Source organism: Streptomyces sp. NPDC002671 (genome assembly GCF_053592475.1).
Genome location: NZ_JBSFVU010000004.1, coordinates 351,644 through 409,314 on the forward strand (window position 1 = coordinate 351,644; position 57,671 = coordinate 409,314).

39 protein-coding genes and 1 pseudogene (2 of these 40 running past the window's edge) are annotated in these 57,671 nt (G+C 71.9%); 23 read left to right on the top strand and 17 right to left on the bottom strand.

Annotated elements, in window-relative coordinates:
* Positions 1-1,538, bottom strand: partial view of a serine/threonine-protein kinase gene (locus tag ACWD35_RS08495; RefSeq protein ID WP_451350384.1) — the 5' portion only. The gene continues 133 nt to the left of window position 1, outside the view; the window shows 1,538 of its 1,671 coding nt (coding positions 1-1,538); the start codon lies at positions 1,536-1,538; its stop codon lies off the left edge, out of view.
* Between the two features lie 292 nt (positions 1,539-1,830).
* Between ACWD35_RS08495 and ACWD35_RS08500 the strand changes: the two genes are divergently transcribed.
* From ACWD35_RS08500 to ACWD35_RS08530, 7 genes and pseudogenes are all read left to right on the top strand, one after another.
* Positions 1,831-5,193 carry an FHA domain-containing protein gene (locus ACWD35_RS08500; protein ID WP_451350385.1) on the top strand — a complete coding sequence of 1,121 codons (3,363 nt, stop codon included), beginning with the start codon at positions 1,831-1,833 and terminating at the stop codon, positions 5,191-5,193.
* Between the two features lie 197 nt (positions 5,194-5,390).
* On the top strand, positions 5,391-6,797 hold the full coding sequence (locus ACWD35_RS08505) for an ABC transporter substrate-binding protein (RefSeq protein WP_451350386.1): 1,407 nt from the start codon (positions 5,391-5,393) through the stop codon (positions 6,795-6,797).
* A 7-nt stretch (positions 6,798-6,804) separates the two neighbouring features.
* Entirely contained in the window at positions 6,805-8,166 is a 1,362-nt protein-coding gene (locus ACWD35_RS08510; protein ID WP_451350387.1) for a carbohydrate ABC transporter permease, read from the top strand.
* Positions 8,163-9,080, top strand: coding sequence for a carbohydrate ABC transporter permease (locus ACWD35_RS08515; RefSeq protein ID WP_451350388.1), 918 nt, complete (start codon positions 8,163-8,165; stop codon positions 9,078-9,080). Before ACWD35_RS08510 ends, ACWD35_RS08515 begins: the two co-directional genes overlap by 4 nt.
* A gap of 163 nt (positions 9,081-9,243) precedes the next feature.
* Entirely contained in the window at positions 9,244-11,532 is a 2,289-nt protein-coding gene (locus tag ACWD35_RS08520; protein ID WP_451350389.1) for a bifunctional glycosyltransferase/CDP-glycerol:glycerophosphate glycerophosphotransferase, read from the top strand.
* A 137-nt stretch (positions 11,533-11,669) separates the two neighbouring features.
* Positions 11,670-13,870 (top strand): annotated as a pseudogene (locus tag ACWD35_RS08525) (bifunctional glycosyltransferase/CDP-glycerol:glycerophosphate glycerophosphotransferase).
* Between the two features lie 6 nt (positions 13,871-13,876).
* Positions 13,877-16,108 (top strand): bifunctional glycosyltransferase/CDP-glycerol:glycerophosphate glycerophosphotransferase, encoded by a 2,232-nt coding sequence (locus tag ACWD35_RS08530; protein WP_451350390.1) that lies wholly within the window; start codon positions 13,877-13,879, stop codon positions 16,106-16,108.
* Here the strand turns inward: ACWD35_RS08530 and ACWD35_RS08535 are convergent.
* The gene (locus ACWD35_RS08535; RefSeq protein WP_451350391.1) at positions 16,098-16,511 is read right to left on the bottom strand and encodes an organic hydroperoxide resistance protein; all 414 of its coding nucleotides are present in this window, start codon (positions 16,509-16,511) and stop codon (positions 16,098-16,100) included. The genes ACWD35_RS08530 and ACWD35_RS08535 overlap by 11 nt on opposite strands.
* Positions 16,512-16,610: 99 nt before the next feature.
* On the opposite strand from ACWD35_RS08535, the gene ACWD35_RS08540 reads away from it, so the two are divergent.
* Complete coding sequence (locus ACWD35_RS08540; protein WP_451350392.1) at positions 16,611-17,099, top strand: MarR family winged helix-turn-helix transcriptional regulator; 489 nt, start codon at positions 16,611-16,613, stop codon at positions 17,097-17,099.
* Here the strand turns inward: ACWD35_RS08540 and ACWD35_RS08545 are convergent.
* Positions 17,053-18,564: a glycosyltransferase family 39 protein gene (locus ACWD35_RS08545; protein WP_451350393.1), complete on the bottom strand. Its 1,512-nt coding sequence runs from the start codon at positions 18,562-18,564 to the stop codon at positions 17,053-17,055. The genes ACWD35_RS08540 and ACWD35_RS08545 overlap by 47 nt on opposite strands.
* A 167-nt stretch (positions 18,565-18,731) precedes the next feature.
* Between ACWD35_RS08545 and ACWD35_RS08550 the strand changes: the two genes are divergently transcribed.
* From ACWD35_RS08550 to galE, 3 genes are all read left to right on the top strand, one after another.
* A complete protein-coding gene (locus tag ACWD35_RS08550) occupies positions 18,732-19,985 on the top strand; it encodes a glycosyltransferase 87 family protein (protein WP_451350394.1) in 1,254 nt (417 codons plus the stop codon).
* Positions 19,986-20,029: 44 nt separating this feature from the next.
* Positions 20,030-21,664, top strand: a complete 1,635-nt coding sequence (locus ACWD35_RS08555; protein ID WP_451350395.1) for a glycosyltransferase family 2 protein — start codon at positions 20,030-20,032, stop codon at positions 21,662-21,664.
* Positions 21,665-21,728: 64 nt separating this feature from the next.
* Positions 21,729-22,709, top strand: a complete 981-nt coding sequence (galE, locus tag ACWD35_RS08560) for a UDP-glucose 4-epimerase GalE (RefSeq protein WP_451350396.1) — start codon at positions 21,729-21,731, stop codon at positions 22,707-22,709.
* Between the two features lie 63 nt (positions 22,710-22,772).
* On the opposite strand, the gene ACWD35_RS08565 is transcribed toward galE, so the two are convergent.
* On the bottom strand, positions 22,773-23,399 hold the full coding sequence (locus ACWD35_RS08565; RefSeq protein WP_451350397.1) for a TetR/AcrR family transcriptional regulator: 627 nt from the start codon (positions 23,397-23,399) through the stop codon (positions 22,773-22,775).
* A 197-nt stretch (positions 23,400-23,596) separates the two neighbouring features.
* On the opposite strand from ACWD35_RS08565, the gene ACWD35_RS08570 reads away from it, so the two are divergent.
* The 4 genes from ACWD35_RS08570 to ACWD35_RS08585 all read left to right on the top strand — a co-directional run bounded on the left by ACWD35_RS08570 (position 23,597) and on the right by ACWD35_RS08585 (position 29,367).
* A complete protein-coding gene (locus ACWD35_RS08570; RefSeq protein WP_451350398.1) occupies positions 23,597-24,511 on the top strand; it encodes an ABC transporter permease in 915 nt (304 codons plus the stop codon).
* On the top strand, positions 24,504-25,343 hold the full coding sequence (locus ACWD35_RS08575; RefSeq protein ID WP_451350399.1) for an ABC transporter ATP-binding protein: 840 nt from the start codon (positions 24,504-24,506) through the stop codon (positions 25,341-25,343). The genes ACWD35_RS08570 and ACWD35_RS08575 overlap by 8 nt, the downstream gene beginning before the upstream one ends.
* A 167-nt stretch (positions 25,344-25,510) precedes the next feature.
* On the top strand, positions 25,511-27,706 hold the full coding sequence (locus tag ACWD35_RS08580; protein ID WP_451350400.1) for a CDP-glycerol glycerophosphotransferase family protein: 2,196 nt from the start codon (positions 25,511-25,513) through the stop codon (positions 27,704-27,706).
* Positions 27,703-29,367, top strand: a complete 1,665-nt coding sequence (locus ACWD35_RS08585; protein ID WP_451350401.1) for a glycosyltransferase family 2 protein — start codon at positions 27,703-27,705, stop codon at positions 29,365-29,367. Before ACWD35_RS08580 ends, ACWD35_RS08585 begins: the two co-directional genes overlap by 4 nt.
* A gap of 91 nt (positions 29,368-29,458) precedes the next feature.
* On the opposite strand, the gene ACWD35_RS08590 is transcribed toward ACWD35_RS08585, so the two are convergent.
* The 3 genes from ACWD35_RS08590 to ACWD35_RS08600 form a co-directional block, all read right to left on the bottom strand.
* On the bottom strand, positions 29,459-30,976 hold the full coding sequence (locus ACWD35_RS08590; RefSeq protein ID WP_451350402.1) for a hypothetical protein: 1,518 nt from the start codon (positions 30,974-30,976) through the stop codon (positions 29,459-29,461).
* The gene (locus ACWD35_RS08595) at positions 30,960-31,436 is read right to left on the bottom strand and encodes a GtrA family protein (protein WP_451350403.1); all 477 of its coding nucleotides are present in this window, start codon (positions 31,434-31,436) and stop codon (positions 30,960-30,962) included. The genes ACWD35_RS08590 and ACWD35_RS08595 overlap by 17 nt, the downstream gene beginning before the upstream one ends.
* Positions 31,437-31,586: 150 nt before the next feature.
* The gene (locus ACWD35_RS08600; RefSeq protein WP_451350404.1) at positions 31,587-36,560 is read right to left on the bottom strand and encodes an NAD-glutamate dehydrogenase; all 4,974 of its coding nucleotides are present in this window, start codon (positions 36,558-36,560) and stop codon (positions 31,587-31,589) included.
* A 611-nt stretch (positions 36,561-37,171) separates the two neighbouring features.
* Between ACWD35_RS08600 and ACWD35_RS08605 the strand changes: the two genes are divergently transcribed.
* Positions 37,172-37,738 carry a DJ-1/PfpI family protein gene (locus ACWD35_RS08605; protein ID WP_451350405.1) on the top strand — a complete coding sequence of 189 codons (567 nt, stop codon included), beginning with the start codon at positions 37,172-37,174 and terminating at the stop codon, positions 37,736-37,738.
* A 15-nt stretch (positions 37,739-37,753) separates the two neighbouring features.
* On the opposite strand, the gene ACWD35_RS08610 is transcribed toward ACWD35_RS08605, so the two are convergent.
* Together ACWD35_RS08610 and ACWD35_RS08615 are read right to left on the bottom strand one after the other, a co-directional pair.
* Positions 37,754-38,422 carry an HAD family hydrolase gene (locus tag ACWD35_RS08610; RefSeq protein WP_451350406.1) on the bottom strand — a complete coding sequence of 223 codons (669 nt, stop codon included), beginning with the start codon at positions 38,420-38,422 and terminating at the stop codon, positions 37,754-37,756.
* A 58-nt stretch (positions 38,423-38,480) separates the two neighbouring features.
* Positions 38,481-38,993: a DUF6912 family protein gene (locus tag ACWD35_RS08615; RefSeq protein ID WP_451350407.1), complete on the bottom strand. Its 513-nt coding sequence runs from the start codon at positions 38,991-38,993 to the stop codon at positions 38,481-38,483.
* Positions 38,994-39,377: 384 nt separating this feature from the next.
* Between ACWD35_RS08615 and ACWD35_RS08620 the strand changes: the two genes are divergently transcribed.
* Positions 39,378-39,953, top strand: a complete 576-nt coding sequence (locus ACWD35_RS08620; RefSeq protein WP_451350437.1) for an Rv3235 family protein — start codon at positions 39,378-39,380, stop codon at positions 39,951-39,953.
* Positions 39,954-40,056: 103 nt separating this feature from the next.
* Here the strand turns inward: ACWD35_RS08620 and secA are convergent, their stop codons facing one another.
* Positions 40,057-42,873 (bottom strand): preprotein translocase subunit SecA, encoded by a 2,817-nt coding sequence (gene secA / locus ACWD35_RS08625; RefSeq protein WP_451350408.1) that lies wholly within the window; start codon positions 42,871-42,873, stop codon positions 40,057-40,059.
* A 251-nt stretch (positions 42,874-43,124) separates the two neighbouring features.
* Here secA and ACWD35_RS08630 point away from each other — a divergent pair, with 251 nt between their 5' ends.
* Entirely contained in the window at positions 43,125-43,694 is a 570-nt protein-coding gene (locus tag ACWD35_RS08630; protein ID WP_451350409.1) for a GNAT family N-acetyltransferase, read from the top strand.
* Positions 43,695-43,791: 97 nt separating this feature from the next.
* Complete coding sequence (locus tag ACWD35_RS08635; RefSeq protein WP_451350410.1) at positions 43,792-44,994, top strand: winged helix-turn-helix domain-containing protein; 1,203 nt, start codon at positions 43,792-43,794, stop codon at positions 44,992-44,994.
* On the opposite strand, the gene ACWD35_RS08640 is transcribed toward ACWD35_RS08635, so the two are convergent.
* The 7 genes from ACWD35_RS08640 to mtnA all read right to left on the bottom strand — a co-directional run bounded on the left by ACWD35_RS08640 (position 44,991) and on the right by mtnA (position 53,670).
* On the bottom strand, positions 44,991-45,737 hold the full coding sequence (locus ACWD35_RS08640; protein WP_451350411.1) for a response regulator: 747 nt from the start codon (positions 45,735-45,737) through the stop codon (positions 44,991-44,993). The two genes, ACWD35_RS08635 and ACWD35_RS08640, sit on opposite strands and share 4 nt — an antisense overlap.
* 203 nt (positions 45,738-45,940) lie before the next feature.
* A complete protein-coding gene (hpf, locus tag ACWD35_RS08645) occupies positions 45,941-46,633 on the bottom strand; it encodes a ribosome hibernation-promoting factor, HPF/YfiA family (protein ID WP_451350412.1) in 693 nt (230 codons plus the stop codon).
* A 308-nt stretch (positions 46,634-46,941) separates the two neighbouring features.
* Positions 46,942-47,796 (bottom strand): ComF family protein, encoded by an 855-nt coding sequence (locus tag ACWD35_RS08650; RefSeq protein WP_451350413.1) that lies wholly within the window; start codon positions 47,794-47,796, stop codon positions 46,942-46,944.
* A gap of 100 nt (positions 47,797-47,896) precedes the next feature.
* Positions 47,897-49,732, bottom strand: a complete 1,836-nt coding sequence (locus ACWD35_RS08655; RefSeq protein WP_451350414.1) for an LpqB family beta-propeller domain-containing protein — start codon at positions 49,730-49,732, stop codon at positions 47,897-47,899.
* A complete protein-coding gene (gene mtrB / locus ACWD35_RS08660; protein ID WP_451350415.1) occupies positions 49,722-51,830 on the bottom strand; it encodes an MtrAB system histidine kinase MtrB in 2,109 nt (702 codons plus the stop codon). The genes ACWD35_RS08655 and mtrB overlap by 11 nt, the downstream gene beginning before the upstream one ends.
* 1 nt (position 51,831) lies before the next feature.
* Positions 51,832-52,521, bottom strand: coding sequence for a two-component system response regulator MtrA (gene mtrA / locus ACWD35_RS08665; RefSeq protein ID WP_187279108.1), 690 nt, complete (start codon positions 52,519-52,521; stop codon positions 51,832-51,834).
* Between the two features lie 15 nt (positions 52,522-52,536).
* Complete coding sequence (gene mtnA, locus ACWD35_RS08670) at positions 52,537-53,670, bottom strand: S-methyl-5-thioribose-1-phosphate isomerase (protein ID WP_451350416.1); 1,134 nt, start codon at positions 53,668-53,670, stop codon at positions 52,537-52,539.
* A gap of 140 nt (positions 53,671-53,810) precedes the next feature.
* Between mtnA and ACWD35_RS08675 the strand changes: the two genes are divergently transcribed.
* The 4 genes in view from ACWD35_RS08675 to ACWD35_RS08690 are tightly spaced (at most 4 nt apart) and all read left to right on the top strand, a layout consistent with a single transcriptional unit that may run on beyond the window.
* Positions 53,811-55,148: a hypothetical protein gene (locus ACWD35_RS08675; RefSeq protein ID WP_451350417.1), complete on the top strand. Its 1,338-nt coding sequence runs from the start codon at positions 53,811-53,813 to the stop codon at positions 55,146-55,148.
* 4 nt (positions 55,149-55,152) lie between these two features.
* Positions 55,153-55,935 (top strand): DUF4129 domain-containing protein, encoded by a 783-nt coding sequence (locus tag ACWD35_RS08680; protein WP_451350418.1) that lies wholly within the window; start codon positions 55,153-55,155, stop codon positions 55,933-55,935.
* Entirely contained in the window at positions 55,932-57,125 is a 1,194-nt protein-coding gene (locus ACWD35_RS08685) for a DUF4350 domain-containing protein (protein ID WP_451350419.1), read from the top strand. The genes ACWD35_RS08680 and ACWD35_RS08685 overlap by 4 nt, the downstream gene beginning before the upstream one ends.
* A protein-coding gene (locus ACWD35_RS08690) for an AAA family ATPase (protein WP_451350420.1) crosses the window boundary here: on the top strand, positions 57,125-57,671 show its 5' portion. Its footprint extends 443 nt past the window's final position; only the first 547 of its 990 coding nucleotides appear in the window; the start codon lies at positions 57,125-57,127; the stop codon falls past the right edge of the window. Before ACWD35_RS08685 ends, ACWD35_RS08690 begins: the two co-directional genes overlap by 1 nt.

Genomic DNA, 57,671 nt, shown 5'->3' on the forward strand with positions numbered 1-57,671 from the left:
CAGCTCGCCACGACCAGGATGACGATCGTGAACAGGCAGCCCTTGAGGCAGCCGAGCCCGGGGATCTTCATCGGGTTGGCGCTGCGCTGCCGCGGCTCGCGGGGCTCACGCGCGGGCCGCTGCGGCTGCTGCTGCGGCTGCCGTGGCGGGGCGTACTGCTGGGGCTGCTGCTGCGGGTAGCCGTAGCCGGCCGGCGCGTGCTGCTGCCCGCGCGGCTGCGGACGCTGCGGGCGCGCCTGCGGGGCCTGGCGGGGCTGCTGCTGGGGCCGGGCCACCTGCCGCTGGGGGCGGCGGCGCAGCGGGTCCTCGTCCGGGTCGAGATACTGGATCTGCGTCTGCTCGTTGCGGTCCCGCGCGGCGCGCAGCTGGTTCTGCCAGGGGTGCGGCTGCTCGGGCTGCTGCCCCGGCTGGCCCGGCTGGCCCTGGGGCAGGACGGCCGTCGGGTCCGCCGCGCCGGTGTGCGGCAGGACGGCGGTGGGGTCGGCGGCGCCGGCCGGGCCGCCGGTGTGCGGCAGCACGCTCGTCGCCGCATTTGGATCGTGCTGGCCGTACGCCCCCTGCCGCGCGTTCGTCGGCAGCACCTGGGTCGGGTCGGCGGCGCCGGGCACGCCCGGTACGGCGGTCGGGGCCGGGTCGGGCGCGAGCAGGGCGCCCACGGCCTCGGCGGCGGCGATCTGGGCGGCGCTCGCGTGCACGCCGACGCCCTCGGCGACGACCCGCAGGCCGCGCGCGAGGTTCTCGGCGCTGGGCCGCTCGTCGGGGTTCTTGCGCAGGCAGCGTTCTATGACCGTCCACAGCGGGTCCGGGACGGTGGAGGGGCGGCGCGGCTCGGCGCTCAGGTGCTGGTGCAGCACTTCGAGGGCGGTGCTGCCGGCGAACGGCGGGTGGCCGGTGACCAGCTCGTACAGCAGGATGCCGGCGCCGTAGATGTCGACGGCGGAGGTCTGCGGACGGCCCTCGGCGCCCTCCGGCGCGACGTACGCGGGTGTGCCGACGAACTCCTGGGTCCGGGTCAGGCCCGGGGAGTCGGCGAGGCGGGCGATGCCGAAGTCGGTCAGCAGTGGGTGCATCTGGCCGTCGTTCTGCGCGAGCAGCACGTTGGCGGGCTTCAGGTCGCGGTGGACGACGCCGTCGGCGTGGCTCGCGGCGAGGGCGTCGGCGATCTGGGCGGTCAGCAGCGCGGCGGCGACCGGCGTGAAGGGGCCGTTCTCGCGCAGGTAGCGGTGCAGGTCGGGGCCGTCGACGAGGTCCATGACCAGGGCCAGCAGATCGCCCTCGACCACCAGGTCGCGGACCTGGACGATGTTCGGGTGAGTGAGGCGGAGCAGGACGGAGCGCTCGCGCAGGAAGCGCATCACGATGTCCGGGTCGCTCGCCAGCTCCTCCTTGAGGACCTTGATGGCGACCGTCTCGCCGGGCTGGCCGGGCACGGCCGCCTCGGCGCCCGCGGTCTCGCGCTGGCGGGCACGCCAGACGGTGCCTGTGGCGCCGCGTCCGAGCGGCTCCTCAAGCAGGTACTTGCTGCCGACTGGCCGCACGTCACGCGCTCCCTAACTGCTTGCTGCTGCTTCCGACCCACTGTAGTGCCGCCGTTGCGGACGTACGTATGCGTTGCCGAACAGGTTCGAAGGAAAGACGCTCGACTTGGTCCAGAGGTTGCCGGGGGCGGACGTGAGCGATCTCAAGTGATCGCTGGTGCGGTACTGGTCAGGCATTTTTAGGGGCAGAGCCGACCAATCAAGATCACTTGTCACCGGGTCCCGGGCAAGTTGTCAGTGGCAGGTGCGAGGATGCCCCCAGTACTGGCCGACGTGCTCGTGTGGGGTGGGGATGCAGATCCGGCTGACCGTCGTAGACCCGCTGGGCCCGCCCGCGCACCGGGGCCGTGCCGCGAGCCGCGACGTGCTGGTGACGGCGCCCGCGGGGACGGACCTGGCCGCGGTGGCGTCGGCGCTCGCCGCGGCGGTCACCGGGGAGAGCGGCGCGGGCCGCGAGCCCGGCGGCGCGCCGGTCGTGCTGTACGCCGGCACCGAGCGGCTGGACGCCCGCCGCAGCGCCCTCGGCGAGCCCCCGCTGGTCGACGGCGCCGTGCTGTCCCTGGGCGCCCCGGCGGCCCCCGAACCGCATCCCGAACTGGACGACGCCCCGGCCCAGTTGCACGTGGTCGCGGGTCCGGACGCGGGCGGCGTCCATCTGCTGCACGGCGGCCGGATCACCGTGGGCCGCTCCGCCGACGCCGACGTCCCGCTGGACGACCCGGACGTCTCCCGGCTGCACTGCGCGGTCACGGTCACCACCGACGGCCACGTCTCGGTGACCGACCTCGGCTCCACGAACGGTACGGCGCTCGACGGCAACCGCGTCGGCGAGCGGCCGGTGCGGTTCCCTGCCGGGGCGCTGCTGCGGATCGGCGAGTCCGCGTTGCGGGTCACTCCATGCCCAGGGCCCGGGGCCCGGGTGCGGACGGTGGCGGACGGCGAGGGGTGCGTGCGGGTCGCTCCGCAGGGTGGGGGTGCCGGTGTGGATGCCGGTGCGTCGTCGGGTGCGGGGGGCCCTGGTGGCGGCCTGGCGCCGTCGGCGGCTGCCGAGGGAGTCTCCGGGTTCGCCCCTCACGCGTACGGCACGGCGGACTGGGGCGTCCCGGGTGCGGGCACCCATGAGCACGAGCGCGCGCAGGCGCACGTCGTACCGGGGCAGGCCGGAGCGCCGAGCATCGAGAGCCGGGGCGGGGACACCCATGGCGGACGCTTCGGAGTCACCGGCGGTCAGCTCCTGCCCGGCGCGTACGAGGACAGCGAACCCGGCACGCGCAGAACCGAAGCCCCCCAGGGCGCCCGGCGGCGCGGCGGGCTCGGCGCGTGGGCGCGGCGGCTGGCCGGCGGGCGTGCGGAGCAGACGGCGGCCGGGGCGGAGACCTACGGCGCCCCGGCCACGGGTGCGGACGAGGCCCCGGCGGCCGGTGTCCCCCAGCAGCCGGAGACCTGGCCGGACCCGGCCGCGGTGCTGCTGACGGCGCTGGGTCCCGGGCCCCGGTTGTGGGAGCGGGGAGCGGGGCACCCGGAGGCGCTCACCGTGCGGCTCGGCACGGCCGACCGGAGCGCACCCGACGGCTCGGGCGTGCTGCCCGCCGTACCGGTCACCGCGGCGCTGCGCGAGGCGGGCGCGCTGGGCCTGGCCGGTCCGCGCCCCCGGCTGTCCGGGCTGGCCCGCGCGGTACTGGCCCAGCTCGCCGCGCTGCACTCCCCCGACCAGCTGGAGATCGTGCTGATCAGCGCCGACCGGGCCCGCCCGGTGGAGGAGCGGACGGCCGAGTGGTCCTGGCTGGGCTGGCTCCCGCACGTCCGTCCCGGCCACGGCCAGGACTGCCGCCTGCTGCTGGCCTACGACCGCGAACAGGCGGCGGCCCGCACGGAGGAACTGCTGCGCCGGATCGAGGACCACGCGGCCACGGGCAGGACCGCGGCTCACCCGACACCGCCCCGCGCCCCGGCACCGGAGGCGCACACCGACGCGTACCCCCACCCCGGCGCGCCCTCCGCCCCCACCCGTCGCCCCTCCTGGGCCAAGGACGAGGCCGGTCTGGACGGTCCCGCCGGATTCCCGGGCCCCTACACCGTCGTCATCGTGGACGGTGACCCCGGCGGAGCCTCCCTGCAGGAGGCCGTCGCGCGGCTGGCCGCGGCCGGGCCGCGGGCCGGGGTTCATGTGGTGTGCCTCGCCGAGACGGAGCCCGTATCGCCCGCCTCGCCGGTGGCGCGGTCGTACGAGGCCGCGTGCGCGGTCACGCCCACCTTCCGGCACTGCGGGGCCGTCGCACTGCTCAGTGGGGACATAGCCACCGCGCTGCACCTGATGCGCGTCGCACCGACCGGCCCGGTCGGCCACGGGACGCTCGCCGCGGTCGATGCCGTCTCCGTCGCCTGGGCGGAGCGGTTCGCGCGAGCCCTGGCGCCGCTGCGCCCGGACGGGCCCGTCGGCGTCGGTGAGCGGCACGCGCGCGTGGCGACGCCGCTGCCGCTGTCCGCGCGGCTGCTGGACGAGCTGGGGCTCGCCCGCGCCACCCCGGCCTCGCTGATGGCCCGCTGGGCGGACGCGGCCGACGACAGGCAGTCGCTGGGCGGACGGGCGCGGGCCGTCCTCGGCGCCGGGCCGCGGGGTCCGGTCACCGCCGACCTGGTGGCCGACGGGCCCCATCTGCTGATCGAGGGGCCCGCCGGCAGCGGCCGTACCGAACTGCTGCGGGCCGTCGTGGCCTCGCTGGCCGCCGCCGAGCGGCCCGACCGGCTGGGCGTGGTGCTGATAGACGGCCGCGACGGCGTCGGCATGGGCGCCGGGCACGGCGACGGCCTGCGCGTGTGCACGGACATACCGCATGTGACGACCCACCTCATCGCCAACGACCCCGTGCGCATGCGGGAGTTCGCGCAGTCGCTGAGCGCCGAGCTGAAGCGGCGCGCGGAGCTGCTGGGCCGCACGGACTTCACGCAGTGGCACACGGGCCGCGAGGTGTCGAGCCGTATCGTCGCGCAGCGCGCCCCCCAGCAGGGCGCGTCCGGCACCGGGGAGATAGAGGCGCCGCCCAGCTCCACGCTGCGCCTGCGGCCCGGCGCCGCCGCGCGGCAACGGGCGGAGGCGGCACCGCCGTTGCCCCGGCTCGTGGTGGTCGTCGACGACCTCGACGCGCTGGTCTCGCCCGCGCTCGGCTCGCCGGGCCGGCCCGCCGCCGGGTCGGTGATGCGGGCGCTGGAGGCGGTCGCCCGGGAGGGTGAGCGGCTCGGCGTGCACCTGGTCGCGGCGGCCGGGGCGGGCGGCCGTACGGCGGAGACGGAACCGGCGCGCCGGGCCGCGCTGCGCATCACGCTGGACGCCCCCGCGTCCGGCCGTGCGGGCGCCGCGCTGTCCGAGGCGGGCCGGGAGGCCGGGGGCGAACCGGCGCCGGGGCGTGGGCGGCTGTCGTACGCGGACGGGCAGGGCCTACCGTTCCAGGGCGGCCGGGTGACGGGCCGTATCCCGCGCACGGCGACCCAGCGGCCCACGGTCGTCGCGCTGGAGTGGCAGCGCATGGGCGATCCGCCGACCCGGCGGCCCGTGCGCGAACTGGGCAACGGCCCCACCGACCTGGCCCTGCTGGCGAGCGCGGTGGAGCGGGCGGCCCGGGAGGTCTCCGCGGCCGAGGTGCCCTCGCTGCTGTAACCCGGCGTAACTCGAAGGAGTTCACTGGCGTAACTCGAAAAAGCACTCAAGAGCACGCATACACCCTCGGTCACGAGCCGGTCACGATCACCCATTCGGCCCCGTAGGCGCTCTTGCCCCCGGCAAGCGGAGCGGCGTACACCGGACCGCACGGACAGCGCTCGGACGTTCAACGGAGAACGAAGAACGGGGCATTGATGCGTAGCAGGAGCAGCAACTCCATCCGAACCAACCGATCCCACCGATCCAGCAGAGCCGTCACGACTTTCGCCGCATTGCTCGCGGGGGCGCTCGCGCTCACCGCCTGCTCCGGCAGCGACGACAAGAAGGACGACAACGGTGGCAAGAGCAGCGCGCCCTCCGCGCCCGGCTCCACCCTCACCCTGCCGAAGCTGAACGGCGCGAGTCTTGAGGTCGCCGCCGTCTGGACCGGCACCGAGCAGGCGAACTTCAAGAAGGTCCTCGCGGAGTTCTCGAAGCGCACCGGCGCGAAGGTGACGTTCGTGCCCGCGCAGGATCCGATCATCAACTTCCTCGGTTCGAAGATCGCCGGCGGCCAGCCGCCGGACATCGCGATGCTGCCGCAGCCGGGCGCGATCAGGCAGGCCGTGCAGAACAAGTGGGCCAAGCCGCTCGGCCCGGACGCGCTCAAGGAGCTCCAGCAGAACTACTCGCAGGGCTGGCAGGACATCGGCAAGGTCGACGGCAAGCAGTACGGCGTCTACTACAAGGCCGCCAACAAGTCGCTGATCTGGTACAACGCCAAGGTCTTCGAGGGCGCGGGCGCCAAGGAGCCCAAGACCTGGCAGGAGCTGCTGAAGACGGCTCAGAGCGTGTACGACTCCGGTGTCACCCCGTTCTCGGTGGGCGGCGCCGACGGCTGGACGCTGACGGACTGGTTCGAGAACGTCTATCTGTCCCAGGCCGGCCCGGAGAAGTACGACCAGCTCGCCCAGCACAAGATCAAGTGGACCGACCCCTCGGTGAAGCAGGCCCTCACCACCCTCGCCCAGATCTGGGGCAAGAAGGACTATGTGGCGGGCGGCGCGGACGGCGCCCTGCAGACCGAGTTCCCGGCATCGGTCACCCAGACCTTCACCGGCGGCGACCAGCCCAAGGCGGCGATGGTCTACGAGGGCGACTTCGTGCAGGTCAACATCGGCGACACCAAGGCCAAGGTGGGCACGGACGCGAAGGTGTTCCCGTTCCCGGCGGCCGGTACGACCGCGCCGGTGGTCTCCGGCGGTGACGCGGCCGTCATCCTGAAGGACTCCAAGGCGGCCCAGGCGCTGGCCACCTTCCTGGCCTCCCCGGACGCAGCGACCATCCAGGCCAAGCTCGGCGGCTATCTGTCCCCGAACAAGAACGTGCCGAACTCGGCCTACCCGAACGAGGTGCAGCGGACGATCGCCAAGTCGCTGATCGCGTCCGGCGACGACTTCCGCTTCGACATGTCCGACCAGGCGCCGCAGGCCTTCGGCGGCACCCCCGGCAAGGGCGAGTGGAAGGACCTCCAGGACTTCCTGAAGAACCCGAAGGACGTCGCCGGCACCCAGGCGAAGCTGGAGAAGGACGCGGCGGCGGCGTACGGGAACGCGGGCTGATCCGGTCATGACGTCGGCAGCGGCGGCCGGGGCCCCATCGGGCCCCGCCGCACACAAGAGTCGGAAGGGTCACAAGGGCCGCAAGAGCGTGACCGGCACGCGCCGGACGGTGGCAGCGCTGTTCCTGCTGCCGGCCCTGGTGCTGCTCGGCGCGCTCGTGCTCTATCCGATCGGGTACTCGCTCGTCCGCAGTTTCTACAACGCCTCGGGCGACGGCTTCGCCGGGATCGACAACTACAAGGCGCTGTTCACCGACGACGGCATCCGCACGGCCCTGAAGAACAACATCGTCTGGGTGGTGTTCGCGCCCACCGTCTCCACCGCCCTCGGTCTGATCTTCGCGGTGCTGACCGAACGGGTGCGCTGGGGCACGGCGTTCAAGCTGGTCGTCTTCATGCCGATGGCGATCTCGATGCTGGCGGCCGGGATCATCTTCCGGCTGGTGTACGACCAGGACCCGGACAAGGGCGTCGCCAACGCGGTGTGGGTGGGCGTGCACGACACCTTCGCGCAGTCGTCGGCGTTCCCGAAGGCGCACCCGGGCCGGGAGTCGCCGCTCCGGCCGGACGCGGGCGGTTTCCTCACGTCGGCCCCGGTGCACACCGGGCAGACCGTGCTGCTCCCGCTCGTCGGGGTCGCGCCCGACCAGATGCCCGACAGCTCGAAGAAGGCCGTGGCCGCAAAGCCGGAGCCGGGGAAGATCACCGGCACCACCTGGCAGGACTTCACCCGCGGCAAGGGGGTCGGCAGGCTCGGCGCCCCCGACCCGTCCGAGCTGGGCTACTCCGGGATGAAGATCGAGGCGGTGAAGGACGGCAAGGTGGTGGCCACGGCGAAGGCCGCCGGTGACGGCACCTTCACGCTGCCCGCCAAGGCCGACGGGGCTCAGCTCCGGCTTCCGGCGAGCAACTTCAAGGAGCCGTACAACGGCGTCGACTGGCTCGGCCCGTCCCTCGTCACCCCGGCCATCATCGGGTCGTACGTGTGGATGTGGGCCGGCTTCGCGATGGTGCTGATCGCCGCCGGGCTCGCGGGCGTGCCCCGTGAGCTGCTGGAGGCGGCACGGGTCGACGGGGCGAGCGAGTGGCAGGTGTTCCGCCGGATCACCGTGCCGCTGCTCGCGCCGGTCCTCGCGGTCGTCACCGTCACGCTGATGATCAACGTGCTGAAGGTCTTCGACCTCGTCTACATCATCGCGCCGGGCTCCTCCCAGGACGACGCGAACGTGCTGGCCCTGGAGCTGTACCGCAAGGGCTTCGCGGAGGGCCAGCCGGGCATCGCGAGCGCGATCGCGGTGTTCCTGCTGTTGCTGGTGATCCCGGTGATGCTATTCAACGTGCGTCGGCTGAGGCGGGAGGGCAGGCGATGATGGCGACCGCCGGAAGCACCGGAAACGTCAGCAAGGTCGGCCCGGTCCGGACGGTGCGGGCCCCACAGTCCCTCGCCGCGCGCATCTCCGAGAGGCTGAGCGGCGGACTGGTCCGTGTCTTCCTCATCCTCGTCGGCCTGTTCTGGCTGGTGCCGACCATCGGTCTGCTGATCTCCTCGCTGCGCGCGCCCGAGGACATGAGCGCGAGCGGCTGGTGGAAGGTCTTCACCCAGCCCTCCCAGCTCACCTTCCACAGCTACCAGAAGCTGCTGGACAACAGCGACATCACCCACTCCCTGGTGAACACCGTGCTGATCACGGTCCCGGCGACCGTCCTGGTCGTCGTGATCGGCTCGCTCGCCGGTTACGCGTTCGCGTGGATGGAGTTCCCGGGCCGCGACTGGTGGTTCCTGGGCGTGGTCAGCCTGCTGGTGGTGCCCGTGCAGGTGGCGCTGATCCCGATCGCCGAACTGTTCGGAAAGATCGGCCTGTTCGGGACGATCTTCGGGGTGATCCTGTTCCACACCGGCTTCGGGCTGCCGTTCGCGGTGTTCCTGCTGCGGAACTTCTTCGCGGAGATCCCACGCGAACTGCTGGAGGCGGCGCGCCTGGACGGGGCCGGTGAACTGCGCCTGTTCGCGCGGGTGGTGATGCCGCTCGGCGGGCCCGCGATCGCGAGCCTCGGCATCTTCCAGTTCCTGTGGGTGTGGAACGACATGCTGGTCGCGCTGGTGTTCACCAAGTCGGGCACCCAGCCGATCACGGTCGCCCTGCAGACACAGGTACGGCAGTTCGGGAACAACATCGACGTGCTGGCGCCGGGCGCGTTCATCTCCATGGTGATCCCGCTGGCCGTGTTCTTCGCGTTCCAGCGGCAGTTCGTGTCCGGGGTGATGGCGGGCGCCGTGAAGTAGTGACAACCAGCAGCAAAGCGGGCAGCTTTCGAAGGGCGGGGCTTCAACACCCCGCCCTTCCCCGTTCACTTCATGTCCCCCACTTGCCGTACCGGCCGTAACCAAGTCACTCCAACGGCCGTTCCCGGGCAGAACGTCCGCGTCGAGCGCCCTTGGATGTCCCTTGCCCAGGTTCAGTGTCATCGTCCCCGCGTACAAGGTCCAGGCGTACCTGTCCGAGTGCCTGGACTCGGTGCTCTCGCAGTCGTACACCGATCTCGAACTGATCGCCGTGGACGACCGCTCGCCTGACTCCTGTGGTGCGCTGATCGACGAGTACGCGGCCCGGGACACGCGCGTGAAGCCCGTGCACCTGCCGGAGAACCGGGGGCTGGGCGAGGCCCGCAACGCGGGCATGGCCGAGGCCACCGGCGACTACCTGGTCTTCCTGGACAGCGACGACACCCTCACCCCGGACGCGCTGCACGCGATCGCCGGCCGGATCAAGGAGACCGGCGAACCGGACGTCCTGGTCTACGATTTCGCCCGCACCTTCTGGAACGGCGAGGAGGTCCACAACCAGGTCGCGGCCCCGCTCACCCAGCAGGGCCCCGCACCCTTCCGCCTCGAGGACCGCCCTGCCCTGCTGCGCGTCCTGATGGTCGCCTGGAACAAGGCGTGCCGACGGGAGTTCGTCGAGGCCATGGGGCTCCGCTTCCCGCCGGGCTACTACGAGGACACACCCTGGACCTACCCGGTCCTGATGGCGGCCGGGTCGATCGCGACGCTGGACCGGGTGTGCGTGCACTACCGGCAGCGCCGGCGCGGGAACATCCTCGGCACCACCAGTCGCAAGCACTTCGACATCTTCGACCAGTACGACCGGGTGTTCGCGTTCCTCGCGGAGCGGCCCGAACTCGCCCGGTGGCGGCCGGTGTTGTACGGCCGGATGGCCGACCACTTCTCGACGGTGTTCACCAAGCGCGACCGGCTGCCGCGCGGCAGCCGCGCCGAGTTCCTGCGCCGGGCCCGCGCCCACTGCCGCCGCTACCACGCCCCCGGCGCCGCCGTCCCCTCGCGCACCCGGCTGCGTCACACCCTGGTCCGGTTCGGCCTGCACCGCACCTACCGCGCCCTCCAGCTGGCGATGTCCGTCCGCCGACGCACCCTCAGGTCCGCCGCCGGACTCACCCGGGCCCTGCGGGCGGGCGCCCTCCAACTGCACTACCGGATCCAGCTGCGCCTCCCGCTGCGCGCCGACCGCGCGGTCTTCGCCGCGTACTGGGGGCGCGGACACAGCTGCAACCCGGGCGCGCTGGAGGCCGCGTTCCGCGCGCACGCCCCGCACGTCCGCACCGCCTGGATCGCCCTCCCCGAGCACCAGCAGGAGATCCCGCCGGGCCCGCGCCGGCTGCGCCCCGGTACGGCCGCCTACTGGACGGCGCTGGCCCGCTCCAAGTACCTCGTCAACAACGTCAACTTCGACCGCAGGCTGAAGAAGCGCCCCGGCCAGGTCTTCGTACAGACCCAGCACGGCACCCCGCTCAAGCACATGGGCCTCGACCTCCAGGAACACCCCGCGGCGGCGCGGGACATGGACTTCGAGGAGCTGCTGCGGGGCGTCGACAAGTGGGACTACCTGCTGTCCGCCAACCGCCACACGACCCTGACCTGGGAGCGGGTCTACCCCGGCGACTACACCACGCTGGAGTACGGCTATCCGCGCAACGACGTCTTCCAGCAGGCGACTTCGGCCGACGTGGCGCGGGTGCGGGAGTCGCTCGGCATCCCGGCGGGCACGGTCGCCGTCCTCTACGCCCCCACCCACCGCGACTACCTCGGCAGCCGGCGCCCCGCCCTGGCCCTGGAGCGCGTCCTGCGCCGCCTGGGCCCGCGGTTCGTGATCCTGGCCCGCGCCCACTACTGGCAGGAGGGGCAGCCGACGCAGGGGCCGGCGGCCGAGGGCGCGCTCGCGGGGGGCGGCGGCCGGATCATCGACGTCTCCGGCCATCCGAGCGTGGAGTCCCTCTGCCTGGCCTCGGACGTGCTGCTCACCGACTACTCGTCGATCATGTTCGACTACGCCAACCTGGACCGGCCGATCGTCGTGCACACCGAGGACCGGGACACGTACGAGGCCACCCGGGGCACCTACTTCGACCTGCGCGCCTTCCCGCCGGGCGCGGTCGCCCGCACCGAGGACGAGCTGGTCGACATCTTCGCCACCGGCCACTGGCGCGGCTCGCGCTCCGCTCAGCTGCGGGCGGCGTTCCGGGAGCGGTTCTGCCCGTACGACGACGGGCGCGCCGCCGAGCGGGTCGTACGACGGGTGGTGCTGGGCGAGACGGAGGGGCTGCCGCCGTTCACGCCGCTCGCCAAGCGCCACCCGGTGCCGTCGGCGGCTTCCGGACGCTCCCCGCTCGCTGCCTCTCCGCAACCTTCCGGCCCCTCCCCCGCCACCGAGGGGCTCTGAACACCTTTGGCCACTCAGGGAGTTCCCATGCCCCTCGGCTCGACGCGGCCCACTCCGAGCCGGCCGCCCACCTGGCGTCCAGCGGGTCGCCCCGGCCGCGTGTCCGGCCGCGTCCGCAAGACAACAGAAAGAGCAGAATGCCCCGCTTCAGCATCATCGTCCCGTCCCACGGGGTCGCCGGCCGGCTGTCCCAGGCGCTGGACTCGGTCCTCGCGCAGTCCTTCGGAGACCTGGAGCTGATCCCGGTCTGCGACGCCCCCGACTCCCCGGCCGGCACGGTGGCCGCCGGATACGCGGGGCGGGACTCCCGGGTGACCCCGGTCGACTCACCGCCGTCCGCCGGTCTGAGCGGGGCGCGCAACGCCGGGATGCGGGCGGCGAGCGGCGCGTATCTGCTCTTCCTCGACGGCGACGACCTGCTGCTGCCGGGCGCGCTGGCCGCACTGGACAACCGGCTGACCGAGACCGCGGGCGTCGACGTGCTGTACGTCGAGCACGAGCGCACCCCCTGGTGGGAGGGCGAGCCGACGAACCCGGCAGCGGCCCTGTTCGCCAAGGCCCCGAAGGGTGCTTTCCCCCCCGACGATCTGCCCGAACTGACCGGTGTGCAGCTCCCGGCGTGGAGCGCGGTCTACCGCCGCGCCTTTCTCTCCGAGCACGAACTCACCTTCCCTGACGGCCACTTCACCGACCTCGGCTGGGGCGGGCTGACCTCGATCGCCGCCCGGCGGATCGCGGTGCTGCGCCGGGTCGTCGTACGGCACCGGCTGCGCCGGCAGGGCAGCCGGCTCAACCTTCCGGGCCCGCACCAGCACGCTCTGCTGGACCAGGCCGAGCTGGTGCTGACCCGGGCCGCCGAGCGCGGGCTGCCCGCCGAGCGGACCCGGGCGCTGTTCGAGCAACTCTTCACGTACGTGCTCAAGACGGCCTCCCGGCCGGAGCGGCTGCCCTCCGGGCGCCGGGCGTTCTTCCGCCGGGCCGGCCGCCTCTACCGGCGCCACCGCCCGGCCGGCCACCGGGCGCCGAGCGGCAGCCTGGGGGTGCAGCACCGGCTGCTGGCGACGGGCGCGTACACGGCGTTCCGGGCGCTGCGCGGGCTCGGCCAGGCGGCCACGAAGGCCGGCGAGAGCGTGCCGCGCCCGCACCTGCTGCGCACCCGGCTGCGCTACGCCCGCGACCTGCGCCGCCCGCTCGACCCCAACCTGGCTGTCTTCTGCGCCTACCGGGGCCGCGGCTACGCCTGCAACCCGGCCGCGATCCACGCCAAGGCCCGCGAACTCGCCCCGCACATCCGCTCGGTGTTCCTGGTCGAGGCCGACCGGGCCCATGCGATGCCGGAGGACGTCGAGTACGCGGTGATCGGCTCGCGCCGCTACTGGGAGGTGCTGGCCCGCGCCACCTACTTCGTCGACAACGCCGGCTTCGCCGAGGGCGTCGTCAAGCGCCCCCGCAGCGTGCACCTGCAGACCCAGCACGGCACCCCGCTGAAGAAGACGGGCGTGGACCAGTCGACGTACCCGGTCGTGGCCGCGCAGTCCGGCAGCTTCGCCAGGCTGCTGGACCGGGTCGACCGCTGGGACTTCAGCCTGTCGTCCAACCGGCACTCCACCCAGATGTGGGAGCGTGCCTTCCCGGGCTCGTACGAGCCGCTGGAGTACGGCTATCCGCGCAACGACGTCTACTGCACGGCGACCGCCGCGGACGTCGCCCGTGTCCGGCGCGAACTGGGCGTCCCCGAGGGCAGGACGGCCGTGCTGTACGCGCCGGCCCACCGCGACCACCACACCGGCTTCGAGCCCGGCCTGGACCTGGAGGCGTTCTGCGCGACGGCCGGCGAGAACGTCGTCGTCCTGCTGCGCGCGCACCACTTCTGCGACCGGGGACGCGCGGAGGGCTCCGCGCGGATCATCGATGTGACGGCCCACCGCTCCACCGAGGAGGTGTGCCTGGCCGCGGACGCGCTGATCACGGACTACTCCTCGATCATGTTCGACTACGCCAACCTGGACCGGCCGGTCGTCGTGTACGCCGACGACTGGGACGTCTGCCGGGAGACGCGCGGCGTCTACTTCGACCTGACGGCCGAGCCGCCGGGCCCGGTCGTGCGCAGCCCCGAGGAGCTGGCCCGCGTCTTCCGCGACGGCTCGTACGCGGGCCCCGAGGCCACGGCGCTGCGGGCCGCGTTCCGGGAGCGGTTCTGCGAGTTCGACGACGGCCGGGCCGCCGAGCGGGTCGTACGGCGGGTGCTGCTCGGCGAGCCGCCCGAGGCGATCCCGCCCGTGATCCCGCTCGCGCGGCGCGTCCCCGCCCCGCCGCCACGGCCCTCGTGAGGAGCTGACCCGCCGTGCCCCGCTTCAGTGTCATCGTCCCCTGCTTCAAGGTGCAGGGTTTTCTGCGCGAGTGCCTGGACTCGGTGCTGCTGCAGTCCTTCAACGACCTCGAACTGATCGCCGTGGACGACCGCTCCCCGGACGGCTGCGGCGCGATCCTCGACGAGTACGCCGAGCGCGACCCGCGCGTGCGGGTGCTGCACCTGCCGGAGAACGTGGGCCTGGGCCGGGCCCGCAACGCCGGGCTGCCGCACGCCACCGGCGACTACCTGCTCTTCCTGGACAGCGACGACACCCTCACCCCGGGCGCGCTGCGCGCCGTCGCCGACCGGCTGGACGAGGCCGGCGACCCGGACGTGCTGGTCTTCGACTACGCGCGCACCTACTGGTGGGGCGGCACCCGCCGCAACGCGCTCGCCCACGTGCTCACCGAGGCCGGCGCGGGCACCTTCACGGTCGGCGACCACCCGGAGATCCTCGACCTGCTGATGGTGGTCTGGAACAAGGTCTACCGGCGGGAGTTCGTCACGCTGGGCGGCTTCGAGTTCCCGCCCGGGTACTACGAGGACACTCCCTGGACCTTCCCGGTCCTGCTGAGCGCCGCGCAGATCGCCGTCCTGGACCGCATCTGCCTCAACTACCGGCAGCGCCGGCAGGGCAACATCCTGTCCACCACCAGCCGCGAGCACTTCGACATCCACGACCAGTACAAGCGGGTGTTCGCCTTCGTCGACCAGCATGCGGAGCTGTGGCGCTGGCGGCCGTATCTGCACCGCAGGATGGGCGAGCACTGCCTGGACATCCTCGCCAAGCCGGACCGGCTGCCGCCCGCCGACAAGGCCGAGTTCTTCCGGCGTACGGCGGAGCTGTTCCGCAGCTACAAGCCGGAGGACGCCCTGGTCGACGGCAAGGTCGCCGCGCTGGAGGGCTCGTACACGGCGTTCCGGGTGCGGCGGCGGGCCGCACGGGCCGGGCGGGAGGCCGCGCGGCGGGCGGAGCGGGCGCGCGGGGCGGCGGGGGCGCGGGCCGGCGGCGGCTGGGCGGCCGTACAGGCGCGCCGCCCACTGGACCCGGACCTGGTGGTGTACTCGGCGTCCTCCCACCGTGGCGTGCTGGGCGACCCGGCAGCGATCTACCAGAAGGCACGGGAGCTCGCCCCGCGGCTGCGCGGCGTGTGGGTGGTGCGGGACGCGGAGACGGCCGAGCAGCTGCCGCCCGGCGTCGAGCACGTGATCGCGGGCTCCCGGCGGTATCTGGAGGTCATCGCGCGGGCGTCGTACTTCGTCAACGACGTCAATTGGCCCGGCACGCCTGCCAAGCGCCCCGGCAGCGTGCACATCCACACCCACCAGGGCACCCCGCTCAAATACCTGGGCGCCGACCTGCTGGACAAGCCCGGCGCCCGGCACCGCTTCGACGTGCCGCAGATGCTGCGCCGGGCCGACCGCTGGGACTACAGCCTGGTCGCCAACCGCCACTCCGAGCTGGTGTGGGAACGGGCCTACCCCTGCCACTTCACCTCGGTGCGCACCGGCAGCCCGCGCAACGACGTGCTGGTCGCCCCGGACGAGCAGAACAGCACCGCCTTCCGGCTGCGCTACGGCATCCCGGAGGAGAACACGGTCGTGCTGTACGCGCCGACCCGGCGGGACTACCGCCGGGACGGGTACGTGGACCGGATCGACCTGGCCCGGTTCGCGGCCGACCTGGGCGAGGGCCGCACCCTCGTGGTCCGGCTGCACCCCTCGCTCGCGGACGGTCCCGCACGCGGCCTGGGCCTGGCGGAGCTGGACCGGCGCGGGATCGTGGTGGACGCGACGGACGAGCCGCACGTGCAGCAGGTGCTGCTCGCCGCCGACGCGCTGGTCACGGACTACTCGGCCGTGATGTTCGACTACGCCAACCTGGACCGGCCGATCGTGGTGCACGCCGACGACTGGACCGCGTACCGCGCGAGCCGGGGCACCTACCTCGACATCACCGCCGAGGCTCCGGGCCATGTCTCCCGCTCCCAGCGGGAGTTGACGCGGCTGTTCGCCTCCGGTGCCTGGCGGGACGAGGAGTCGGCGCGGCGGCGGGCGGACTTCCGGGGCCGGTTCTGCGAGTTCGACGACGGTGGGGCCGCCGAACGGGTCGTCCGCACGCTGCTGCTGGGCGAGTCGATGCCGCAGGCGCCGGGGGCGCGGCTGCCGGGCCAGCCGACGGGGCAGGACTCCCGGCCGGTTACGCCGGGTGTTACTCGATGACGAGGTCGACGTCGATGTTGCCGCGGGTGGCGTTGGAGTAGGGGCAGACCTGGTGGGCGGTCTCGACCAGCTTGCGGCCGGTCGCCTCGTCCACACCCTCGGGCAGCTCGATGCGCAGCGTCACCTTGAGGCCGAAGCCTTCGCCCTGCTTGCCGATGCCGACCTCGGCGGTGACGGCGGCGTCGCTGACGTCCACCTTCGCCTGGCGGCCGACGAGGCCGAGGGCACTGCCGAAGCAGGCGGCGTAGCCGGCGGCGAAGAGCTGCTCCGGGTTGGTGCCCTGGCCGTTGCCGCCCAGTTCCACCGGCATGGCCAGGGCGAGGTCGATCTTGCCGTCGGAGGAGACGGCACGGCCCTCGCGGCCGTGGGTGGCGGTGGCGACGGCGGTGTAGAGCGCGTCCATGGAAACCATTCCTCTCGGGTGGGGTTCGCTGTGACCATAAGTAGAGCACACGATTAAGTTGTGCACAACTAAATGGCCCACAAGAGCTACCCTGGACCCATGACCGTGACCCCCGCCCCCTTGGATGCCGCCCCTGAGGCGGACTGGCTCCGCCTGGACCGCCAGATCTGCTTCTCCCTGCACGCCGCGTCCCGCGCCTTCAACGGCGTCTACCGCGTGATCCTCAAGGACCTCGGCCTCACCTACCCGCAGTACCTGGTGATGCTGGTGCTGTGGGAGCAGGGCGAGCTGCCGGTCAAGAAGCTCGGCGAGCATCTGCGGCTCGACTCCGGCACGCTGTCCCCGCTGGTCAAGCGGCTGGAGGGGGCCGGTCTGGTACGGCGGGAGCGCAGCGCGCAGGACGAGCGGTCGGTGCGCGTGCTGCTCACTGAGGAAGGCGCGGCCCTGCGCGAGCGCGCCCTTCAGGTGCCGCGCCGCATCGCGGGGGCGACCGGCTTCGACCTGGCGGAGATCGCCGAACTGCGCGAACGCCTGGACCGGCTCACCGCCGCGCTGGACTCGGCGGCCCTGGAGCAGACCCAGGCCTGACCCCGGTCCGGCGGATGTAGAGCAGTACGGCCACCCCGTCCTGCGCGGACTCCCGGACGGGCATGAACTCCCTTTCGAGCAAGTCGAGTTTGACCCGCTCGACGGGATTCTGCGTGGCCCAGCGCCCGGCGAGCAGCCCCCGGTCGGCGAGCACCCACACCCGATCGAGCGAAGCCAGCCGCCGCTGCAACACGGACGCCTCCACCTCCCGCCCGCACAACGTCCCGGACGGGCCGGCCCCCTCCGCCAGCGCGAGGTCCCGCGCTCCCCGGAAGGCCCCCGGGTAGGCCAGGGCCACGTTCCGGGTGCAGGCGGGGAGAAACACCACGGGGCCCCCGGGCCCCAGCTCCCGGGCGGCGACCCGGGAGACGGCGGCGATGTTGTCGGGACGGTGCGCGGGGTCGCGGTCGGTGCGGAGGAGGGGGAACTGGTGGAGCAGGGAGAGGGCGACGGCGAGGACGCCGGCGAGGGTGAGCAAAAGGGTGGGCACACGACGGCCAGCCGGCCGCAGGCGACCCACGACCCCAGCCACCCGCTCAGCCCCTGCGGCCACCAGCAACGGAGCCCCACCCAGCGCGTACAGCACATACCGGTCGACGTACAACGGCGAAACCTGCGACACCAGCATCAACGCACCCGGCGGCACCACCACCAACGGCAGGCAGACCCCCGCACAGCTGACCTCCCCCCGCCGCCCCATCACCCCCACCAGCCCCACCAGCCCCACCACAGCCAGCCCGAGGCACACCCAGTACACCCCGTCCATCGGCCCGAAAGACGTCCGCAGCAACCCCTGCGCCGTCTCCACCGTCGGCGCCCGCAACCACGCCACCTGCGCCGACTGAGCCCGCGACACAAGAACCATGGGCACCAGCGAGCACCCGACCGCCCCCGCCGCACACCCCCACCCCCGCCACGCCCGAACCCCTACCCGGGCCAGCGCCAGCGACACCGCGTGGGCGGGCAACAGCAGGACCGCGAACTCGTGCAGCCAGCAGGTGAGTCCGAGAAGCGCACCGTACGCCCACCACGACCGGCCGCCCCTGCCGACCGCACGGACGAACAACAGCGTCGCCCCCGTGGCACCGGCCGCGACCAGGGCGTAGGAGCGGCCCTCCTGGGCGTAGTGGCCGGCCATCGGCGAGCCCGCGTACAGCAGTCCGGCCCACAGTCCGGCGCGCGGCCGGAGCAGCCGGGCGCCGAGCGCGGCCACCAGGCCCGCGGTCAGGGCCGCCGCGCACACGGAGGGCAGCCGCAGGACGACCTCGCCGGGGTGGACGGCAAGGACGGCGTGGATGAGGAGGTAGTACAGGCCGTGCACCGCGTCCACGCCGTGCAACAGCCGCCAGATCTGCGGCACCGTACGGCCCGCGACCTGGAACGTGACGGCCTCGTCGCGCCACATCCCGCCCCGGTCGAGCCGCCAGAGCCCGAGCACGAACATCACCAGCGCGGGCACCCCCACGGCGACGCCCCACCGGCCCCGCGACCGCGGTTTCACAGATAACCCGACGTTCACGACGTCACGATCCGTCACGATCCGTTCCGATCCATTCCGATTAGCCGATCTTCGCCCGTCATGACGGCGTATCTGCACGGATATACCATCGGCGCCGCTTAGGCTCTCACGCGATGAAACGCCGCCCCCACGTCCTCGTCACCCTCTGGCTCGCCACCCGCGCCCTGATGCTGTGGGTGCTCACCCACGACAACGTCCCGCCGCTGGGCGGGGGTTCGGTGAGCCGTGAGGTGCGGGGGCTGTACTTCCACTGGTACGGCGTCCTCGCCCACGGCTCGTTCCCGGCGCACGACACGCTGTGGCAGTACCCGCCGGGCGCGGGCGCGGTGCTGCTGGCGCCGGGCCTGGTGCCGGGGCTGACGTACTTTCAGGCGTTCGTGGCGCTGACGCTGGCCGCGGACGCGCTGATCGTGGCGGCGCTGATCCGCGCGGGGAGGCGTCCCGGGCGGTGCCTGCTCGGCGCCGCGGTGTGGACGGGCGGCCTGCCGCTGCTGCTGCATCTGCCGCTCGCGCGGTACGACGTGCAGGTCACGGCGTTCGCCGTCCTCGCCCTGTTGACGTTGGCGCGCTCCCCGCGCGCGGGTGGTGTGCTCGGGGCGCTGGGCGCGCTGGTGAAGGTGTGGCCGGGCCTGGTGCTGCTGGGCACGCCCCGGGGACGTACGACCCGCACGGCGTGGACGTGGGCGACGGCGGCCGGGGCGGCCTCGCTGGCGCTCTTCGCGCTGTCGTTCAGCAATCCGCTGGACTTCCTGCGGCAGCAGGGCGGCCGGGGCGTGCAGATCGAGTCGCTCGGCGGTACGGCGCTCAACCTGGCGCGGCTCGCCGGCTGGCCGGGCCGGGTCCGCTACCAGTACGGCGCGATGGAGCTGGTCGGTCCGTGCGCGCGCGGCGTGGCCACCGCGTCCCTCGCCCTGACGGCGGCGGTGTTCGCGCTGCTGGTGCTGTGGCGGGTGCGGGCGCGGCACTGGAGCGCGGCGACGCCGTACGACGCGGCGCTGAGCGCGGTGCTGCTGCTCACGGTCACCAGCCGGGTCATCAGCCCCCAGTACCTGGTCTGGCTGCTCGGCCTGGCCGCCGTGTGCCTGACCTCGCGGCACACCAGCCAGCGTCCGGTGGCGGTGCTGATCCTGGCGGCGACCGCGCTGAGCACCGTGGCCTATCCGCTGCTCTACCACGAGGTGATCGCCGGCACCTGGACCGGCTGCCTGCTGATGCTGGCCCGCAACGGGCTGCTGGCGGGCGCCGCCGTGCTGTCCTTCGTGCGGCTGTGGCGGGCCGCGCGCCCGCCGGCTGTGAGGACTGCGCGTGGGACGGAACCCCGGCCGGACTCCGACCGTCTTCCGGGCCGAGTGCTAAGCGTCTCTTAACAAGGCATTACCGAGTGTTCCTACGCTCCCGGCCCGTGGACCCCATGTATCCAGAATCGCCAGCCCCATCAGCCCCGCGAGACCCGCAGAAGACGCAGCCCAAGGTCGCGGTCGTCGTCATCGGCTACAACGACGTCGCCCATGTCGGCGATGCCGTGCGCTCGGCGCTGGCCCAGGGGCCCGCCGTCGCCGAGGTCGTCGCCGTGGACGACTGCTCCACCGACGACAGCGCCGAGCTGCTCGACCGGCTGGCCGCGACGGAGCCCCGGCTGCGGGTGGTGCGCCGGAGCGTGAACAGCGGCGGCTGCGGCAGCCCGCGCAACACCGGCATCGACGCGGTGACGGCGCCGTACGTGATGTTCCTGGACAGCGACGACGTGCTGCCGCCGGGCGCGGTGGACGCGCTGCTGACGGCGGCCACGAGGGCGCACGCCGAGGTGGCGAGCGGCCTGTGCGTGCGCCGGGAGCTGCCCTCGGGGCGTGAACAGCCCTGGCAGGAGGCTCTTTACGCGGCGCACACCGTCATCGCGCGCCCCTCCGAGCGCCCCCGGCTGGTCCACGACACGCTGTGCGTCAACAAGCTGTACCGCACGGACTTCCTGCGCGAGCACGGCATCCGCTTCCCCGAAGGCCGCGTCCACTACGAGGACATCGTCTTCACCGCGCGCGTGCTGGCCGCCGCTCCGCGCATCGCGCTCGTACCGGACCGGGTGTACGTGTGGCATGTGCGCCGGTCGGCGCAGCGGCTGTCGATCTCCCTGGACCGGGGGCACATCGACAACTGGAAGGCGCGTACGGAGGCGTGCGCGCTGGCGTACGAGATCCTGCTGGGCGCCGGGCAGACGGAGCTGGCGCGGGCGGCGCGGGCCAAGTTCCTCGAACACGAGGTGCGCATGTACGCGCGTGAGCTGGGGCTGCGCGACGCGCACTACCGGCGCGCGTGGTGGACGCACACCCGTGAGCACCTCGCGCGCTACGAGGCCGTCGACTGGGACGTCAATCCGGCGGCGCCGAGCCAGCTCCTCGCGCGGGTGATTCTGGCGTCCCCGGAGCCGCGCGACCTGCCCCGCCTGAAGGACCTCGCCTCCCGCCCGGCACGCCTGTTGCCGCCGTACGCACACACCCCCGACGACACACCCGTCTGGTCGCCGGACCTCCCCCAGGTCAACCTCGCTCCCCTCCTCACCCGCCCCGCCCGGGCCCTCCCGCTCGCGGTGGACGCTGAACTGCGCGTCCCGCGCGCGCGTGCCGCGCTGCTGCGTCTGCGGCTGCACGAGCTGTACGGCAGGGTGGCCGAGGCCGGCCCGCGCGAGGTGGACGTGGAGTGGTACTCCCGGGAGGACGGCCGTACGTCCCGGCGCACGACGGCCGTGCTCACACCCTCCGGCGCGGACGTCTGGTCGGCCGAGGCGCCCGTCGATCTTTCGTCACTCGGGGCGGGAACCTGGGACCTGCGGCTGACCGTTCACTTCTCGGACGGCGCGCACCGGGACGTCACCGCACACGCCCTGGCCGGCGCCGGCCGCCTGGGCCGGCAGATCGTGCCGAGCGCCCGGCACGGCGTGCTGCTGGTGCAGCCGTACGCCACGCACTCCGGCGCGCTCGCCGTGCGCGTGGCGACGGGGCTGGGGGGAGCCATGAAGATTGCCCGCAGCCGCCTCCGCCGCCTGCTTCACTGACCCAGACTGACCGACACGGATCCACCGAGGCCCACAGGCCCATCAACGAGGGGACGGCCGGCACATGACCTGGCTGATCACCGGCGGCGCCGGATACATCGGAGCGCATGTCGTCCGGGCGATGACCGAAGCGGGCGAGCGCACGGTGGTCTACGACAACCTGTCGTCGGGCATCGCCGAGCGCGTGCCGCAGGAGGTCCCGCTGGTGCGCGGCTCGATCCTCGACGCGGAGCTTGTGGCCCGCACCCTCGCCGAACACGAGGTCACGGGCGTCGTCCACCTGGCTGCGAAGAAGCAGGTGGGCGAGTCGGTGGACCGCCCGCTGCTCTACTACCGGGAGAACGTGGAGGGCCTGCGCGTCCTCCTGAACGCGGTGACGGAGGCCCAGGTCCCCTCGTTCCTCTTCTCCTCCTCGGCCGCCGTCTACGGCATGCCGGACGTGGACCTGGTGACGGAGGAGACCCCCTGCGCGCCCCTGTCGCCCTACGGCGAGACGAAGCTGGCCGGCGAATGGCTGGTCCGCGCGACGGGCAGGGCGACAGGCCTCGCCACCGCCTCCCTCCGCTACTTCAACGTGGCGGGCGCGGCCACCCCCGAACTCGCCGACACGGGCGTCTTCAACCTGGTCCCGATGGCCTTCGAAAAGCTGACCGAAGGGGCACCGCCGCGGATCTTCGGCGACGACTACCCCACCCCCGACGGCACCTGCGTCCGCGACTACATCCACGTGGTCGACCTGGCCGAGGCCCACGTCACCGTCGCCCGCGCCCTGCGCGCCGCCCCCGGTCGCGACCTCACCCTCAACATCGGCCGCGGGGAAGGCGTCTCGGTCCGCGAGATGATCGACCGCATCAACGCGGTCACCGGCTACGACCGCCCGCCCACGGTCACCCCCCGCCGCCCCGGCGACCCGGCCCGCGTGGTCGCCGCGGCCGACCGCATCGCCACAGAACTGGGCTGGCAGGCCAAGTACGACGTCCAGGACATGATCACCTCAGCCTGGGACGGCTGGACCCGCCTCCACCCGGAGGCGGCCCGCTCGTAGGCTCCGCCCAGAGCCGCACCAACAACACCGGGCACCCCCCTCACAGCGCGCGGCCGAAGCCGCTCACAGTGCCTTGAGTGCCCCCGCCGTAGCCCGGGCCAGCTTCTCCAGGTAGCCCTTCGGGGGCTTCGGGGAGCGGATGACCACTGCGCGCCAGTACAGGGGGCCGGAGATCAGGTCCAGGGCGAGGTCGGGGTCGATGCCCGGGCGCAGCTCGCCGCGTTGCTCCGCCGCTGCGACGATCTTGCTGGCCACGCCCTCCTGGCCGTCCCGCAGGGCCCGCTGGAAGGCCTCCGCGATGTCGGGGTTGCGGGCCGCCTCGGCCTGGAGGTCGGGGATGATCTGCGAGGCGACCGGGTGGCGCAGGGCGCGGGAGGAGACCTCGTAGAGCAGGCGCAGGTCGCCCTCCAGGGTGCCCGTGTCCGGGACCGGCAGGCCGAGCACGGCCATCGCCGAGACGACGTCCAGGACCAGGTGCAGCTTGGACCGCCAGCGCCGGTACACCGCCGTCTTGCCGACGCCCGCCCGGCGCGCGATCCCCTCGATGGACATGCGCGCGTACCCGACGGCCGCCAGCTCCTCGAAGACCGCCGCCCGGATGGCCTCGGTCACGTCCTCCCGGAGCACGGCAGCCCCGGCGGGGGAGCGGCGGCGCGGACGCGTCTGGGGCTCGTCGGCGTTCGTCGTCATGCCGACCAGCATAGGGCGTTACGACGAAACGGTTGCGTTCCGACGTCCGATAGGCCTAGTCTCGCGTTACGTCGATACGGTCCCGTCCCGACGTAAGAGAACGTGAAGAGAACCGTAAGGAAACACGGGGTGACCGAACGACCCGCTTCGGCAGCAGCCGGACGCGGCACCCCCTCCCCCGAGCGAAAGCAGCGGATGTGAGCCAGGTCCTCCACACACCGCCTCCGACCCAGATCCCGGCCGAAGACGACCTCGCGGCGCTGGCCGCCCGGCACGGCCTCTCGGTCAGCGGCGCCCGCCCCTCCCTGCCGGAGTACGTCCGCCAGCTGTGGGGCCGACGCCACTTCATCACCGCCTTCGCCACCGCCAAGCTCACCGCCCAGTACAGCCAGGCGAAGCTCGGCCAGATCTGGCAGGTCATGACCCCGCTGCTGAACGCGGCGGTCTACTACTTCATCTTCGGCGTGCTCCTGGGCACCAGCAAGGGCGTCAAGGACTACGTCCCGTTCCTGGTCACGGGCGTGTTCATCTGGACGTTCACGCAGAGCTCGATCATGGCGGGCACCCGCGCGATCTCGGGCAACCTCGGCCTGGTCCGCGCCCTGCACTTCCCGCGCGCCGCCATGCCGATCTCCTTCTGCCTCCAGCAGCTCCAGCAGCTGCTGTTCTCGATGACCGCGCTGGTCGTGATCGTCCTGTCCTTCGGCATCCCGGTCACCCCCCGCTGGCTGCTCGCGATCCCCGCGCTGATCCTGCAGTCCGTCTTCAACGCGGGCGTGTCCATGATCATGGCCCGGTGGGGCGCCAAGACCCCGGACATCGCCCAGCTGATGCCGTTCGTGCTGCGCACCTGGATGTACGTGTCCGGTGTGATGTGGAGCATCAGCAAGCTCACCAAGAAGGACCACCTGCCGCACCTCGTCACCGTCGCGCTGGAGACCAACCCGGCCGCCGTCTACATCGACCTCGTGCGGTACGCGCTGATCCACAGCTTCCGCGGCAATCAGCTGCCCCCGCACGTGTGGGCGGCAGCCACCGGCTGGGCCCTGCTCGCCGGCATCGGCGGCTTCATCTACTTCTGGAAGGCTGAGGAGACGTACGGCCGTGGCTGAGCAGACCCCCGCGAACACCGAGAAGATCCCCACCGTCGTCGCCGACGGCGTCGACATCGTCTACCGGGTCAACGGCACGGGCGCCGGCCGCGGTTCCGCCACCGCCGCCCTCAACCGCATCATGCGCCGCCAGCAGACCGAGAAGGCGGCCGGCGTGCGCCGGGTGCACGCGGTGAAGAAGGTCTCGTTCGTCGCCTACAAGGGCGAGGCGATCGGGCTCATCGGCACCAACGGCTCCGGCAAGTCGACCCTGCTCAAGGCGGTCGCCGGGCTGCTGCCCGTGGAGAACGGCCACATCTACACCCATGGCCAGCCCTCCCTGCTCGGCGTCAACGCGGCCATGATGAACGACCTCACCGGCGAGCGGAACGTCTACCTCGGCGGTCTCGCCATGGGCATGTCCCGGGAGCAGGTCAAGGAGCGCTACCAGGACATCGTCGACTTCTCCGGGATCCAGGAGAAGGGCGACTTCATCACGCTCCCCATGCGCACGTACTCCTCCGGTATGGCCGCCCGCCTGCGCTTCTCCATCGCCGCCGCCAAGGACCACGACGTCCTGCTCATCGACGAGGCCCTCGCGACCGGCGACCGCTCCTTCCAGATGCGCTCCGAGGAGCGCATCCGCGAACTGCGCGAGCAGGCGGGCACGGTGTTCCTGGTCAGCCACAACAACAAGTCGATCAGGGACACCTGCGAGCGCGTGCTGTGGCTGGAGCGCGGCGAACTGCGCATGGACGGCCCCACCGAGGACGTCATGCGGGAGTACGAGGCCTTCACCGGCGACAAGACGGCGAAGAAGCCGGCCGCCAAGAGCGCCCCCGCGAAGGCCTGAAGGTAAGCGATTCGAAAAGCCTGAGGAGACGCAACCGGGGGCTCCCGAAGAACCTCTTACTCCCTGAGTCGTTCTCTTACTTCGGGGCGGTTATCCCTTTCATCCGTCTAACAGCAGTATGTTATGAAAGGTCGCCCGGAGTCGACGAGCCAAAGGAGTCCTCACAGATGCCCCAACTCAGCATCATCATTTACGGGCCGAACGCCCAGGGGCATCTGACGGAACTGCTGGACTCGTTGGAGGCGCGCCCGCTCCCCGACGCCGAGGTGATCGTCGCCGCGGTCGGCGACTGGGCGCGGGAGACCGCCGAGGGGCACGCCCCGGAGATCGTCGTCGTGCCCCTGCCGGACGGCACCGCCGACGCGGCGGCCCGGTCGGCCGGCGCCCGCCGCGCGTCCGGCCGCTGGCTGCACTTCGTGCACGCCAAGGACGGCCTGCCGGCCGGTGCGCCCCGGTTGCTCGCCGAGCGCGCGGCGGAACTGCCCGACACGGTCGACGTCCTGCTCTTCGACCACGTCACCACCACCTGGCAGACCGCCACCGCCCCCTCCCGCGACGGCCGGCGGCTCGCCGCCACCGGCCGCACCGACCTTCCGCTGGACGAGGCGGCCAACCTGCTGCGCCTCACCCCCCTGCTCGGCAACCGCGCGCTGCGCGCCGAGTTCTGGCGGGCGCACGAGGAGCGGCTCACCACCGACGACGAACCGTACGCCGCCCACGCGGCCCTCCTGCTCGCCGACCGCGTCGCCTGCCTGAACCAAGCGGCGTACGAAGACCGCAGGTTGCGCCCGGAGAGCCTGCCGCCGCTGGCACCCGAGGACCGGTTCGCGAGCATCGACCGCTACGAGGAGCTGCTGCCGCTCGCCCGCGACCGGCGTGCCGTCCGCGGGGTCCTGTACGACCTGATGGTCCGCGACCTGGTGCGCACCTTCGCCGGCGAGAACCTGCCCGACGCCGTGGCCCGCGAGTTCTTCCGCCGCGCCTCACTGGCCGCCGTCCGCTGGCGCCCGGAGGGACATCAGCCCCCGGGCGGTTTCGAGGGCATGCGGCACTCCCTGCTCGAAGAGGGCGCCTACACCAAGTACCGCGCCCTCCAGGCCGCCAACCGCAGCCGCCGCGCGGCGAAGAAGGCGGTACGGGAGCGCAAGCGCCAGGTGGGCGCGAAGGTCCGCGACCTCCAGTACCGCCGCGCGCTCAGCCGCCCGGTCAACCCCAACCTGGCCGTGTTCTCCGCCTATTGGGACCGCGGGGTGTCCTGCAACCCGGCGGCGATCGCCGCCAAGCTCGCCGAACTCGCCCCGCACATCCACCCGGTGTGGGTGGTCGGCAAGGAGAACGCGGCCCTGCTGCCGCCCGGCACCGACCACGTGATCCCCGGCACCCGCCGCTACTGGGAGATCCTGGCCACCGCCAAGTACCTGACGAACAACGTCAACTTCCCCAACGGGATCATCAAACGCCCGGACGCGATCCACCTCCAGACCCACCACGGCACCCCGCTCAAGCGCATGGGCCTGGACCAGATGGAGCACCCGGCCGCCGCCCAGGGCCTGGACTTCGTCGCCCTGCTGGCCCGTGTCGACAAGTGGGACTACAGCGTCAGCGCCAACAGCCACTCCACCCGCATGTGGGAGCGCGCCTACCCGGCCCGCTTCACCTCGCTGGACTACGGCTATCCGCGCAACGACGTCTTCTACAGCGCCACGGCGGCCGACGTCCGCGCCGCCCGCGAGCGCCTCGGCATCGCCCCCGGCAAGAAGGCCGTGCTGTACGCCCCCACCCACCGCGACTACGAGGCCGGTTTCACTCCGCGCCTCGACCTCGCCGCCCTCGCCGACCGCCTCGGCGAGGACACGGTGCTGCTGGTCCGCGCCCACTACTTCTACGGCGGCTCGGCCGCCCCGCTGAGCGGCCTGCGCCGCTCCGGCCGGCTCGTCGACGTCTCCTCCTACGACCCCGTCGAGGAGCTGTGCCTGGCCGCCGACGCGCTGGTCACGGACTACTCGTCCATCATGTTCGACTACGCCAACCTGAACCGCCCGATCATCGTCTACGCCGACGACTGGGAGACGTACTCCACCACCCGTGGCGTCTACTTCGACCTGCCGGCGGAGGCCCCCGGCCAGGTCGCCCGCACCCAGGAGGAACTGGCGGAGATCTTCACCTCCGGGGCCTGGCGCGACGAGTGCGCGGCCAAGAACCTGGCCGCGTTCCGGCGCCGGTTCTGCGAGTACGACGACGGGCGCGCCGCCGAGCGGATCGTACGCCGCGTCTTCCTCGGCGAACCCGAGGAAGCCCTGCCGCCCGTACTCCCGCTCGAAGAACGCACCCCCGCCCCGACCCCCGAGGAGGCCACGGCATGACGACGCCCGACGTCACGGTCACGGTCATCGTCTACAACGACGCGGCCCGGCTCCCCCGCTCGATCGCCTCGCTGCGTGCGCAGACCCACGCCAACATCGAGATCATCATCAGCGACGACCACTCCACCGACGAAACTCCTTCGGTGGCACGGGAGTTGGCGGCCCAAGACGACCGCATCCGCTATCTGCGGCTGCCGGAGAACAGCGGCGGGTGCAGCGCCCCGCGCAACCGGGCCATCGAGATCGCCCGGGCGCCCTACCTGATGTTCCTCGACAGCGACGACGAACTCCCGCCCCGTGCGGTCGAGTTGCTGCTGGCCGCGCACCGCGAACGCGAGGTGGACTTCACGATGGGCGCGGTGCAGCGCCTGCGCGTGGACACCGGGCGGCGCTCGACCTGGATGGCGCACCTGGTCGCCGAGCACCGCACCGTGGAGGGCATCGACGCCGACCCGCGGCTGCTCTTCGAGCACCTCTCCACCAGCAAGATGTACGCGCGCGCCTTCCTGGACCGCCACGAACTCCGTTTCCCCGAGGGCATCCACTACGAGGACCAGCTGTTCTCGGCGCAGGCGTACTGCCTGGCGCAGGCGTTCACGATCATCCCGGACCCCGTGTACGTGTGGTACATCGAGCCGTTCGCGGCGGAGGCGGCGGCCTCCATCTCGAACCAGCGGCACAAGATCTCGAACGTCCGCGACCGCGTGCACGTGCAGCGCCTGATCGACGAGTTCCTGGTGAGCAGCGGGCACGCGGAGCTGCGCGAGGACAAGGACTTCAAGTTCCTCAAGCACGACTTCCGCATGTACGCGGGCGACCTGCCCTACCGGGACACGGAGTGGCTGGAGTCCTTCGCGGAGATCATGAACCCGTATCTGGAGACGCTGGCACCGGGCGCGTACGCACGGCTGCCGCGCCCCGAGCGGGTCGTGCTGGAGCTGCTGCGGGACGGCCGCACGGACGACCTCCGGCTCGCGGCGCGCGGCCTGGGCTACGGGGTGGCACCGCGGCAGATCACCGTCGACGCCGACGGCGTGCCCTACTGGAGCGACAGCGTCCCCGGCTCCGACCGGGCCCGTCGTGAACTGGACGTGTCCGACCTGGAGTTGGACACGCGCCCGTTCCCGAGCGCGCACTTCCGCCACGAGATCACGGAGCTGACCCCGGGCCGGGGCGCCTCGGTCACCCTCGCCATCCGCACGTTCGACCCCGGGCTGCGCCTGCCCGTGGGCCCCCAGCGGGCCGCCCTGCTGCTGACTCCCGGCGGCCGTCGCATGACGATCCCCTTCCGCCTCGACCCGGTCCGCCCCGGCCTCTTCGAAGGCAGCGTCACCCTGGACCTGGCCGCGGCCCCGATCCCCGTCCAGGGCTTCGAGGGCGTACGCCACCCTCTGGTCCGCCTGACCCAGCAGGGCCTGTCCCACTCGGGCATCCTCCTGGCCCCGCTGGACTTCCCGGCCACCACCGCCCACATCGACTACCGCTCCGGCACGGCCCCCCACCAGGTCACCCTCGAACCGGAGGGCCGCACCCCCGGCCGCCTCCAGATCCGCTGGCTCCCGGTGGGCATCACGGCCCGGATAGTCCGCCCGACGGTCCGCAAGCTGGCGAAGCCGAAGGTGAAGAACGCGGCGAAGATGGTGCGGAGCGTTCTGAAGTAAACCGGGGGCGCCGCTGCGGCCGGTCGTACCGCCGCAGCGGCGCCGTCGTACCCGCCTGGCTGCGCCCACCCCCGGCCGGCCGCAACACCGGTCAGCGCACGACCTCGTACAGCACCTGGTCATCCGGCCCGTCGGCCACCTTCCGCAGACCCGGTTCCGCCAGGGACTCGTCGCCCACGACCCACCGCACCCCGTACTCCCGCTCGATGTCCCGCCGTTCAGCGGATGACGTCCCCGCCGCGAAGTACCGCGTCACCGCCGCATCCCGCCTCGCCTCGTCCGGCAGGAAGAAGTCGGGATACCCCGGCGCCACTGTGTACGCCCCGTACGCCGGAATCTGCCGGGCCGGCATCGTGCGGGCCATGACCACGTCCCCGTACTTCACCCACGGCGTGATCCAGTGGTACCCCACCCACGGCGCCCGGTACTTCGCCGCGACCGCGCCCGGCAGCGCGTGCCGCCCGACCACGTACCCGAGCGTCCCGGCCTGCGCCCATGCCCCCACGGCCAGCGCCACGCCGAGCGCGCACGCCCAGCCCACCCTCCCCCAAGCTCTCGACTCCGCTCGAGCAGGGGGGACCCCCATCGCCCGCCGCCCGGCCGACACCGTCTCCAGTGCGGCGGCGAGCTGCGCCGGGATCAGCGCGGCGGGCAGGGCGCGGCCCCAGGAGTAGTGACCGGTCAGCCCGCCCGCGGCGAACACCAGCGCGCCGAACGCGAAGAAGAGCACCAGCGGGTCCCACCGGTCCCGCCGCAGGCGCAGGGCCAGGGCAACCACCCCCAGCAGGACCAGCCCGAACCGCGCGGCCAGGTGCTGGTACAGCGGCCGGTGGATGGCCTCGAGGTCGGCGCCCACGGAGAACAGCCCGAAGAAGTCGTAGTACGGCCACAGCCCCAGCACCACCGCCCCCAGCCCGACCGCACCGCCGAGCCGCGGCAGCACGGACCGCGGCGGGCGCGCGGCGAGCACCGTCGCCAGCCCGCCCAGCGAGGCCACGACCCCGGTGAACTGGTGGCACAGCAGGATCAACGCCCACAGTGCGCCCAGCCCCAGCCACACCCCCCACCGGGTCTCGCTGCCGCCGCGCAGCGCCCCCGTGAGCCACGTCCAGAAGTGGAAGGAGAGGCCGAGGGCGAACACGCTCGGGTACGACACCGTCAGCGCGAGGGAGTTGAGGGAGAGGAAGCCGCTCCAGTTGAACAGCAGCGGGCCCCAGAGGAAGACCAGGCTGAGCAGGGCCAGGGCGGGCGCGGCCCGGTGGGGGCTCAGTGTGCGGACGTAGCGCCACACGCCCGTGACCAGCAGCCCGAGCCCGACGAGCGCGCCCAGGCGCAGGACGACGAACACCGACAGGCCGGTGAGCTTGGCGAGGCAGCCGAGCACCAGCATCCACGGCGAGTAGTACGGGCTCGGCGTGTCGGCGTCGACCAGCGGATTGCCGGGGTGCAGCAGGCTGTGCCGCAGCCGCTGCACGGTGGCCGCGTGCATGCCGAGATCGCCCGCCCACGGCAGACGGACGATCACCAGGAGGAGAAGAACTACGACGAGCGCGGCGGCTGCCCCGGGCAGTGCCCGGCCGACGCTCGCGGTGCTAGGCGCGGCGCGCATCCTGCTGAAACACCCACGTACGGTAGACAACGAAACGGAACGCGGAGGCGAGCACGATGGACAGCGCCTTGGCGGCGTTCGATCCGAACGCGCTGTGCATACCGAGGCCGTGATAACCGACCCAGAACAGGCCGCTTTCCATCACCACGCCGAGACCACTGAAGACGAAGAAGAGCACGATCTGCCGGCGGGTGCGCGAGGCGCGGTCGCGATAGGCGAAAAAGCGGAAGCCCAGGTAATTGGTCGCCATCGCGATACAGCTGGCCAGGACCGTCGCGGTCATCGCCTGCCAACGCAGGCCGTGCAGCAGCAGGTTGAACACCAGGAAATTGACGAGGACACCGCTGCCGCCGACGACCCCGAATTTCACGACCTCCAGCACGACGCGCGTGACCGGGCGGGTCTCGGCGGGTGCGGGTGAGGTGACGGCCGGTCGGGTCTCGGTGAGGTTCACTGTCACAGCCCCGACCCTAGCCGAAAGGCGCCGATTAGCAGGAAACGGTAAATTCGCTGATCATTTTTGTCTAAGGGTCGGCAAGAAACGGAACGCCCCGGGCCGAATCACTGTCAGCCCGGGGCGTTCACACTGCCGTACGACTACGGCGTTCGGCTACGAATGCGTGCGCAGCAGCGTCCGCATCGTCCGCATCGCCACCGAGAGGTTGGCGAGGTCGAAGGAGTCCGAACCGCGGATCTCGTCCAGGGTGGTGCGTGCCCGGCCCAGGATCGCCGTGTTCTTCTCCTCCCACGCCTCGAAGCGCTGCTCGGGAGTCGAGCTGCCGTTGCCGACGGCCAGGACGTCCGCGGTGAGCGCCGCGTGGGCCGCGAACAGGTCCTCGCGGATGGAGGCGCGGGCCATGGACTGCCAGCGGTCCGCGCGCGGCAGCTCGATGATGCGGTCCATCAGCTGGGTGATGTCGAGCCGGTCGGCGAGGTCGTAGTAGACCTCGGCGACGTCCAGCGGCTCCTTGCCCATGCGGTCGGCCACCGAGACGATGTCGAGCGTCGGGAAGGCGGAGGAGAACCCGGCCACGCGCGTGGCGAGTTCGTCCGGGACGCCGGCCGCGGACAGCTCGTCGTACACGTGCTGGTACCACTCCAGGTCCGCGCCGCGCAGCAGCTTCGGCAGCTGCTGCCAGACCTGCTCGACCCGCTCGCCGAAGAACTCGACGGTCTCCGCCAGCTGCAGCGGCTGCGGCCGGTTGTTCAGCAGCCAGCGTGTGCCGCGCTCGACCAGACGGCGCGAGTGCAGCCGGATCCGGGTCTGGACGATCGCGTCGACCTTGTTGTCCAGTTCCTCGACCGCGTCCCACACCGGTGCCGAGCGGAAGATCACGCGGGCCGCGGTCTGGGCGCGGACGATTTCCTCCAGGGAGGCCCCGGTCTCCTCGCGCAGGCGGTGCAGGTACGTCGTACCGCCCGTGTTGACCGTGTCGTTGACCAGGACGGTCGTGGTGATCTCACGGCGCAGCGGGTGGTTGTCGACCTGCTCGGCGAACCGCTCGCGCAGCGCCGTCGGGAAGTAGGCGTGCAGCAGGCCACGCAGGTACGGGTCGTCGGGCAGCGAGGTGTGCAGCAGCTCCTCGGCGACCGTGATCTTCGTGTACGCCAGCAGGACGGCCGTCTCCGGACCGGTCAGACCGTGGCCCTGGGAGAGGCGCTCGCGGATCTGGCGGTCGGTGGGCAGGAACTCCAGCGCCCGGTCCAGGTGGCCCTCGCGGACCATGTGACGGATGAACCGCTGCTGCGCGTGCAGCATGTCCTTGGACTGGAAGAGCGCGTTGGCCAGGGCGGTGTTCTGCGCGTAGTTGTTGCGCAGGACCAGCGCGCCGACCTCGTCGGTCATCTCGGCGAGCAGCTTGTTGCGCTGCTTGACGGTCATGTCGCCGTCCGCGACCAGGCCGTTCAGCAGGATCTTGATGTTCACCTCGTGGTCGGAGGTGTCCACGCCGGCGCTGTTGTCGATCGCGTCGGTGTTGATCTTGCCGCCGTGCGTGGCGAACTCGATGCGGCCGAGCTGGGTCAGGCCCAGGTTGCCGCCCTCGCCGACGACCTTGACGCGCAGGTCCTTGCCGTCGACGCGGATGGCGTCGTTGGCCTTGTCGCCGACGTCGGCGTTCGACTCCGCCGACGACTTCACGTACGTACCGATGCCGCCGTTCCACAGCAGGTCGACCGGCGCGTGCAGGATCGCCTTCATCAGGTCGGCCGGGGTCATCTTCATGACCTTGCCCTCGATACCGAGAGCCTCACGGATGTGGGCGTTGACCGGGATCGACTTGGCGCTGCGCGGGAAGATGCCGCCGCCCGCGGAGAGCAGCTCGGTGTTGTAGTCGGCCCAGCTGGAGCGGGGCAGCTCGAACAGACGCCGGCGCTCGGCGTAGGAGGTGGCCGCGTCCGGGGTCGGGTCGATGAAGATGTGCCGGTGGTCGAAGGCGGCGACGACGCGGATGTGCTCGGACAGGAGCATGCCGTTGCCGAACACGTCACCGGACATGTCACCGATGCCGACGACCGTGAAGTCCTCGGTCTGCGTGTCCACGCCCAGCTCGCGGAAGTGCCGCTTCACGGACTCCCAGGCGCCGCGCGCGGTGATGCCCATGCCCTTGTGGTCGTAGCCGGCCGAGCCGCCGGAGGCGAAGGCGTCGCCGAGCCAGAAGTTGTACGACTGCGCGACGCCGTTGGCGATGTCCGAGAACGTCGCCGTGCCCTTGTCGGCCGCGACCACCAGGTAGGTGTCGTCCCCGTCGTGCCGGACGACGTCCTGCGGCGGGACGACCTCGCCGGCGACCATGTTGTCGGTGATGTCGAGCAGCGCCGAGATGAACGTCTTGTAGCTGGCGATGCCCTCGGCCAGCCAGGCGTCGCGGTCCACGCTCGGGTCCGGCAGCTGCTTGGCGACGAAGCCGCCCTTGGCGCCGACGGGCACGATGACGGTGTTCTTCACCATCTGCGCCTTGACCAGGCCGAGGATCTCGGTGCGGAAGTCCTCACGCCGGTCGGACCAGCGCAGACCACCGCGCGCGACCTTGCCGAAGCGCAGGTGCACGCCCTCGACACGCGGCGAGTACACCCAGATCTCGTACGCCGGGCGCGGCGCGGGCAGGTCCGGGATGGCCTGCGGGTCGAACTTCATGGAGACGTAGTCGTGCGGCTGCCCGCCGAGCTCCTCCTGGAAGAAGTTCGTGCGCAGGGTCGCCTTGATGACGGTCAGGAAGGACCGCAGGATGCGGTCCTCGTCCAGGCTCGCCACCTGGTCCAGGGCCGCGTCGATCTCCTCGAGGAGCGCGTCGATCAGCTCGAGCCCGGCCTTCTGCCGCTCCGGGGACATCCGCGCCTCGAACAGGGAGACGAGGAGGCGGGTGGTGTGGACGTTGTCACGGAGGGTGTCCTCCATGTAGTCCTGCGAGAAGGTCGAGCCGGCCTGCCGCAGGTACTTGGCGTAGGCGCGCAGCACCATCGCCTGCCGCCAGTTCAGCCCGGCGCTCAGCACGAGGGAGTTGAAGCCGTCGTTCTCCGCCTTGCCGGTCCAGGTCGCGGCGAACGCCTCCTGGAACCGCTCGCGGCCGTCGTCGCCCAGGTAGTCGCCGTTGCCGCCGCCCAGCGCCTTCGGCAGGCGCAGCCCGAAGTCGTAGATCCAGGCGGTGGTGCGGTCGGCGCAGCGCAGCTCGTACGGCCGCTCGTCGACGACCTCCACGCCGAGCCGGTTGAGGACCGGCAGGACCGCGGAGAGCGAGACCGCCTCACCCTTGCGGTAGATCTTGAAGCGGCGCTCCGCGGGGGCGGCGCCCACCGGCTCGTACAGGCTGAGCGCGAAGTCGCTGCCCTTCTCCTTGCCGAGCCGCTCCAGGTGGACCAGGTCCGCGACGGCCGCGCGGGGGGTGTGGTCGGCCTTGTAGCCCTCGGGGAAGGAGTTGCCGCCGTTGTAGCGGCGCAGCAGCTCGGCGGCGCGCTCCTCGCCGCACTCGGCGTTCAGCGCCTCCGCGAAGCCGTCCGCCCAGGACCGGGCGGCCTCGACCAGGCGGGCCTCGATGCGGTCCCTGTCGGAGTCCGACAGCTCGGGCAGCACGGTGCCCGGCGGGACGCGGACGACGAAGTGCAGCCGGGACAGGATCGACTCGGTGTTCCAGGCGGTGAAGTCGACGCTGATGCCGCCGAGCTCCTCCTTCAGGATGTCGATGATCCGCAGCCGGACGCCGGTGGTGTAGCGGTCGCGCGGGAGGTAGACGAGGGCCGAGTAGTAGCGCCCGTACTCGTCCTGGCGCAGGTACAGCCGCAGCCGGCGCCGCTCCTGGAGGTAGAGCACGCTCGTGACGATGGACTGCAGTTCGGCGACCGGCGTCTGGAACAGCTCGTCGCGCGGGTAGGTCTCCAGGATCTGGAGCAGGTCACGGCCGTCGTGGCTGTTGGGCGAGAACCCGGCGAGGTGCAGCACCTCGTCGACCTTGCGGCGGATGACGGGGACGCGGCGCACGGACTCGGTGTAGGCGGCCGAGGAGAACAGGCCGAGGAAGCGGCGCTCGCCGACGACGTTGCCGTCCGCGTCGAACTTCTTGACGCCGATGTAGTCCAGGTACGACGGCCGGTGCACGGTGGCACGGCTGTTCGCCTTGGTCAGCACGAGCATCTTGTGCTCGCGGGCCTTGGCGCGGGCGTCGGCCGAGAGCCGCTCGAAGGAGGGGCTGACCGGGTGCTGGTCGTCCTCGGCGTGCTTCGGGTCGGAACGCAGGATGCCGAGGCCGGTGCCGGGCACGGCGGCGAGCGTGTCGTCGTCGCGCAGCTGGTACTCGCGGTAGCCGAGGAAGGTGAAGTGGTCGGCGGCCAGCCAGCGCAGCAGCTCGCGGGCCTCCTCGACCTCGGGGCGGGCCAGGTCGCCGGGGACGGGCTCGCTCTCCAGATCGTCGGCGAGCCGCATCGAGGCGTCCCGCATCTTCTCCCAGTCCTCGACGGCCTCGCGGACGTCGGACAGCACGCGCAGCAGATCGGCGGTGATCTGCTTCAGGTCGGCGCGGTCGGTCTCGCGGTCGGTCTCGACGTGGATCCAGGACTCGATGTGCGCGTCGTGCGGGAGCTCGCCGCCGGGCCGGGTCGGCAGGACCTCGATCAGCTTGCCGGTGACGTCGCGGCGGACGACGAACTGCGGGTGGATGACGACGTGGATGCCACGCCCCTGCCGGGTCAGCTCGTTGGTGACCGAGTCGACGAGGAAGGGCATGTCGTCGGTGACGACCTCGACCACGGAGTGGCTGGAGGTCCAGCCGTTCTCCTCCACGGTGGGCGTGTGGACCCGGACGTTCGCGGTGCCCTGGGGACGGTTCTCGGCGAGACGGTAGTGCGAGACCGCGGCGCCGAAGACGTCGACCGGGTCACGGTCGCTGAGGTCTTCCGGTGCGGTGTGCAGGTAGTAGCGCTGGAGGAACGCGAGCACGGACTCGCTGTCCGCCGGACCAGGGGTGCCCGGCGTGCCCGGCGTGCCCTCGCCCGCGGTCCCAGTCGGTAGGTGCCCCCCGGCCGGGCTGTTCTCAGCTACCCGGGCGGCCCGTTCGAGCAGCTCGGCCTTGGCTTCGTCCAGCTTGGTCTGCATTGTCCTCTGACTCCTGTCGCGCGCCGTTGCGTGACGTAGAAGGAAGTACGGTCTCTCCCCCTCCGGCCTGACGCCACGGCCCGGGATGTCCGGTCCGATCCGACGCTATGCCGCGAGGCGAGATGAGCGGGGGGTATTCAGCCATTCTCGGCAGGCCCCTCCGGGGCCCTGTCCGGTACGGCACTGCGCGTCGCAGCGTCGTGTCCCGGGCTGCCGTCGGCGTCCTGGGGACGTCTGCGGCCCCACCCCGCCCGCGAAGACCAGCGACCGCCGCCCGGTCACGGAGGCGTTCCGTGCTCACCGGGCGCAGGGCAGGGACGAGAGCGCCCCCGCGAACTATCGCGCTGATCACGCCACCAAGGCTATCGCCACTTACCCCGGACCCGTCATGAGCCGTATGTGTACAAAACCGAGGGGGGAACTTTGACGTTCTGCACAGCATCCAGGTGAGGGCGGGTGACGTATCCGGGAAGGGACGGGTGACCTGTGCGGTCTGCCCGGTCGCGCCCGGACGCCTCCACACGCAACCTGAAAAGCGACGGGCCCCCTTGGCAAGCACGCCCCGGGGCGGCACGTTGCCCAGGACAGTGTCCGCCCCCGGAGGAGCCGACATGCCCCCGAAGATCCTCATCGTCATCGGCGACGCAGCCGAGTCCCTGGAGGTCCTCTATCCGTACCAGCGCCTGCGTGAGGAAGGCTACGACGTCCACATCGCGGCTCCCTCCCGCAAGACGCTCCGCTTCGTCGTCCACGACTTCGAGCCCGGCTACGACACCTACACCGAGAAGCCCGGCTACACCTGGCCGGCCGACCTGGCCTTCTCCGAGGTCGCCCCCGGCGAGTACGCGGCCCTGGTCATCCCCGGCGGTCGCGCCCCCGAGTACCTGCGCAACGACCCCGAGGTCCACCGGATCCTCCAGGCCTTCACCACCTCGGACAAGCCGATCGCCCAGATCTGCCACGGCCCCCTGATCACCGCCACGACCGACGCCCTGCGCGGTCGCCGTGTCACGGCGTACCCCGCTCTGGAACCCGACATGCGCACCTCCGGGGCGCACTTCGAGGACACCGAGACGGTGGTCGACGGCACGCTGGTCTCGGCCCGGGCCTGGCCGGACCATCCGCGGTGGATGCGGGAGTTCCTGACGGTACTGCGGGCGAAGGCGCCGGTGAGCTGAGGCAGCCGCCCGCGGCTACGCCGCTATTCGCCCCGCCTCAGCAACCGCCTCGGCCAACGTGTCCACCACCGGCACCCCAGCACCCTCCAGACTCGCCCGGCTGTGCGACCCCCCGGTGTAGAGCACAGCCTTGGCCCCCACATGCAACGCGGCAACCGCGTCGTCCGCCGCGTCCCCGATCACCACGGTCCGCGAGGGCTCCGCCACGTCCCCGAGCGCCTCCAGATGCCGCACCATGTGCTCGGCCTTACTGCCCCCCGAAGGCCCGGTCCGCCCGTCGACCCGCACAAAGTGCGGCTCTATCCCGAAGCCCCGCACCAGCGGCACGAGCTCCTCATGGCCGTACATGCTCAGCAGGGACTGGCTGTGCCCCGCCGACCGCCACCCCGCAAGCAGCTCCGCCGCCCCCGCGGTCAGCCCGCACCGCACCCGGTGCTCGGTGTAGTACCGGTGGAAGACCCCGTCCATCAGCTCCCACTCGGCGTCCGACGGCAGCCGCCCGAGCAGCCGCTCGTAGAACTTCGGCACCGGCACGCAGTACAGCTCCCGGTACTGCTCCAACGTGATCGGCGCGAGCCCCAGCTCGGCGAAGGCCGCGTTCGTCGCCCCGATGATCGCGTCATTGTCGTGGAACAGCGTCCCGTTCCAGTCCCAGACGATGTGCGCGCTTACCTGCATCCCCATGCCCAAAACCGTACCCGCCGCCACTGACAATCACGGCGGCCGGCCGCTTCGGCGCAGGTCAGGCCAGTCCGACGAGGTTCGGGATCTCCTGCGTGGCGTACCACAGCAGCTCATGGTCGTCGGCCCCGTCCACGACGAACTGCGCGTCGTCGTCCCCGCCGTCGGCCGCCTCCAGCGCCTGCGCCGCCGCGGTCACGTCGTCCTCCGCGTCGTCGGCGTCGACATGCACCGCCGCCGCCTTCGCGAGCGCCACCGTCCCGGCCACGGTCACCTCGCCGAGCGCGGACGGGTCGAGCCCGCGGCCCGGGTCCGCCGTGGCGGCACCGTCGGGCACGTCGACGGCGACCACGACCCGGCGCCGCGCCGCACCGGGGTCGGCCGCGAGCAGCCGCAGCGAGGCGAGCGCGGCCCGGCTGAGCGCCGCGTACTCCAGTTCCTCGATGTCGTCGGAGAGGTACCACTCGCGCAGCCCCGGCGTGACGGCGTAGGCGGTGAACGGGCCGGTCCCCAGCTCACCCGTCTTGTACGCCTCGGCGAGAGCGGGGAGGGTCAGGGGGACGTAGACGCGCATGGCTGGCCGCTCTTTCCTGGTCAAAGGCTCCGCTGAGGTCCCGGGGAGGGCGGCTGGCGCGTCTCCCGGAGGGCCTTCAGGATACGTGCGGCCGTCCCCTTTCGAGCCCCTGTCCACGCCCCCGCCGGCGTCCACCCGGCGCCCCGTGACTCACCCGGTCCCGCCGCTCCACGCAAGGCCCGGCGCCCCCGCCGCCCCTCGGATAGGTGAACGTGTCCGGCCCTCTCCCGTCGGCCCTGCCTTCCTTGCCGCCGCCGCGCCCGCCCCCGTAGAAGAGCACCACCGCAAGTTACCGCCCGGTATGTCCCGGGCCCTCCGAACGGGGAGCGCATGAACAAGGTCATGAGCCGCACGGACGACGCGACGAGCCGCGCGGACAGCGTCATGAGCCGCACGAACCCGCTCATGAGCCGCACTCCCCAGCCCCGCCCCCGCCGCCGTCCGCCGACCCGCCACGACACCCGCCGCCCCGGCGGCGCCCCGCCCCGCACCCCGGCCAGGGGCAGGACCGGAGCCCTGACGGCACCGGCACCGCAGACCGCACGCCCGGCACCGGCCCCCGCCCCCGCACGCCCGGCGCCGGAGACGGCCCGTACGGCGCCCGCAGCGGCCGTGCGGCAGCCACGCCCCACCGACCTCTTCGCGGACCGCCTGCTGGCCGTCCTGAGCGGTCAGCGCCCCGTCCACTGGATGCTCCGGCACACGGCGGGCCGCGCCTACGACGACCTCGCCCGCCTCGCCGCGCGCGGCCCCCTGCGCACGCGCGGCACGCGCCCCGTCGTCCACGACATCGGCTACTTCATCCCCCGCACCGGCGCCATCGAGGCCTTCGCCCGCATCGCCGCCGGTGACCAGCTGCGCGCCCTGGCCTTCCGCCTGGAACAGGGCCCCGACCTCCGCTGGCGCTGCACCGCGGTCGAGACAGGCGGCCCACGGCCCGCACACGGAGACGACGACTGACGACGACCAGGGACGCCCCTGACGCGGAAGGGCCGGGCCCCCGAACGGAGACCCGGCCCTTCTCAACGGTCAGCCTCGACGCTCAACGCGCCGCAGGCAGCCGTCACTTCTTGCGGCGCCGCCCGCCCTTCGCCTGGCGGCGGCGCTCGGCGCGGGTGAGGCCGTCGGCCTCGGAGCGCACCGGCTCGTCGTCGTCATCGAGGTCGCGCTCGACGAGGCCGCCCTCACCGTCCACGGTCGCCGCGGAGAAGTGCATGCCCCGCCGCTGCGGCGCCTCAAGGCCCTTGGCGCGGATCTCGGGGCGGGAACCCGCCTGCGCCGGAACCGCGTCCGCGACGCTCTCCGCCACCGGCTCGGCCGCCTCCTCGACCGGGACCTCCTCGACCTGCTGCTCGACCTGGACCTCCAGGTTGAACAGGTAGCCGACGGACTCCTCCTTGATGCCGTCCATCATCGCGGTGAACATGTCGAAGCCCTCGCGCTGGTACTCGACCAGCGGGTCCTTCTGCGCCATCGCGCGCAGGCCGATGCCCTCCTGGAGGTAGTCCATCTCGTAGAGGTGCTCGCGCCACTTGCGGTCGAGGACCGACAGCACGACCCGGCGCTCCAGCTCACGCATGATCTCGGAGCCGAGCTGCGCCTCGCGGGCCTCGTACTGCTCGCGGATGTCGTCCTTGATGGACTCGGAGAGGAACTCGGCGGTCAGACCGGCCCGGTCACCGGCCGCCTCCTCCAGCTCGTCGATGGTGACCTTCACCGGGTAGAGCTGCTTGAAGGCGCCCCACAGCCGGTCCAGGTCCCAGTCCTCGGGGAAGCCCTCGGCGGTCTCCGCGGCGACGTACGCGTCGATCGTGTCGTCCGTGAAGTGCTGCACCTGCTCGTGCAGGTCCTCGCCCTCCAGGACGCGGCGGCGCTCGCCGTAGATGACCTCGCGCTGCCGGTTGAGCACCTCGTCGTACTTCAGGACGTTCTTACGGGTCTCGAAGTTCTGCTGCTCGACCTGCGACTGCGCGGACGCGATCGCGCGCGTGACCATCTTGTTCTCGATCGGCACGTCGTCCGGCACGTTGGCCATGGCCATCACGCGCTCGACCATCTGGGCCTTGAAGAGGCGCATCAGGTCGTCGCCGAGGGAGAGGTAGAAGCGGGACTCGCCGGGGTCGCCCTGACGGCCGGAACGACCGCGCAGCTGGTTGTCGATACGACGCGACTCGTGCCGCTCGGTGCCCAGCACGTACAGGCCGCCGAGCGACTCGACCTCGTCCTTCTCCGCCTTGACCGCCTGCTCGGCCTTCTCCAGGGCGGCGGGCAGGGCGTGCGCCCATTCCTCGATGTGCTCCTCGGGGTCGAGGCCGCGCTGACGCAGCTCCGCCTCGGCGAGGTCCTCGGGGTTGCCGCCGAGCTTGATGTCCGTACCACGGCCGGCCATGTTGGTGGCCACGGTCACGGCGCCCCTGCGGCCGGCCTGGGCGACGATCGACGCCTCACGCTCGTGGTGCTTGGCGTTGAGCACCTCGTGCTGGATGCCGCGCTTGGACAGCTGCTGGGAGAGGTACTCCGACTTCTCGACGGACGTGGTGCCGACGAGGATCGGCTGGCCCTTCTCGTGCTTCTCGGCGATGTCGTCGACGACCGCCTCGAACTTGGCGACCTCGGTGCGGTAGATGAGGTCCGACTGGTCCTTGCGGATCATCGGCTTGTTGGTCGGGATCGGGACCACGCCGAGCTTGTAGATCTGGTGGAACTCGGCGGCCTCGGTCATCGCCGTACCGGTCATGCCGGAGAGCTTGCCGTAGAGGCGGAAGAAGTTCTGCAGGGTGATCGTGGCGAGCGTCTGGTTCTCGTCCTTGATGTCCACCCCTTCCTTCGCCTCGATCGCCTGGTGCATGCCCTCGTTGTAGCGGCGGCCGGCGAGAATACGGCCGGTGTGCTCGTCGACGATCATGACCTCGCCGTCGATGACGACGTAGTCCTTGTCCTTCTTGAAGAGTTCCTTGGCCTTGATGGCGTTGTTCAGGTAACCCACGAGCGGGGTGTTCACCGACTCGTAGAGGTTGTCGATGCCCAGCCAGTCCTCGACCTTGGAGACACCGGCCTCGTGGATGGCGACCGTGCGCTTCTTCTCGTCGACGTCGTAGTCGCCGGTCTCCTCCAGGCCCTTGAGCGGGTTGCCCGCCTCGCCCTTCTTCAGGCGCGTGACCAGCTTGGAGAAGTCGCCGTACCACTTGGTGGCCTGGTCGGCCGGGCCGGAGATGATCAGCGGCGTACGGGCCTCGTCGACGAGGATGGAGTCGACCTCGTCGACGATGGCGAAGTTGTGGCCGCGCTGGACGAGCTCGTCCTTGGACCACGCCATGTTGTCGCGGAGGTAGTCGAAGCCGAACTCGTTGTTCGTGCCGTAGGTGATGTCGCACTCGTACTGCTCGCGACGCTGGGCCGGCGTCATGTTGGCGAGGATGCAGCCGACGGTCAGGCCGAGGAACCTGTGGACGCGGCCCATCATCTCGGAGTCGCGCTCGGCCAGGTAGTCGTTGACCGTGATGAGGTGGACGCCGTCTCCGGAGAGGGCGTTCAGATACGCGGGGAGCGTGCCGACGAGGGTCTTGCCCTCACCGGTCTTCATCTCGGCCACGTAGCCGAGGTGGAGCGCGGCACCGCCCATCATCTGCACGTCGTAGTGACGCTGGCCGAGGACGCGCTTAGCGGCCTCGCGGACGGTGGCGAAGGCCTCGGGGAGCAGGTCGTCCAGGCTCTCACCGTCGGCGTAGCGCTGCTTGTACTCATCGGTGAGGGCCCGCAGCTCGGCGTCGGAGAGGTCGACGAAGTCCTCTTCGATGGAGTTGACCTGGTCCGCGATGCGGTGCAGCTTGCGCAGGATTTTGCCTTCGCCTGCACGCATGATCTTCGAGAGGACGGACACGGGGGCTGGTCTCCTTGCCGGTCGGGCCTGGGACGGTCGGTTTTCCATTACGTACTGAGCAACGGCCATCGTATGCGAGGACCCCGCCGCGCCGGGAGGCCTGGCGTCGCGACGGCCGCTTCACCTAGGACAACGGACGGCCCCGTTGGATAGTGCCGCATCGGCGCGAGGAATTGCGCGAAATGTCATCACGTGCTCACGCAGGGCCAAAAGCGGTGGCGCCGGGCAGGCCGCCCTAGCAGAATCGGCCGATGGAACCCGTCACGCTCACCACCGGCCGACTGCTGCTGCGTACCGTCGGCCCCGACGACACCGAGGCGGTGTACACGGCCGTCCAGGACCCGGACATCCAGCGCTGGACCACGATCCCCTCGCCCTATCTGCCGGAGCACGCGCGCGGCTTCACCGAGGAGACGGTCCCCGGCGGATGGGCGGACGGTTCGATGTTCACGTTCGGCGTGTTCCTGGCGGGCGGCGATCTCGCGGGCATGCTGGCCATCACGATGCGCTCCCTGAGTGTGGGCGAGGTCGGTTTCTGGGCGGCGAAGGAGCACCGCGGCCACGGCTATGTCACCGAGGCGGTGCGTGTCGCGGCCCACTGGGCCTTCACGCGGATGTCCGTCGACCGCCTGGAGTGGCGCGCCGAGGTCGGCAACCAGTCCTCCCGCGCGGTCGCCGAACGCGCGGGCTTCACGATGGAGGGCACGCTGCGCTCCGGGGTCAACAACAAGGGCGTACGACGGGACTGCTGGGTGGGTTCCCTGCTCCCCTCGGACCTGGGCCTGCCGTCGTCGGCGCCCTACCTGCCCGCGCGCGGGTAGGCCACGCGGGCCCGCGCGGATCGGCCGGCAGATCAGCTGCTCGGGCAAAACCGCAGGTCGCGCCGGACTGTCAGTGCCGGCCTCTATCGTCCGAGCCATGACGAGCCTGCCGCGCCCCAGCCTCACCCTCTCCGCCGACGAAGCCCGCCGCATCGCCCTGCGGGCCCAGGGTTTCCTCGGCGCGCCCGACCGGCGCTCGGGTGTCCGCGGGGTCCTGCGCCACCTCGGCGCGGTCCAGCTCGACACGATCTCGGTCCTCGCCCGCTCCCACGAGCTGATCCCCTACGCCCGGCTCGGCGCGGTCGGCCGCAGGACCGTCGAGGCCGCGTACTGGGGCGCTCCGGCCGAGGGCGCGGCTTCGGCGGAACGCCACGCCTTCGAGTACTGGTCGCACGCGGCCTCGATCCTCCCGATCGAGGAGTGGCCGCACTTCGCCTTCCGCCGCCGCGCCTACCGCAACCGCCCGCACTGGAACCACCCGCTCCCCGACGGCGCCTACGAGCAGGTCGTCAAGCAGCTGCACGCCGAAGGCCCGCTGACGGCCACGGAGTTGGGTGGCGCGAAGAAGACCGACGACTGGTGGGACTGGTCCGGCACCAAGGTCGCCGTGGAGCGCGCGCTGATGTACGGCGAGGTGGTGTGCGTGGAGCGGCGCGGCTGGAAGCGGGTGTACGACCTCGCCGAGCGCGCGATCCCGGACGCGCTGCTGCACGACGAGCTGGACGACACCGAGTGCCTGCGCCGTCTGGTCCGGCTGGCCGGCGAGTCCCTGGGCGTCGGCACGCGCGCGGACATCGCCGACTACCACCGACTCAAGGGCGAGCAGGTCGACGCGGTGCTCGCGGACTCCGGGCTGGTCCCGGTCGAGGTCGAGGGCTGGGGCAGGCCGGCCTGGGCCGACCCGGCGGCGTTGGCCGCTCCCCCGCGCGGCCGGCACCGCACCACGCTGCTGTCCCCGTTCGACTCGCTGATCTGGGAGCGGGCGCGCACGGAGCGGATCTTCGGCTTCACCCACCGTCTGGAGGCGTACGTGCCCAAGCAGAAGCGGGTGTACGGCTACTTCGCGATGCCGGTGCTGGCGGGCGGCCGTCTGGTGGGCCGGGTCGACCCGGCGCGGGAGGGCCGCACCCTGGTGGCCAAGCAGGTCACCCTGGAGGACCCGAAGGCGGTCCCGGCGATCGCCCAGGCCCTGATCGAGGCCGCGACCTGGGTGAACTGCACGGACGTCCGCGTCGAGCGCGTGGACGCCCCCGAACTCCGCGAGCCCCTGGCCGCCGAGCTGGCCCGCGTCCTCGGCTAGCGGATCTCCAGGATCTTCTCCCGCATCGCGTAGACCACGGCTTCCATCCTGGAGTGCAGCTGCAGCTTCTCCAGGATGTTGCGGACGTGGTTCTTCACGGTGTTCTCGGAGATGAACAGTTCCTTGGCGATGTCCCGGTTGTTCATGCCCGTGGCGACGAGCTTGAGGACCTCCAGCTCACGGTCGGTCAGCCGGGGTGCGGGCACCAGCCGGCGTTCGTCGGTGCGCTGGATCATCGACTTGAACTCGGTGAGGAGTTTCGACGCCATGGACGGGCTGATCTGCGACTGCCCGTCGGCCACGGCACGAATGGCGGTGGCCACCTCGTCCGTGGAGATCTCCTTGAGGAGGTATCCCGTCGCCCCCGCCTTGATCGCGTCGTAGAGGTCGGCCTCCTCGTCGCTGATCGTCAGCATGATGATCTTCGCGCTGGGGGCGACCTCCTTGATGGAGGTGCAGGCCTCGATCCCGCCCCGCTTGGGCATGCGCACGTCCATCAGCACGATGTCGGGCAGCAGGTCGGCGGCCTTGTCGACGGCCTCGGCGCCGTCGCCCGCCTCGCCCACGACCTGGATGTCCTCCTCGGCGGCGAGCACGATCTCCAGGCCACGGCGGAAGAGGGCATGGTCGTCCACGACCAGGACCCTGATCGGCTCCTCGCGTGAAGAGCCCGCGTCCGGGGCCGTGCCGATGCCCTCGTCGCCGGTGCCCACGTCCCGCATCGGTCCGAAGGTGTCCGCCATCGTTCCTCCCCCTGAAGGCTGTGGCGTGTGGTCCTGTGCCATCGCCAACCCAAGGCAGCGGCCCACCTGTTGGGCCGGTGCGGCCATGATTCCATGCCCGGACGACACCGTGGTGACGAGCGGGGCGCGAACTGGTCGCACGCCGGTGCCCCTGGGGGCGCACACGCGCTCCAGGGGCACCGGCTCAGCTTCGGCCGGGTGGGTCAGCCGCCCAGCGTGCCTCCCATCCCGGGAGACGGCGCATTGGTGACCATCGGGTCGGTGCTGAGGTGGATGACGCCGTAGTCATAGGCATGCCGTCGGTAGACGACACTCGGTTCCTTCGTCTCCGCATCGACGAACAGGTAGAAGTCGTGGCCGACCAGTTCCATCTCGTAGAGGGCCTGGTCAAGGCTCATCGGGGCAGCGACGTGGGTCTTCTCGCGGACGATCAGCGGACCTTCGCCCGTGACCTCCAGAGAGCCGATCCTCCTGGTCGGCACGCCGCCCGTCTCCTCGTCGTGGACGGGCATGCCGTTGCCGTTGAGTGTCGCCACACCCGGAACGACGTCGGGCACCTCGGCCGCCGAGATCCGTCGCGAGCCGCGGCGCACAACACGCTTGTCGTGCTGCTTGCGCAGCCGGGCATCCAGCTTCTCCGCCGCCAGGTCGAGCGCCGCGTACGGATCGCTGGCCGCTGCCTCCGCCCGGATCACCGGACCGCGGGAGCGGAGCGTGATCTCCACTCGGTCGCAGCGGTCCGCCTGTCGGGGGTTGGGCTCCTTGGACACCTCGACGTCGAGGCTGATCACCTTGCCATCGAGCTTCTGGATCTTCTCCAGGTTCAGCTTCTCGGCCACGTGCTTGCGGAACCGCTCGGGCACCTCGGTCTTGCGGCCTTTGACGACGATGTCCACGCAGAACTCCGTTCCCGGATCGCTCCGCTCCAACGGCGGAGCATCTCCCTTGTGCACCAGATTCCGGTCAGCTCCGGAACCTCGGACTCGGTGACTTCCACCTCCTCCTCCCCCGTAGGCGAGATCTCCACCCCACCGCTGCGGGTGATTGCGGAAAACCCACAGCACGGCATTCGGATATGAGAGGTGTGGCCTGCGCCTTTCCTCACAACCGAACATATCTCGCCCGGACGGATGTCGTCACCCTCTACCGCGACGTACCTCCGTTCAGGTGAATTGACCCTCTCACTACCTGCAACGATGCAGGTTCAGAGCCAGTTCCTGCCTATTTCAAAAGAATCCCGGGGCGCGGCGACCACGGCCGCATGGAGGGCAGGCCCTACGGCGTTCCTCGACGCCTTTTCCGGTGCACCATGCACCCACTCCTGCCTCTCCGGCCGCGTTCCGGTCCTTCGTTTCTCCCTACCTTCCCGAGTTCCGCCGGAGTACACAGCCATCACTCCTCCAGCATGGGCGAAGACGGCCTCGCGCACCGCCCGTGACGCCTCCGCGAGGGTGGCTCCGGTCGTGATCAGGTCGTCGACGAGCACGATGTGACCCTCGGCGAGCAAGCGGGCACCGCCCGCCGTCACCTCCAGCGCGCCCGAGACGTTCTCCAGCCGCCGCCGGGCGTCCAGCCCCGCCTGGTCCGCCATGGCCCGCCGCTGCCGCAGCACCGCGGCCACCCGGGCCGGCGTCCCGGTGCGCCGCAGCTCACCGGAGGCCGCGAGTGCCGTCCGCCGCACCGGATCGTGCCCCCGCGCCCGCACCGCCCAGCGCGCGGAGGGCACGGGGACGAGCAGTACCGCGCCGGCCCCCGGCGCACCGCCCACTCCGAGCCCCGCCCGTACGGCCCGCGCCAGAGCCGCGCCCAGGACTTGCGCGAGCGGCAGCGCGCCCCGCTCCTTGTGGGCGAGGAGCAGCTCGCGCACCTCCCGCTCGTAGGGTGCAGCCGCGTGCACCACCGGCAGCCCGGGCGGCTCCGGCACCGGCCGCACCCGGCACGGCACGCACTGGCCCAGCACGCCCCGGCAGCGCGCGCAGAGCACCGTACGAGGTGCCCCGCAGCCCGCGCAGTCCGTCGGCAGCACCAGGTCGGTGAGGTCCTGCCACCACCCCCGCATGGCCACCACTGTGCCAAGGGCGCCGAGGAGCGGCCACTCCTGTGGAAAACCCCCTGTGGAAAACCGGCGGCAAGCCGGCCTTCGGGAAGCGCGGCCCGGATCAGTTCGGGTAGACCGGCGCCACCCCGTCCTTGTCGACCTTCTGCCACTGCGTCCCGGACGGCAGCCGTACGATCCCGTCCTCCGAGTAGGCCACCAGCGGCAGCCGCTCGTACTCGGACGCGGCGACCGCCTTGACGCCCGTGAGCGCGCCCGGCGCCGGACCGTCCGGCGTGGAGCCGTCGACCTGGACGTACCGCAGCTGCTGCAGGCCGCCCTGCTCGCGGCCGAAGACGACCAGCCTGCTGTCCCCGGCCCACGACATGGCGCTGACCTGTTCCAGGTCGGGTGCGGCCGAACGCAGTTCGCGCACGACGGGACCCTCCCCGGTCTTGTCCTCGCGTTCGACCCGGCCGATCAGCAGGGACTGCTTGCCGTCCTTCTCCACGACCAGTGCGATCCGCACCCCGTCGGCGGCCACCCGTGCGTCCATGAGGTGGCCTGGCAGCTCCGGGACGGCGACCTCCTCCGGTTTGGCGACGCCCTGCTCCAGGACGTACAGATGCTGCCCGTGCGGGTCGCGGTCGGCCACCCACAGGTCGCCGCGGGCGTCCCAGCTCGGCGTGGCCAGCCGCTCGGCCGGTGCCGGGCCCTTGCTGGTCAGCACCGCGTCCCCGAGCGAACCGCCCGACATCAGCGACGTCACGTACAGGTTGCTGCCGTACCCGCCGACGGCGGCGGCGCTGTGCTCGTCCCGCGACACCGCCACCGACTGCAGTTCCTTGTCGCCCTCGCCCAGTGCGCCGGGCACCGGAAAGCCGCTGGTGCCGGTCGTGTCGGTGGACAGCCGCACCAGCCGGTGCTTGCCGTCGAGGTAGTACAGGTACTCGGGGCGCTTGGCCGACCCGTGCCAGGTCTCGGCCTCGGCGTGCTCCTCGGTCAGCTCGCACAGCTGATCCCCGCCGGTCCCCTGCAGCTCGACGGACTCCAGCGTCGGCGTCAGGTTCCGCAGCGTGAACAGCACCTGGGTGGCCATCTCGGTGCACTTGGTCGCCGCCACGCGGGAGGCCTTGAGGTTCAGCGGCACCGTGAGCTTGTTCTGGTCGTCCGGTGCCAGCCCCGACATGCCCGGCTGCAGGGCCGTACCGGTCGGGAAGCTGGACCTGACCACCGGCCCGAGCCAGCTGGTGGGCCCCTTCAGGAGCGAGCGCACCATCTGGGTCATCGGATCCACCTTGCTGCGCACGAACACCGGGTCGGCGACCGCCACCGGCTGTCCGGTCGCTCCAACGGCCGTGTTGGAGGCGAAGTAGTACTTGTCGACCGAGGTGTAGTTGCGCTGGAAGTCCGACTTGCCCATGACGACTCCGTTGGACAGCCCGTCGATGCGCCACTGCCCGCTCTTGGAGTCCTTCGACAGGTGCACCTGCTTGCTGTACGACCCGTCGGCCGGCTTGTACGCCTGCTGGGCGTTGACCGTGGCCACCCTGCTTCCCGCCAGCACGTAGGTCAGGCCGCCGTTGCCGCCCTCCCGGCCGCCCGCGTTGGAGTCCTGCGTCGTGCTCGGCGCGTTCGCGAGCACGACGATCGACCACTCCGGGTGCCAGGTGCGCGCGGCGTCGGCGCTCAGGTACTGGCGGGCCGTGTCGTAGTTCGGGTCGTCGCTGGTCAGCGCCTCCAGGAAGCCCTGCACGATCTGGCCGGGCTGGGCGTTCTCGGCGGGCGGCATGGCGAACACGCGTACGCCGGTGTCCTGGCGCGGCGTGGACTCGACCGACCGCAGGTCCCCGCTGTCGGGCATCGAGGCGCACCCGGCCAGCACGACGGCCCCGCAGGCCGTATACGCCACCGCACGCCCATGCCGGCGCCGCGCGCCCCCCTCGCGCTCAGCGCCCACGAAATGCCTCCCCTGGCTCGTTCGAGTCCTCCAGCCCGGCCGTGTGCGCGTCGGGCGCCGGCCGGCTCATGTCCGCGTCCGGTGCCGGACGGGCCGCGTTCGCCTCCTGCGCATGGCCGCCCGCGGCGGGCCGGGGCACCACGCGCGCACCGTTGCCGTTGCCGGGCAGCGCGGTCGGGTCGGCGGCGGGCGTGACGGCGGCCCGGCGCTGCATGCCCGGGGCGCCCGGCGGCAGCGGCGGCATCTGACCGCCGCCCGGCTGCACCGGGACCGTCGCCCGCTTCTCGCCGCCCGCGCGGGGCCGGCCGGCGTCGTCCAGTCCGCGGTTGCGGCGCGAGTCCTTGGGTTCCAGCGGTATCGGCGAGCCCCGCAGTGGCTCGTCGGCGGTCCTCGGCAGTGTCAGCCGGAACTGCGACCCGCCGCCGGGCTCGCCCCAGGCCTGCAGCCAGCCGCCGTGCAGCCGGGCGTCCTCCAGGGCGATCGACAGCCCGAGGCCCGTACCGCCGGTGGTACGCGCGCGTGCCGGGTCCGCCCGCCAGAAGCGGCTGAAGACCCGGGTCGCCTCGCCCGGCTTGAGTCCGACGCCGTAGTCGCGCACCGCGATGGCGACGGCGCCGCCCGCCGAGGCGAGCTTGACGACGACGTCCTTGCCCTCACCGTGCTCGACGGCGTTGACGACGAGGTTGCGCAGCACGCGCTCCACACGCCGGGCGTCCGCCTCGGCGACGACGGGCTGCTGGTCGCCGATCACGCGTATGTGTGTGCCCTTGCGCTCCGCGAGCGGCTCGGCCCCGCTGACCACCCGTCGCACGACCACCCGCAGGTCTATCGGCTCGGCCTCCAGGGCCGCCGCTCCCGCGTCGAAGCGGCTGATCTCCAGCAGGTCCGCGAGCAGCGACTCGAAGCGGTCCAGCTGGTCGGCGAGCAGCTCGGCCGACCGCGCGGTCACCGGGTCGAAGTCCTCGCGGGCCTCGTGGATGACATCGGCGGCCATCCGGACCGTCGTGAGCGGGGTGCGCAGCTCGTGCGAGACGTCGGAGACGAACCGCCGCTGCATCCGCGACAGGTCCTCCAGCTGCTGGATCTTCACCTGGAGGTTCTGCGCCATCTTGTTGAAGGCCTCGCCCAGGCGCGCGATGTCGTCCTCGCCGGTGACCTTCATCCGCTCCTGCAGCCGCCCGGCCGACAGCCGCTCCGCGATCCCGGCCGCCATCCGCACCGGCGTGACGACCTGCCGCACCACGAGCCAGGCGATGGCCCCGAGGAGTACGACGACGAAAAGCCCGGCGGTCGCGAGGGTGCCCTTGACCAGGCTCAGGGACTTCTCCTCCTGCGTGAGCGGGAAGAGGTAGTACAGCTCGTAGGGCTGGCCGTTGGGGTCGTTGACCTGCTTGCCGATGACCAGCGCCGGCTGGGACTCCTTGCCGTTGCTGTAGACGATCCGCGTGTAGCTCTGGGCGGCCGTCGTACTGCTGTTGACGCGGTCACGCAGATCCCCGGGCACGCTGGCGGACGGGTCGACGTACCCGGAACCGCGCGGGCTGCGCCCGCCGCCGCTTTCGTCGCCCACGGGCAGCGTCACCACGTCGAAGGCGCCCGCGCCACCGCTGGAGAGCGACTCCACGAGGTCGCTCATCCACTGGATGACGTTCTGCGACTGCCGCGTGTCCGTGGTGGAGGTGCCGTCGGGTGTGGCGGTGCCGGAGCTGCCGGCCGCCTCGTCGGCCTTCTGCTTGGCCACGGCGAAGCCGCCGGTGGCCTGGCTCTGCGAGGCCCGCACCTTCGCGTCCAGCAAGCCGTTGCGCACCTGCCCGATGACGACGAAGCCCAGCAGCAGGACGACGCCGAGCGACATCACCAGGGTCGTGGCGACGACCCGCAGCTGGATGTTGCGCCGCCACAGCCGCATGACCGGCAGCAGCGGGCGCCGTATCAAGCGCAGGAACAACCGCAGGACCGGGCTGCCCTGCACCCCGCCCTGCAGCAGCCCGCCCTCGAGGATCCGCCCCCAGCGCGAACCGGCCGGCCTCCGGCCGACAGGCCGCCCCGGACGGTCCCCGGACCGGCCGGGAGCCGAAGCGGCGCTGTCCCCGGACATGTCAGCTCGGTCCGGCCTTGTAACCGACACCACGGACGGTCACCACGATCTCCGGCCGCTCCGGGTCCTTCTCGACCTTGGAGCGCAGCCGCTGGACGTGCACGTTGACCAGCCGCGTGTCCGCCGCGTGCCGGTAACCCCACACCTGCTCCAGCAGCACCTCACGCGTGAACACCTGCCACGGCTTGCGCGCGAGGGCGACGAGCAGGTCGAACTCCAACGGGGTGAGCGCGATCGACTGCCCGTCCCGCTTCACGGAGTGCCCGGCCACGTCGATGACCAGGTCACCGATGGTGAGCTGCTCCGGCGCCGGCTCCTCGGACCTGCGCAGCCGCGCACGGATCCGGGCCACCAGCTCCTTCGGCTTGAACGGCTTGACGATGTAGTCGTCCGCACCCGACTCCAGGCCCACCACCACGTCGACGGTGTCGCTCTTGGCGGTGAGCATGACGATCGGCACTCCGGACTCCGCCCGGATCAGCCGGCACACCTCGATGCCGTCCCGGCCGGGCAGCATCAGGTCGAGCAGCACCAGATCGGGCTTGCTCTCACGGAAAGCGGCCAGCGCCTTGTCGCCGTCGGCTACGAAAGACGGCTCAAAACCTTCACCACGCAGCACAATGCCGAGCATCTCGGCCAGTGCGGTGTCGTCGTCGACGACAAGGACTCGTCCCTTCATAAACGACATCATCCCATTAGCTAATCGTTATACCTGGCGTGACCTGGCACACAGCTCGGCAAGAGCCTCGGCCGTCACGGGTGAGGCGGCTCCCTCCTCGGTGACGATGGCCGTCACCAACTCGGGCGGCGTCACATCGAACGCCGGGTTGTACGCCTGGGTCCCCAGGGGTGCCACCGGAATCCCACCTCCTGCTCCCGTCACAGGCACCTGGGGTGCTGTGACCTCGGTCACCTCAAAGCCGGGGCGCTGTTCGACCTCGATGGACGCCCCGTCGGGCGTGTCGGGATCGACCGTCGTCACGGGCGCCACCACGATGAACGGCACATGGTGGTACCGCGCGAGCACCGCGAGCGGATAGCTCCCCACCTTGTTCGCCACCGAACCGTCGGCCGCGATCCGGTCCGCCCCGATCAGCACCGCGTCCACCTCTCCCGCCGCGAACAGCGAACCCGCCGCGTTGTCGGTGAGCAAGGTGTACGCCATGCCGTTGCGGGCCGCCTCGTATGCCGTCAGGCGAGCACCTTGCAGCAACGGACGCGTTTCGTCCACCCACAGGCGCCGCAGACGTCCGGCCCGGTGCGCCTTCAAGGCCACCGCGAACGCCGTTCCCTCCCCGCCCGAGACCAGCGAACCGCTGTTGCAGTGGGTGAGGATCCGGTGCCCGCCGCCGGGCAGCAGCTCGTCCAGCAGCGCCAGCCCGTGGGCCGCCATCCGGGCGCTGGCCTCGGCGTCCTCCTGGTGCAGGGTCCGCGCCGCGGCCAGCGCCGCCGCTGCCGCCGCGGTCGGATCGCCGCTCCGGGCGAGCGCGGTGCGGTGCGCGGCCTCGGCCCGGCGCACCCCGACGGACAGGTTCACCGCGGTCGGCCGGGCGCCTTCGAGCGCCGCGGCGGCCTCGGCCACGTCGAAGCCCCGCGCGGCGGCGAGCGCGACCCCGTACGCCCCCGCGATCCCCAGCAGCGGCGCCCCGCGCACGGCCAGCGAGCGGATCGCCTCCACCAGCGCCGGCGCATCCGTGCACACCAGCTCGACCTCCTCGGCCGGAAGCCGCGTCTGGTCCAGAAGGACGAGTACGGGTCCCTCGGGCGGTTCCTCCCACCGGATGACCGGTATCGCAGTCGACTGCTTGTCCCCACCGTTGTGCGCCTGCTGATCAGCCATGCGGTCAGTCTGCCCCCTGTCCGGCGGACTATTGAAGGTGCCCAGCCCCTACCGCGACCGGTCAACTGGTGACCGCCCCATGGCACGATGGCTGCCAACCTGCCGCCGCGTCCGCGGACGGGCACCGTGAAGGAGCTTCGATGAACGACACTCCGGGCTGGGCCTCGCCCGGATCCGCCCCGTCGTCCGACGGGCGGGAACCCGGCGCGACCGGCCCCGCCGAGCCCGCCGACCGTCCTGGCCCCGCCGAGCCCGCCGCGCAGCCGGGCACGGAGCCGCAGGGCCCAGGAGTGAAGTGGTCCAAGGAGCAACCGCCACCCGGCCAGTGGTCCGCGCCCACGGGCGCCCAGGGCCCGGGCCAGGCGCCTCCGCCCCCACCGCCGGGCCCCGGCTGGGGCGGCCCGCAGGGTGGCCCAGGCGGCGGCTACGGCGCTGCTCCCGGCGGTGGCTACCCCGCGTGGGGCGGCGGCTGGGGCGGCCCGCCGCCCGCGGCCAAGCCCGGCGTGATCCCCCTGCGCCCGCTGGGCGTCGGCGAGATCCTCGACGGAGCCGTCTCCACCATGCGCACCTACTGGCGCACGGTCCTCGGCATCTCGCTCACCGTCGCGGTCGTCACGCAGATCGCCGTGATCCTCCTGCAGGGCTTCGTCGTGAACGACACCGTCACCGACGCCTCGCTCAACGACCGGAACGCCACCCCCCGCGAAGCCTTCCGCGCCCTGGGCGAGACCCTGCTCGGCACCGGCGTCGTCGCCCTGATCTCCGTGGTCGGCACCATCGTCGCCACCGCCCTGCTCACGACCGTCACCAGCCGCGCCGTCCTCGGCAAACCGGTGAGCACCGGGGAGGCCTGGCGCGACGCCCGCCCGCAGATCCCGAAACTGTTCGGCCTGCTCTTCCTGCTCGGCCTGATCGCGGCCGGCGTGCTGCTGGGCGGCGCACTGCCCGGCATCATCGTCCTCGCCTTCGACGGCAGCAGGGACACCGCCGCCGCCCTGCTCGTCCTGGGCCTGCTCGCAGCCGCCGTCGTCGTGGTGTGGCTGATGGTCCGCTTCTCGCTGTCCTCGCCCGCGCTGATGCTGGAGCGGCAGGGCATCGTGAAGTCGATGAGCCGCTCGGCAAAGCTCGTCAGCGGCTCCTGGTGGCGTGTCCTCGGCATCCAGCTGCTCGCCGGGATCATCGCCAACATCGTCACCTCGCTCGTCGCGCTCCCCTTCATCTTCATCGGGGCCGCCGTGAGCGGCGACGGCATGACCGGCCTGTTCGGCACGGGCACCGGGCACGTCGGCTGGACCTTCCTCATCTTCAGCGGAATCGGCTCGGTCATCGGCTCGATGATCACGTTCCCGATCAACGCGGGCGTCACCGTGCTTCTCTACATCGACCAGCGCATCCGCCGCGAGGCACTCGACCTCGAACTGGCCCGCGCCGCCGGTGTCCAGGACTCCACAGCCCCCGGCCCCGTCCCGGGGAGCTGATGCGGTGAGCTTGACGGGGGGAGTTCTCGCGGCGGTCCCGGCCCTGCCGGGCGCCGCCGCCACGGGCTTGGGACGCCTGCTGCGCACGGCGGACACAGGCATCCTGGCGCTCGGCGGCTCCGGCGACGAACCGCCCGTCACCACCCCGCGCGGTCCCGCGCGGGAGGCGGCCCGGCGTGAGCTGTCCAAGCGGATGTACCACGAGAACGACCCCAGCCTGCTCCAGCGCGCCCTGAACGCCTTCTGGGACTGGCTCGGCAGACTGCTCGACACGGCTGCCTCGGCGACACCCGGCGGCACCGTCGGCCTGGTCGTCGTGGTGCTGTTCGTCGTCGCCGTACTGGCGGCCCTGTGGTGGCGCCTGGGCGCCCCGCGCCGCCAACCCACCTCCGCCGCGGCCCTGTTCGACGACCGGCCCCGCAGCGCCGCCGAACACCGCGCGGCCAGCGAGGCGCACGCCGCCCAGGGCCACTGGAACCAGGCCGTCCAGGAACGCATGCGGGCCATCGTCCGTTCCCTGGAGGAACGGGCCCTGCTCGACATCCGCCCCGGCCGCACCGCCGACGAGGCCGCCGCCGAGGCCGGCCGCTCACTCCCCTCACACACGGACCGACTGCAGTCCGCGGCACGGGAGTTCGACGACGTCACATACGGCGGACGCAGAGCGAGCGAGCAGTCGTACCACCGCATCTCCGAACTCGACCGCGACCTGGAACGCACCAGGCCCGTCCTCGCCGACAGCGCCACCAGCACGGCCCACAACCACCGCCAGGGGGCCGCCGAATGACGACCGAGGCGGCCCCGCCAACCACGTCGACCGCGCCCACCGCCCGACGCGTGTGGACCCGTTCCCGAGGCATCGCCCTCGCCGTCGTACTGATCCTCGCGGCGGCCGTGGCCATCGCCACCGTCCGCTCCACCGCCCGGCACGGCGAACTGGACCCCCGCTCGGCCGACCCCTACGGAAGCCGCGCCGTCGCCGAACTCCTCGCCGGGCGGGGCGTGTCCACACGCGTGGTCACCACGCTCGGCGCGGCCCGCGCCGCCGCCGGCCCCGACACCACTCTTCTGGTCGCCGTGCCGGACCTGTTGACCCACCGTCAACAGGCCGGGCTGCACTCGGTGACGGCGGACTCCGGCGGGCGTACCCTCCTCGTCGCCCCCGGCAGCTGGTCCGTCGAACGCCTCGCGCCCGGGGTCACCGCGGACTCCGCGACCGCCACCGACTCGACGCTCGACCCCGAGTGCACTCTCCCCGAGGCCCGGCGCGCGGGCAGCGCCGAAACCGGCGGCGTCCGCTACACCACCAGCCGCCCCGACGCCGACCTCTGCTACCCCAGCCGACGCCTCGCCACCCTGCTGCGCCTCCCGGCGGCCTCCGGGGGCGACACCGTCGTCCTCGGCTCGCCGGACATCCTCTACAACCAGCGTCTCGACAAGCAGGGCAACGCCTCGCTCGCCCTTCAACTCCTCGGCTCCCGCCCCCATCTGGTCTGGTACCTCCCCTCGCTCTCCGACACCTCCACCAACGACACGGGTGAGCGGAAGAGCTTCCTCTACCTGCTCCCCTCAGGCTGGCTCTGGGGCACCCTGCAGCTCTTCATCGCCGCGGCCCTCACCGCCTTCTGGCGGGCACGCCGGTTCGGCCCCCTCGTGCCCGAAAAACTCCCCGTCGCGATCCGCGCCTCCGAAACCGCCGAAGGCCGCGCCCGCCTCTACCGCAAGGCCAACGCCCGCGACCGCGCGGCAGCCGCTCTCCGCTCCACCACCCGCACGCGCCTCGCCCCTCTCGTCGGCGTCCCCGTCTCCCAAGCGCACACGCTCGAGGCCCTGCTCCCCGCCCTGTCCGCCCACGTCCACGGCGACGGGCAGACCCTGCACTCCCTCCTCTTCGGACCGCCGCCCGGCGACGACGCGGCCCTCATCGCACTCACCGACCAACTCGACGCCCTCGAAAGAGAGGTACGCCGTTCATGATGGACCCGACCACTGACAACGCCGGGCCCTCCGGGAACGCGGGCGATGCCCGAGCCTCCCTCGAAGCCCTGCGCGCCGAGATCGCCAAAGCCGTGGTCGGCCAGGACCCCGCCGTGACCGGCCTCGTCGTCGCCCTCCTGTGCCGCGGGCACGTACTACTAGAAGGAGTCCCCGGAGTCGCCAAAACGTTGCTCGTCCGAACGCTCGCATCCGCTCTCGAACTCGACACCAAGCGCGTCCAGTTCACTCCGGACCTGATGCCGAGCGACGTCACCGGCTCCCTTGTCTACGACACCCGCACCGCCGAGTTCTCCTTCCAGCCCGGCCCGGTCTTCACCAACCTCCTCCTCGCGGACGAGATCAACCGCACCCCGCCCAAGACCCAGTCCTCCCTCCTGGAGGCCATGGAGGAACGTCAGGTCACGGTCGACGGCACCCCCCGGCCGCTCCCCGAACCGTTCCTGGTCGCGGCGACCCAGAACCCGGTCGAGTACGAGGGCACCTATCCCCTCCCCGAGGCCCAACTGGACCGTTTCCTGCTCAAGC

Excerpts from the sequence above, each read along its gene's own strand:
- ACWD35_RS08500 (WP_451350385.1), top strand. The coding sequence starts at position 1,831 with ATGCAGATCCGGCTGACCGTCGTAGACCCGCTGGGCCCGCCCGCGCAC.
- ACWD35_RS08505 (WP_451350386.1), top strand. The coding sequence starts at position 5,391 with ATGCGTAGCAGGAGCAGCAACTCCATCCGAACCAACCGATCCCACCGA.
- ACWD35_RS08510 (WP_451350387.1), top strand. The coding sequence starts at position 6,805 with ATGACGTCGGCAGCGGCGGCCGGGGCCCCATCGGGCCCCGCCGCACAC.
- ACWD35_RS08515 (WP_451350388.1), top strand. The coding sequence starts at position 8,163 with ATGATGGCGACCGCCGGAAGCACCGGAAACGTCAGCAAGGTCGGCCCG.
- ACWD35_RS08535 (WP_451350391.1), bottom strand. The coding sequence starts at position 16,511 with ATGGACGCGCTCTACACCGCCGTCGCCACCGCCACCCACGGCCGCGAG.
- ACWD35_RS08540 (WP_451350392.1), top strand. The coding sequence starts at position 16,611 with ATGACCGTGACCCCCGCCCCCTTGGATGCCGCCCCTGAGGCGGACTGG.
- ACWD35_RS08550 (WP_451350394.1), top strand. The coding sequence starts at position 18,732 with ATGAAACGCCGCCCCCACGTCCTCGTCACCCTCTGGCTCGCCACCCGC.
- ACWD35_RS08555 (WP_451350395.1), top strand. The coding sequence starts at position 20,030 with ATGTATCCAGAATCGCCAGCCCCATCAGCCCCGCGAGACCCGCAGAAG.
- galE (WP_451350396.1), top strand. The coding sequence starts at position 21,729 with ATGACCTGGCTGATCACCGGCGGCGCCGGATACATCGGAGCGCATGTC.
- ACWD35_RS08565 (WP_451350397.1), bottom strand. The coding sequence starts at position 23,399 with ATGACGACGAACGCCGACGAGCCCCAGACGCGTCCGCGCCGCCGCTCC.
- ACWD35_RS08580 (WP_451350400.1), top strand. The coding sequence starts at position 25,511 with ATGCCCCAACTCAGCATCATCATTTACGGGCCGAACGCCCAGGGGCAT.
- ACWD35_RS08585 (WP_451350401.1), top strand. The coding sequence starts at position 27,703 with ATGACGACGCCCGACGTCACGGTCACGGTCATCGTCTACAACGACGCG.
- ACWD35_RS08590 (WP_451350402.1), bottom strand. The coding sequence starts at position 30,976 with ATGCGCGCCGCGCCTAGCACCGCGAGCGTCGGCCGGGCACTGCCCGGG.
- ACWD35_RS08600 (WP_451350404.1), bottom strand. The coding sequence starts at position 36,560 with ATGCAGACCAAGCTGGACGAAGCCAAGGCCGAGCTGCTCGAACGGGCC.
- ACWD35_RS08605 (WP_451350405.1), top strand. The coding sequence starts at position 37,172 with ATGCCCCCGAAGATCCTCATCGTCATCGGCGACGCAGCCGAGTCCCTG.
- ACWD35_RS08610 (WP_451350406.1), bottom strand. The coding sequence starts at position 38,422 with ATGGGGATGCAGGTAAGCGCGCACATCGTCTGGGACTGGAACGGGACG.
- ACWD35_RS08615 (WP_451350407.1), bottom strand. The coding sequence starts at position 38,993 with ATGCGCGTCTACGTCCCCCTGACCCTCCCCGCTCTCGCCGAGGCGTAC.
- ACWD35_RS08620 (WP_451350437.1), top strand. The coding sequence starts at position 39,378 with ATGAGCCGCACGAACCCGCTCATGAGCCGCACTCCCCAGCCCCGCCCC.
- ACWD35_RS08630 (WP_451350409.1), top strand. The coding sequence starts at position 43,125 with ATGGAACCCGTCACGCTCACCACCGGCCGACTGCTGCTGCGTACCGTC.
- ACWD35_RS08635 (WP_451350410.1), top strand. The coding sequence starts at position 43,792 with ATGACGAGCCTGCCGCGCCCCAGCCTCACCCTCTCCGCCGACGAAGCC.
- ACWD35_RS08640 (WP_451350411.1), bottom strand. The coding sequence starts at position 45,737 with ATGGCGGACACCTTCGGACCGATGCGGGACGTGGGCACCGGCGACGAG.
- ACWD35_RS08650 (WP_451350413.1), bottom strand. The coding sequence starts at position 47,796 with ATGCGGGGGTGGTGGCAGGACCTCACCGACCTGGTGCTGCCGACGGAC.
- mtrB (WP_451350415.1), bottom strand. The coding sequence starts at position 51,830 with ATGTCCGGGGACAGCGCCGCTTCGGCTCCCGGCCGGTCCGGGGACCGT.
- mtrA (WP_187279108.1), bottom strand. The coding sequence starts at position 52,521 with ATGATGTCGTTTATGAAGGGACGAGTCCTTGTCGTCGACGACGACACC.
- mtnA (WP_451350416.1), bottom strand. The coding sequence starts at position 53,670 with ATGGCTGATCAGCAGGCGCACAACGGTGGGGACAAGCAGTCGACTGCG.
- ACWD35_RS08675 (WP_451350417.1), top strand. The coding sequence starts at position 53,811 with ATGAACGACACTCCGGGCTGGGCCTCGCCCGGATCCGCCCCGTCGTCC.
- ACWD35_RS08685 (WP_451350419.1), top strand. The coding sequence starts at position 55,932 with ATGACGACCGAGGCGGCCCCGCCAACCACGTCGACCGCGCCCACCGCC.